The organism is Desulfoscipio geothermicus DSM 3669, from assembly GCF_900115975.1.
Lineage (GTDB): Bacteria > Bacillota > Desulfotomaculia > Desulfotomaculales > Desulfallaceae > Desulfoscipio > Desulfoscipio geothermicus.
The window spans coordinates 1-43,814 of sequence record NZ_FOYM01000032.1 but is presented as its reverse complement, the minus strand read 5'-3'; the positions used below and the strand labels follow the sequence as shown (position 1 = coordinate 43,814).

The window sequence follows — 43,814 nt, the reverse complement described above, 5'->3', positions numbered from 1 at the left end:
CCCAGGGTGCAGATATTTACTGTAATGACGGACATCTTTAGACTAATTAAGCTGATGATAAAACATATGCGTGCTACCGTTATTCCAAAGGAACGGGATGAGTTTTTGAATAAAATGCGAATCAATAGTTTTACACACCCGGTTGGTGTATAAAACTAAATTCATACCTGAAAAAAACATTATCCACAATCCACAGGATATCTCTGTCCAATTTTAAGCGCAATTTACGTGATAATATTGTTTAGCATAAATAGACATGATTTTTGTCAAAATAGCCATGGTATTTTTGGTAATTATTTCTTTATTTTTCATGATAGAGACGGCTTTTCGAACAGGCTCTTGAAAAGATATCTTTAGTTCGAACTCTAGACAGTTGCAAGACAGCCGCTTATGTTGTCTATACTTCCAGGAGGTTGGCAATCAACTTCATGAAACATAGAAGTGTACAAAAAAAGCATACGTATTATGGAGAAGACATGGATCTGGCGGAAAAGGTTCCCAGCCTTGAAGGCACCATAGAAGACAGGATCATCCATCAGGAAGAAATAGAAGAGATGGGGAATGCCATATTGAGGCTTTCGGAGAAGCAGAAAGATTTATTGTATTTTAAGTACATACTGGAAATGACTGATACGGAAATAGCGGAAACTTTCGGAATAGCCCCCGACAGTGTACGGCAATATTTGACAAGAGCCCGAAGAGCAGCCAAAGAACTCATGGATAAGGAGATGAATAAGCGTGCTGAATAACAGCCCGGAACAAATTCGAAAAAAGCTTTATGAGGAATATGAAGACAGTCTGTTCAAACTGATCATGCACGATGCCGCGGAAAAGGAAGGAAAGCTTTTTCTGGAAGAAAAAGAAAAGCTGAAAAATACCTCGGAGGCCCTGCCTTCCGGGGAGACATTCAAAAGGTTTAACCAACAACTGGATGCTCATTTTAAAAAGCCGAAGGCTTACGCCAGAAGGCAGCGCATGTTGAGAGCATTAAACAGAACTGCTGTCGCTTTGCTGGCCATTATTGTTATATTCTTTACCACCGTGGGGACCGTGCAGGCAGTTAGGGTCAGGGTGCTGAATTTTTTAATGAATATTCAACCAGAATATACGTCTTTTCAATTAAAGGACAGCGGTGGCGGCCCGGAGGGTGGGAATCTGGTTGTAAACTGGACAAATAGCTATGTTCCGACCTATATACCGGACGGATATAAAGTCAGCAACATTTCCAGCAGCGAATCTTATAAAAGAATCATATTTGAAAACCAGCAAGACAAATCGCATATCATTTATACGGAATTAAGCGGAGCCAACAGCCCCGGGGTGGATACGGAGGATGCTTCTGAATTTGAAACAGTCAGTATCAATGGGCATAAGGGAACGCTTATGGTGAAAAATTCTATGGTTACAATCGTATGGGAAATGGATAACCGTATTCTTATGGTTCAGACACGAACGGGTAAAGACACGGCGATGAAGGTAGCCGAAGGGGTTATCTATGTAAAGTAAAATATATTTGAATTTTATTGTTGCAGAAAACCTCCCTTAATTGTCTTTAATGGGTGAAAGATAATTAAAAGGAGGTTTTTATTTATGAAAAAATTTGTCTGCATGGGTATTCTCTTCCTTATGGTCATTTTCTCCGCTGTTCCGGTTTACGCAGATGCGGGGACAAAAAAAGAGTCCCAAAAAGCAGTAATAACCCCTCAATTTACGTACATCTCTATGTTAAATCCGGGCCTATCTATCAGCTCATCCGGAAAAGCCACCTGCGTAGGGATTGTTACCCTTTACGACGATTCACACAGTGTAGATTTGACTGTCTCATTGCAGAAATCCACCAGTAGTGGCTGGAGCACAATCAAGACACGGTAACATATTGATTTAGTTTACTATAATCATCAATTAATTAAATATCTTTGGAATTGTCAAATTCGTCTAATGGGTTAGGGTAATGTGTGTATATGACCAAACTGTACGGGGGCCTTCGTTAATTTGCAGTGCGCCATTTGGTTTCAAAAAAAATGGTAATAGTCAAAAAAAATTCAGTGGCATAGGCTATTGGGTGAAATTATATAATTCCATTGACTGTGGAACAGTTTCTGCTTCAAGTTAGCTTGAGCCAGTTCTTCATCGTTTCATAACTTACCAGCGTCTTTCCCGCTAATTCTGGCTAATATAGGACAGGCGGTGTTTGATATTGTTCTATTTTTCATCTAAAAAAGAGATACCGTTCGCTGGGGTCAGACCCCATTTAGGAGAAAAAGGAAGGGTCTTGCCCTTCCTTGACGACCGAGCATTATATTTTAACGATAACGGTTATATAACTCCATTGATAGGACACCTAAAATATAACTTATTACAGAAATTATTGTTATGGTATAAGTATCTTTAGGAGGTAATCCGATATCAATAAAGTAAGACCTTACAAATGTATCTGTAATTAATGTTACCAATAATAAAAATATTATTGGTATTAACCTTGCGTATTTTGCCATAAATCCCCCTTGTAAGCTATAATCGGGTGCACTACTGGGCCAATAGTATGTCCTCCAATAACCGGTTCCAGCTTGGGCAAGACCAAGGCGTTCTCCTGATTCAACCGTAGTATCATTGATATTCAAGTCTGTGCGTTTTGCATTAATATCTAATGAACCATCAGAATTGGTTGTAAATTGGAAATAACTGAGTATTGCAATAGTTACTATACCTCCAAGCACAACGCCAAACAGGTCCCGTAACACCCCCAGTAGCAACGAGTACGGCTGACAACGTATCCGCTATAGCTATTCCAACATCTCGAACATATGCCACATCAGTTGGTGTTAAGTGAGTATGATAATTAAGGACGCCTCCGGAATAATAGTCTTCGATATAACTGTAGTGCCAAAAGTAATCAATAGGTTCCGTTGAAACTTCCCCTGAAGTATTACTATCGGAGGTAGGTGCACTATCAGCCATTTTTTTAGCTTTCTCAAGATCATCGACAAAAGTAAAGTAAGTTCGATTACCTACTATTTTAGCTTCTTTGTCCTTGTCCGTAATCTTCTTTATTTTTTTCTTATCTGAAAGGTCATTAATTTTTATTGGATCTACAAGAACTATATAGGTAGTAGTAGAACCAGATTTTGCCTCTAAAACTTTGCTTTTACTTTTGCTTATATAAACAATTTTGATATCCTGATTTTTTAAGTCTTTTTCCATAGCAAAGGCCGCCGGTAAAAAGTTCACTAATAATAAGCAAAAATTACGGTAATTGATACTATACGCTTTTTCATAAAATTCACCTCCTAAGAATTAGATTTTTTTATAAAAATATGTTATTACCATCCTTTCCATTAAAATTTTCTAGGCTTGTTACATTTAAGTAGAAACGCTGTTTAAGTATTTTTTACCTTTAATCCATCTTCGGAGGCGATTTTTTTGTTAGGTTATTGGCGTTCTCACTATGAATATCAAGTTTGGTTGGTATCTAAGCTCAAGTCTTTAATTTTAGAACATGAATCCCAAATGAGTTTTTATGCTGACCTTATTGAAAAGGTATATGTGCTTGATTTAGACCCTCTTAAAGATGTTATTTCATCTCTTTATTCTAATTTCGGTCGACCTGCCAACAATCAGCCTGAAAGTTTGCCTCTCCCTCGATTTGATAGACACCAAGTTAAGAGTGTATAGTATTAACAGGAGGTGCTGGAAGCTGTGGGAGAGGAAAGGCGAGTATACATATAGAGTGCTCTATGAGCCGAAAAGGAAACTGTTGGGATAATGCTGTAATGGAGAGTTTTTTTCACACCCTCAAAACGGAGTTGGTTTACCATCGGCTATATAAGACTCGTGCCCAGGCACGCCGGGACTTGTTTGAATACATAGAAGTATTCTACAACCGGGTTAGGATGCATTCTTCAATAAACTACATGAGTCCGGAAAGTTATGAAAAGCTAGGACAATGCGCTTCTTGACAATATTAACTACACATGGAAATAAATCAATCACTGTCTAATTTATCGGGGGAAGACTACTTTCCTGTGCGATGGGAGTCCGGACAATGTATTGGGCCAACTTCTCGACCCCCTCCCGGTTCCATATTGGTAGGATTCTTCGTTAAAACTCTAAGATTTAAATTACGAGGTGATATTATTAAGGAATTAGGTAGTATATCTGGGAAAACTTAAATTTTCAAGTAGACCTCAATGTTGCTGCGGCGCACGCCGCTTGCTTCGGAAAACTAAAATAAAAAGTAGCACCTTTATCAATTTCGCCAATCATCCAGGCTTGACCATTATGCCTTTTGAGTATTTTCTGACATATAGCGAGTCCTACACCTGAACCTTCAAACTCATTTTGTGAATGGAGTCTTTGGAATACTCCAAAAAGTCGAGCTGAATAACGCATATCAAACCCTACACCATTATCTTTCACTGCAAAGGTGTATTCGTTTTCGCTCTCGCTAAAGCTAACCTCGATCATGGCAATTTCCCTGGTCCGCGTATACTTTAATGCATTAGAAAGTATATTTGAAACAAGCATTCTCATCATTACAGGATCGCCAGTTACATTAGGCAAAGGTTTAAGATTTAATTCGACTTGCCGTTCACCTTGTAGCTGAACAAGCTCATTATATACATCAAGAAACAAATGCTCTAACTGTATAACTTCATTTTGCATTGGCATTTCACACATCTTTGAGAACTCAAGCAAATGCTCAATGATAGCAATGACTTCCAGAGATTTTTCCTGAATAATAGTAACCAGCTCTTGGCCTTCACTATCTAGTTCATTCCTATAATCTGCAACAAGATATTCAATAAGCTTATTAATTGACAACAGCGGAGCTTTTAAATCGTGAGCTATAGTATAGCAAAAGCTGTCTAATTCGCGATTAGCTTCTTTGAGCGATTCAGTTTGCTGCTTTAGCTTGATGTGCGTTTTTACACGGGCCAGCAGTTCGGAGGTGTTGAAGGGCTTGATTACGTAATCCTGTGCTCCAAGTTCGAATCCCTTCCGGATACTATCTTCATCATCCCGGGCAGTTAAAAATATGATGGGGATACTACTATATGCACGGTTCCTTTTAATAGTTTTACACAGTTCAAAACCATCCATTTCAGGCATAAAAATATCTAATAGAATCAAATCCGGTTGATGCTGACTTAAAAGTTTTAGAGCAGTACTCCATTTGTTGGCAATTCTTATTCTAAAATTGTTTTTTTGCAGTACTGCTACAACTGCTTCAATATGTTCCGGTGTATCTTCTACCAGTAATATTTCTGGTTGATTGTTCTTTTGGATTATTTCCAAGGGTATCATCTCCGTGAATATATTCTGTGCGTCCTCTTCCAGATGATTAAATATTAAACGAAGGAACGTATGAAAACAATCCCTTTGGATTTTTATTTTTGACATTTGCAAAAGCTGTTATTATAGTTTACAATAAATTTCAAGGCAAAGAGGCTGTGGTTTGCAGAGCTTGCATACCAACTTCTTTGCCTTTATTTTATTTACCTGTTTAACGATTCCCTTGGCCAGTTAGTAATTTTTTGATGATATGTTTAATATATTAAGCAAGTTGCGGAGGTAAAGAACGTGAGCTCAAAAATGATTATAAAGCAGTCAACCATTAGTGCGCTGATTTTGGGCATATTTTTCCTCATAGCGACATTGCTGGCAGGAAGTATTTTATATATGAGTCAGAGTATTAAAGCCGAGCAAACTGCTGAAAAAAGAAGAACAGAATTCAAACAGCTTGGTATGGATCTGGCGGACGCTTCCGATTATTTGACAGCGGAAGCAAGAAAATATGCTGTAACTAAAGATATCACCCATTTATATAAATATTGGGAAGAAATTAATATAACAAAAACGAGGGATTATGTTATATCTCGACTTGGTGAACTTGATTCACCACCTGCTGAGAAGGCGCTGTTGGCAGAGGCGAAAAAACATTCCGATGACCTTGTGGAAACTGAGAGACATTCCATGCGGTTGGTTTTAGAAGGTCTGGGAGAAAAAGAAGCTAACATGGTTCCTGAAGTCGCCAGTTATCGTTTAAGTGAAGAAGAACAGCAGCTAAGCAAAGAGGAAAAATTTGCTAAAGCACGTGCTATTATGTTTGATGCTCAGTATGACGCGGATAAGAAAAGTATCATGAGCCCCATTGAGAAATTCCAACAAGTTATGAATGCACGTTTGGAAGCTGAATTGGAAGTGGCTCGTGAAGGTACCAGAAGAGCGGCAATTTTACAAACCATACTTGCCGGTATTATTATTGGTGCAGTTGCGGTGTTGATTAGAATTCTTTTTACACAAATTAACTATCCAATTAAGAATTATACCGAGTTATTGAAAGATATCTCTTTTAGTAATGAAAGTTTCAGGCTTATCCCCGAAGGCTCGCATGAACTCAGACTGCTTGCTATGACGTTCAATGATTTATATGGCTCATTTCAAGATGAACTGGTGAAACGAAAACAGGCGGAAGAAACTATGAAAGCTGCTAAAGATGAGGCTGAGCGTGCCAACCGTGCCAAAAGTGAGTTTCTGGCAAATATGAGCCATGAAATCAGAACACCGCTAAATACAATAACAGGATACACATACTTATTGGAGAATAGCCACTTAGATCCGAAGCAAAAAGAGTATGCCGATAAGATTGATATGGCAGCCAAAAACTTGCTGGGAATTATCAATGAAATTCTCGATTTCTCAAAAATCGAAGCACGCAGGATGACACTTGAGTTGGTTGATTTCGATTTATTTAAAATTATAGATGATCTTTGCGGTATGATTGGCGTTGAAGCTCAACGCAAGGGGGTTCAACTTAATTTAAGCATCAAACCGGATGTACCACAGTATATAAAAGGGGATCCAGTGCGACTCAAACAGGTTATCTTAAACCTGCTGGCCAATAGCGTAAAGTTTACCCATGAGGGAAGCATAAATATTCTGGTGGAATTACTGGAAAAAGAGCAAAACCAGCTTAATTTACGTTTTAGCGTTGCTGATACCGGGATAGGCATTTCTGAAAAACAGAAAAAGTCGCTTTTCCAAGCTTTTACCCAGGGAGATGCGTCGACATCAAGAAAATATGGTGGTACAGGTTTAGGGTTGGCTATTTGCAAAAAAATGGTTGAACTCATGGGCGGCCATATAGAAGTGGAAAGTGAAGTAGGGAAGGGGTCGACATTCAGTTTTACAGCTAATTTTTCAATTGCAGATAAAATTCCTGTGGAACAGGAGGAAGGTGAAATTGCAAAATTAACAAGAATATTTGAAAAGAAAAAAATTCTGCTTATCGAGGATAATCCCATTAATTTGCAGATGACTAAAGAAATTCTTAACCACTTAGGTTTTGACACCGATACAGCTGAAAACGGTTTTATAGCTTTACAGAGGGTTGAAAAAAAGTTTTACGATGCTGTTTTAATGGATATTCGAATGCCAGAGATGGACGGATACGAAACAACACGCCGCATAAGGGCTTTACAGGGCACCGAGAACCTGCCCATTATCGCTTTGTCGGCGGATGCGGTGGAAGGCGTGGCTGAAAAAGCTAAAGCAGCAGGCATGAACGGGTATTTGACTAAACCATTAAATCCATTAAAACTTATTGAAGTATTGAAGAGTTATATTCAAATCGAAGCTGCTGATGAAGATTTTGCGGACATGCCTGATGAAGAAACCGGAGCGCCAAAAGATGTTCAAGCTTGTCTTGATTGGGAAAAGGGGATCAGAAGACTAGGTGGTAACAAGAGGAAATACAGAGAAATAATGAAGCAATTTATCAGCAATCATAGTGAAGATGCAAATAAACTTGAGTATCTTTTATCTATAAACGATTTGACGGAAGCGAAAATATTAGTCCATACAATCAAAGGCATTGCCAATAATATTGGAGCAATAGGTTTGAAAGATGCCAGCGTAACACTGGAACAAGTGATATTAAATAATGATCAGAATCAACTTGACCAGGCTATGCATGATTTCAAGGTAAATTTGCAGGCACTTTGTGTTTTTGCCACTACTCAGTTAGATGATGTGCTTGGTATTAAAGAAGAGGAAGAAAAAAAGGTTGATTCTGGAGATGTGCATAAAGTTCTCATGGAGTTGCTTGCTTTGTTGCAGGACGGAGATGCTGAGGCAAAAAATTTGTTTCAAACATACAAAAATAAGCTTAAGCAAAACTTAGGGGAAAAAGATTATGCTCGATTAGATAAGAATATCTCGTCCTATAATCTCTACGAAGCAGCAGCGGATTTGCAAGAGATTATTTTGAGAATTAGAGGAAAAGGTGCTCATGATGGATCAAGTAAGGAAGAAACAAAAAATGTATAAAGTGTTGATTATTGATGATGACAGATCAACAAGATATATGCTCAAGCGGTTTAAGAAGTGGGAATCTTATGGCTTTGCCATCGCAGACGAAGCTTGTGACGGCAAAGAGGCTTTGCAAAAGCTGAAATCTTGTTATTTTGACCTGATTATTACAGATATTAGAATGCCGGGTATGGATGGCATTGAGTTTCTGCAGGAGTTCAAAAGTATGAATTGGCAAGCTTGTGTTATTTTTCTTAGTACACATAGTGATTTTGAATATGCCAAACAAGGTATACGCTTGGGAGTTTTTGACTATATGACCAAACCTCTTAATGATGATTTGCTTGGCGAAGCTTTAGAAAGAGCAAAAACCTATTTAGATGAAGAATACAAAAAAAGAACGAAGATGGAAGCGGAGAAAAAGCAGCTTGCAGAAAGCCTAAAGCTTTATTATCCCAAGAAGCGTGAAAAAAAACTTGCCGCTTGCTTGCTTTCCGGCAGTTCTCTGATCACCAAAGAGATAGAAAACACCTTGCTGGAAATTACCAAAATATTTGAAAATGATCTATACAAAATGGGCATTTTACTGAATATGCTGCTTGCCAATCTAAGTGAAAAGATTTATGCTACCTTTCCCTGGTTACAAAAACTTGGAGACAAAAATTTTACCTATGATATGACGGAGGCTCAATCAATTGCTGAGATGAAGCAAAAATTCTTTATGTATATTAACAGCTGCTTAGAAATGATCAAGAAATATGAATTACATCATGCCGATAGTGTAATCAGGAGAACCTGTGCTTACGTTATAGAGCATGTTGAACAGGATATTAAACTCGAAATGATCGCCAACGAAGTGCACATGAGTAAAGATTATGTCGGTAAACTATTCAAGCAAAAGACAGGCTGTAACTTTAACGATTTTGTAACCAAAGTCAAAATGGAACATGCCAAATACCTCATTCAAACCGGTGAATTTAAAAACTATGAAGTCAGTGAGAAATTAGGCTATAGTAAGCCGGATTATTTCAGTCGCCTGTTTAAGAAATATACCGGGCACACGCCCACAGAATTTAAAAAATTATACAATAATGTTTAATTGCATTTGGAAAATGTTCTGGACAGGTTTAACTATTACAGATTTTTGGGGTGAGATTACTGTTTTTTGGTGTTAAATTTTATCAAACTTCAGTGTAAGATATTATTTAAATGATGGCTATAGGTAATGACTAAGTTAGTCATAAGAGCATAGCTGGGGCGCTATGAAAATGCATTCAATGATTGAATGTGAATTTTCATAGCGCCTTTTTGTGTTGTTGTTTTATATATAGCCATCATAACCACATTACGTTCATGGCCATGAAATGTATGTTGGTAAACTTGAATTTACATTAAAGAAAGAAGGGCGATATAGCAATGAAAATAAGATTTGCGAACAAATTTAAGGGTATCGCTGGGGTAGTTACTATTGCGCTTGTTTTGTCGCTGCTTTTGGCAGGGTGTGGCACAGAGAAAACTGGAGGGTCAAATGAGGCAAAGCCGGCTGCAACAGATGCCGGTGATACGATCAAGGTTGGTATTTTGCATTCTTTAAGCGGTACCATGGCGATCAGTGAAGTATCTGTAAAAGATGCTGAAATGATGGCTATCGAGGAAATCAATGCTTCCGGTGGTCTTCTTGGCAAAAAGATTGAACCCATCATTGAAGATGGCGCATCCGATTGGCCTAAATTTGCAGAGAAGGCCAAGAAGCTTTTGCAAAATGATCAAGTGGCAACTGTTTTTGGTTGTTGGACTTCTGCCAGCCGTAAGGCAGTACTTCCGGTATTTGAAGCGAATAATGGACTTTTGTGGTATCCGGTCCAATATGAGGGAATGGAAGCTTCGCCAAACATTTTCTACACCGGTGCTGCTCCAAATCAGCAAATAGTACCGGCTGTTGAATGGTTGCTGGAGAACAAAGGCAAAAAGTTTTTCCTCCTTGGTTCCGATTATGTCTTCCCAAGAACAGCCAATAAAATCATCAAAGCGCAGCTTAAGGCTATGGGTGGAGAACTGATTGCAGAAGAATATACACCCCTTGGACACACGGACTATAGTACTATCATTAACAAAATCAAGGCAACTAAACCCGATGTTGTCTTCAACACCTTGAACGGTGACAGCAATGTTGCCTTCTTCAAGCAGTTAAAAGATGCCGGGATAACTTCGCAAGACCTGACTACTCTCTCAGTAAGTGTTGCGGAAGAAGAGATCCGCGGCATTGGCGCTGAAAACATGAAGGGGCATCTGGTTTCCTGGAATTATTATCAGACCACAGACACCCCCGAAAACAAAGAGTTTGTTAAGAAATATAAGGAAAAATACGGTGCAGATCGAGTAACTGACGATCCCATTGAAGCAGCATACATCCAAGTTCATCTATGGGCTGAAGCAGTGAAAAAAGCAGGTTCTACTGATGTTGACAAGGTTAGAGAGGCCGCTAAAGGGCTTGAGTATAAAGCCCCTGAAGGATTGGTCAAGATTGAGGGAGAGAACCAGCACCTGTGGAAACCTGTCCGAATCGGTGAGGTGCAGGAAGATGGCTTGATCAAGGAGATTTGGAGTACCAAAGAAGCTGTAAAACCAGATCCTTATCTTAAATCCTATGCCTGGGCTAAAGATTTAAGTAACTAATTAACTAATAAAAGCAGCTTTACCTGTGCAGGATGAAACAATCATCCTGCACAGGCTAAAAAATCGGAGAGTGATTGGGTCTATGGAAACATATGTTTTGCAAATATTCAACGGGATCAGCGTCAGTTCGATTTTGATGCTTGCTGCTTTGGGCCTGGCTATTATATTTGGTTTAATGAAGATTATTAATATGGCCCATGGTGAATTGATCATGATCGGTGCTTATGTAACATTTGTAACACAAAATATCTTTATGTCATATGTAGATAAAGATTATTTTGACATCTATTTTATTTTTGCTTTACTTGCTGCCTTTGTTATTACGGCATTTGTCGGCTATTTGCTGGAAATTACCATCATCAGGCATCTTTATGGTCGACCGCTGGATAGTTTGTTGGCTACCTGGGGGGTAAGCCTCGTATTGCAGCAACTGGCCAGAAGTATTTTTGGGGCCCCTAATGTTGATGTCAAAAGTCCCACATGGCTTGATGGCGGCATCCTTATCTGGGGGGATTTACAGCTGCCGTATAAGAGACTGTTTATCATGTTGCTTGTGGCACTTTGCATATGCGGAGTTTATTATTTTCTCTACAAAACAACCACTGGACGCAGGATCCGGGCAGTTATGCAAAACCGGACCATGGCGAAAAGCCTCGGTATTAACACCCGGAAGGTTGATGCCATGACTTTTGCAATTGGCTCCGGCTTGGCTGGTATTGCAGGCTGTGCCCTTACGCTGCTTGGTTCGATAGGACCAACCCTGGGCACGAATTACATCATTGATACATTTATGGTTGTAGTTCTCGGCGGTGTGGGCACAATTATCGGCACTGTTGCAGGTGCCGGCATAATTGGTCTGGGGAATACAACTTTTGAGTTTTTAACTGATGCATCCCTTGGCAAGGTACTCGTGTTTTCAGTGGTTATCTTGTTCCTGCAATGGAAGCCACAGGGCTTCTTTACAATCAAAAGTCGCGCCCTGGATGAGTAATTGGAGGTGTACTAATTTGCTTGAGATAGTCGCAAAAATTAAAGAATACTTTCTAAAACGGAATGCGGTCATCTCCATAATATTTGTTTTATTATGTCTGGCGCCGTTATTTTTATCAGATTTTAGAATCAATTTGCTTGGTAAATTTGTGGCCTTTGCCATACTTGCTCTGGGTATAGATCTTATTTGGGGTTATACGGGGATTCTGAGCCTTGGACATGGGGTGTTTTTTGGCCTGGGCGCCTACTGTATGGCGATGTACCTCAAGCTGGAATCAAGTGCGGGTAAGGTGCCGGACTTCATGTCCTGGAGCGGACTGGAAGTAATGCCATGGTTTTGGAAGCCGTTCGCTTCCGCCCCATTTGCGTTAACAATGGCCATTCTTATTCCTGTGTTATTAGCCATGATTATTGGCTACTTAACCTTTAAGAATCGCATCCGCGGCGTATATTTCACCATCTTAACCCAAGCTCTATCGATTATCTTTGTCGTTCTATTTATTGGTCAGCAAGCTTACACAGGCGGCACAAACGGGATAACCAACTTTAAAACTATTTTGGGTTTCTCTCTTTCCGACCCAGCAACCAAACTCAGCCTTTATTATATTGCTGTTTTGTTGTTACTGGCAGCATATGTGTTTTGCAAACTTATCATCGACAGACGTATTGGTCGAGTATTGGTGGCTATTCGAGACGGTGAAAACAGGATCCGTTTTTCAGGATACAACCCAACCGTTTATAAAGTGTTTGTTTACGCCATTTCTGCCGGCCTGGCCGGTTTGGCAGGTGCTGTCTATGTGCCCCAGGTTGGGATAATATCGCCTGCGGAAATGGGCATTATACCTTCCATTGAAATGGTTAGTTGGGTTGCCATAGGGGGACGTGGCACGTTAACAGGCGCCATTATCGGAGCTGTGCTGGTTAATTCATTAAAAAGTGTAGTTAGCGAAAGTTTTCCTGATATATGGTCATATTTTATCGGCATTACCTTCATAGTAATTGTTATTTTCATGCCTTCGGGGCTGGTTGGAATCTATCAGCAAATAAAAAAAGTCTGGCGCAATTCTTTGCTGTTAAAGAGAAAGGAAGCAGCTATGAAGCATTGATCACCGTCGCTGGAGCTGTAACTGAAAAGGATTAGCTGTTATTTAAAATCATCTTAAAGGTGTGATTTTGATGGATACAGTTTTGGAGATTAAGGATTTGACAGTGAGTTTTGATGGTTTTAAAGCAGTCAATGATGTAAGTACTGCTGTAAAAAAAGGGGATATCCATTTTTTTATCGGACCGAATGGTGCCGGTAAGACTACTTTACTTGATGCCATCTGCGGACGCGTTAAGCCTGCTGCCGGTTCGATATTTTTCAAAGACTGTGGTGACGTGACTAAGTTGGCTGAACATGAAATTGTTGAACGTGGTATCGGTAGGAAATTTCAGGTTCCGTCCGTATTTAATAGCATTACAGTTTTTGAGAATATGGAACTGGCTGCTGAAAAGAAAAGAACCATTTTTTCTACCCTTTTTTCGAAACTCAGTCAGGAACAAATGGAAAGAATTGAATATGTGCTCAATATAATTGGTTTATATGAAAAGAGATTCGAGAAGCCGGCAGCTTTGTCGCATGGTGAAAAACAATGGTTGGAAATAGGTATGCTTTTCGTCCAGCAGCCGGAAATTATGCTTTTAGATGAACCCGTAGCCGGCATGGGCAGGAAGGAAACGGACAAGACCGGCGAGTTGCTTAAAGAAATCGCCAAAGACTGTTCCGTGGTGGTTGTTGAACATGATATGGACTTTGTAAGAGATTTTGCCAGTACCGTTACTGTTCTGCATGAAGGAACACTTTTGGTTGAAGGCGATATGGAGGAAGTGCAGAAAGACCCGCGGGTAATTGAAGTTTATCTAGGCCGGGGCGGTGAGTGAAGGTGCTGGATGTAAGTGGTTTAGATGCCTATTATGGCGACAGTATTATCCTGAAAAATATCAGCTTGCGAATTAAACAAGGACAAGTTGTCTGCCTGCTGGGAAGAAATGGTGTTGGAAAAACAACATTTCTGAAAAGCATTATGGGTCTTGTAAAAACGCCTAACGGCAGCATTATGCTTGATGGCACGGAAATAATCAAAATGCCTTCGTATAACAGGGCATTGCAAGGAATCGGCTATGTCCCCCAAGGAAGGGATATTTTCCCTAATTTAAGTGTTTATGAAAACTTGCTGTTGGGGCTGGAAAGAAATAAAAATAACAGTACTTTAGACGAAAGCATTTACGAACTCTTTCCTGTTTTAAAAACGATGCTGAAAAGAAAAGGCGGCGATTTAAGCGGTGGACAGCAGCAGCAATTGGCAATTGCCCGGGCCCTGGTGTCAATCCCTAAACTGCTTTTACTTGATGAACCAACAGAAGGTATTCAGCCATCGATCATACAAGAAATTGCCAAAGTCATCAAGAAGCTAAAAAGCAAGGGCAATATCACGATGTTAATCGTGGAGCAATATCTTGAGTTTGTTTTAGAAGTTGCTGATTATTTTTATGTGATGGATAAAGGTTGCATTGTTATGGAAGGCAATACAAAATATGTTGAGCCTCGACAAATTCAGGCGAAAATAGCTATTTGAGAGGTGATTGTTTATGCATTTAACACCAATCGAAACAGAAAAATTAATGCTGCATTTAGCAGGGGAGCTGGCTAAAAAAAGAAAAGCAAGGGGACTTAAACTAAACCACCCCGAGGCGGTTGCCTTGATTAGTGCGGAGTTGCTCGAAGCTGCCAGGGACGGTAAAACTGTTACTGAATTGATGCGGTTTGGTGCCGCAATCCTAACGAAGGATGATGTCATGGAAGGAGTAGACGCCATGATCCATGAAATTCAAATTGAAGCAACCTTCCCCGATGGTACGAAACTGGTTACCGTGCATAACCCAATCCGTTGATGTAAGGGGTGAAGATTAATGATACCCGGGGAATATTTTATTAATAATGAATACATTACTTTGAATCGCGATAGAAAGAAAATTACAATCAAAGTTGCAAATACCGGCGATAGACCTGTTCAAGCGGGCTCGCATTTTCACTTTTTTGAAGTCAATAAATGTTTGGCTTTTCCAAGGGGTCAAGCCTTTGGCATGAGGTTGAACATTCCATCCGGAACGGCAGTGAGATTTGAACCCGGCGAAGAGAAAGAAGTGGAGTTGGTTGCTATGGGCGGCAATGCCGTCATCCATGGCTTGAACGACCTGACCGGCGGCAGCGTTAAGGATGCGGATGTTTTGCAGAATGCTCTGTTAAAAGCAAAAAATCTAGACTTTAAAGGAGTTGAAGATTAAGTGAGCTATAAAATACCGGGCCGGGATTATGCAGGCATGTACGGTCCAACAAAGGGCGACCGAATAAGACTTGCTGATACGGATTTGATCATAGAGATTGAAGATGATTTTACATTTTACGGAGATGAATGTAAATTTGGGGGTGGTAAATCAATCCGGGACGGCATGGGTCAATCGCCGTCAGCGGCAAGGCAAGATGGTGTTTTGGATTTGGTTATCACCAATGCCATAGTAGTTGATTCCTGGGGGATTGTGAAAGGTGATATCGGTGTCAGGGACGGTAAAATTGTCGGTATCGGCAAGGCGGGAAATCCAGATGTAATGGATGGTGTAGCGCCGGATTTAGTCATCGGCGCCGCGACAGAGGTGATTGCCGGCGAAGGGCTCATAGCTACGCCGGGCGGCATTGACGCGCATATTCATTTCATTTGTCCCCAGCAGATTGAAACGGCGTTGTACAGCGGTATTACAACAATGCTCGGCGGAGGAACGGGACCGGCGGATGGCACCAACGCCACCACTTGCACACCTGGCAGTTTTCATATCCATAGAATGCTGGAAGCTGCTGAAAGCTTTCCCATGAACCTTGGTTTTTTGGGCAAGGGTAATGCATCCTTTGCAGGTCCGCTGGTTGAGCAAGTTGAAGCGGGAGCCATCGGGCTAAAATTACATGAAGACTGGGGAACAACATCGAAAGCTATAGATACATGCTTGCAGGTAGCCGACAGGTATGATGTACAAGTTGCTATCCATACTGATACGTTAAACGAAGCGGGTTTTGTCGAAGATACCATGCGAGCTATTGATGGAAGGGTAATTCATACTTTTCATACTGAAGGAGCCGGCGGCGGCCATGCGCCTGATATCATCAAGGTTGCTGCGCTGCCGAATGTGCTGCCGTCTTCCACAAATCCGACCATGCCTTTTACGGTCAACACCATAGACGAACATTTAGATATGCTGATGGTTTGTCACCACCTGGACAGCAAGGTGCCCGAGGATGTTGCCTTTGCCGACTCAAGAATACGGCCGGAGACCATTGCTGCGGAAGATATTCTGCATGACTTGGGCGTATTCAGCATGATGGCTTCTGATTCCCAGGCCATGGGCAGAGTCGGAGAAGTTATTATCAGAACCTGGCAGACTGCTGATAAAATGAAAAAACAAAGGGGTCCGTTACCGGAAGACAGTGACCGGAATGATAATTTCCGTGTGAAGAGATATGTAGCCAAATATACGATTAATCCTGCATTAACACACGGCATGGCTAATTATGTGGGTTCTTTGGAAAAAGGTAAACTTGCTGATGTTGTTTTATGGAAACCGGCTATGTTTGGAGTCAAGCCGGAGATGATTATTAAGGGAGGATTTATTGTCGCCAGTAAAATGGGCGATGCCAACGCGTCAATACCTACACCGCAACCGGTGATTTATAGAAAAATGTTTGGCGCTTTTGGCCGGGCCAAGTACAGCACATGTCTGACTTTTGTATCCAAGGCGGCACTGGAATCGGGAGCTCTTGAGAAATTAAACCTTCAGAAACAAGTTGTACCGGTTGTCGGCTGCAGAAATGTATCGAAGAAAGACATGGTTTTAAATAACGCCACGCCTAATATTGATGTGGATCCTGAAACATACCAAGTGAGAGTTGATGGGGAACATTTAACCTGTGAACCTTCGCAAACACTTTCTTTGGCCCAGAGGTACTTTTTATTTTAATAATTCCACGAAGAGGTGAGCCTGTGCTGATCGAAAATATTGTTCATGATCTTAATGAACAGGACCTTGGTGACCTGGAGCGTGATTATATAGCCATCGAATGGTATGAAGTTGAAAAGAAAGTGCTGCATAAAGTAAGTCGCAATGGCTTGGGTATAGGGATTCGTAATCATGAAGGGCGCCCTTTACGTGACGGTGCTATTTTATGGCATGACGCCCACAGGGCTTTGATTGTAGAAATCTTGCCTTGTGATTGTATAGCACTTAAACCGAACACCATGAGCGAAATGGCAAAAGCCTGTTATGAGATTGGCAACAGGCATGCTCCCTTATTTATGGAAGACGGAGAATTGCTCACGCCCTTTGACGCACCACTTTTTAATGTGCTTGAGAAATATGGTTTTGCGGTATATAGGAAAACTGCTAAATTAAAAACACCTTTAGGTGGTTATAAACATGAGCACTCACATGGACACTTACATGGGCACTCCTAAAGCCGCAGAAGTTAAGACCTATCCTCTTTTTTGCTTGCTCCAAATAAGTGACCCTTTGTTACCCATCGGCGGGTTTACCCAGTCATTTGGTTTAGAGACTTATGTTCAAAAAGGCATTGTCCATGATGCTGGTTCAGCCAAGAAGTATCTGGAGAGTTATCTCCTGAACAATTTTCTCTATAATGATTTACTGGCGGTTAAACTTGCCTGGGAATATACCGGTGACGCCAATTTGGATGGGATAGGGAATTTGGAAGATATTATTAGTGCGGCCAAAGCCCCGAGGGAACTTAGAACGGCCAGTATGAAATTAGGAACGCGGTTTTCGATCATTGTAGAATCAGTGTTAAAGGATCATTCTTTTTTTATTTCATATCTACAAAGGGTAAAAAGTGGTCAAGGTGCCGGGCATTACAGCGTAATCTACGGCTTGGCTACCAAACTGTTAAATATAGATAAAACCCTTGCTTTATCGGCAGTGACCTATAGCGCAGCTTCTCAAATTGTTAATAACTGTGCCAAGCTGGTACCAATAAGTCAAAAAGACGGGCAGAAGATCTTGTTTGGTGCCCAGGCAATATTTCAACAGATAATCGATAAAGTGGAGACGCTAAACGAGAGCAACCTGGGGATTTGCTTTGTTGGCTTTGATTTGAGGTCCATGCAGCATGAAAGATTGTATACAAGATTGTATATATCGTAATATTTTGGAGGTAATTTATATGGCATTTGTCAAGATCGGTATCGGTGGACCGGTTGGTTCCGGCAAAACTGCGTTAATTGAGCGCTTGACAAGGTTGTTAGCACCTAACTACAGTATAGGCGTGATTACAAATGATATCTACACCAAGGAAGATGCCGAATTTTTAGTGCAAAACAGCGTGCTTCCACCGGAGAGAATCATCGGCGTTGAAACCGGTGGTTGTCCACATACGGCGATTCGTGAAGACGCTTCCATGAATCTGGAAGCGGTTGATGAGTTAATTAATAGTTTTCCGGATATACAAATCCTATTTATCGAAAGTGGCGGCGACAACTTGTCGGCCACATTCAGCCCTGATCTGGCTGATGCAGCAATTTATGTCATTGATGTTGCCGAAGGGGATAAAATACCACGCAAAGGTGGACCGGGAATTACCCGATCCGATTTGCTGGTTATTAATAAAATAGATTTAGCCCCTTATGTTGGAGCAAGTCTTGAAGTTATGGAAAGGGATGCGAAAAAGATGCGAGGTGAAAAACCTTTCATTTTCACCAACCTTAATACTAATGAAGGTCTTGATGATGTGATCAAATGGATCAAACAAAGCGTACTTTTGGAAGGCCTATGATTATGATTAATAAATTTGGACAAGACAGTGAATTGTACATTAAAGCTAAAAATATAAATGGCAGGACTTGTTTAGAGGATTATTATTTTACTGCTCCATACAAAATAGCGAAACCTTTTTGGGATGAAAAAAAAGGTTTAATGAATATTATCATTATGAGTGCTTCTGCCGGCATTATGGAAGGAGATTATTATCGAACAAGGCTTGAGTTAGGTGCTGGTGCGAGGGTTGCTCTGCATGGCCAGACTTATACCAAGATCCATCGTATGCAAGAAGGTCAGGCAAGTCAGTTCAATCAGTTTTTTATAGCAAAGGGCGCCTTTTTGGACTATGCACCAAAACCCACCATTCCTTATGCCGGTTCAAGTTTTCAATCTGTTTCGGAATGTTTTTTGCAAAGTGGTTCAGCATTTCTGTATTCAGATGTCTTCGCTTGCGGGAGGGTAAAGAGAGGAGAACGCTTTGCATTTAGAGAGTACAAAAACTGTAACAAGGTTTATTATCAAGGCGATTTGATTTTTCTTGATCATCAAGTACTTATGCCCAGTTGTCAGAATCTTGAAGGAATCGGTTGTTTTGAGGGTTATACACATCAAGCAACATTAGCATTTTTTTATGATAATTTTGATGAGCAATTGCTTGAACGGTTATATGATATTTTAAAAAAGACTTGTGATATTGAGTTTGGTTTGACCGAAACAAAAAGGTTTGGATTAATTGTTCGAATTTTGGGAAGCAGCGCTGACTATCTTTTTAAAGTTCTTTTTGACCTTAAGCAAGAGATTTATGAATGTGTTTAACCTAGTTTATAACTCAGGTAAATAAAAAGTCTCTCGCTTTTTCGAGAGACTGTAACTGTTTTTTATTGTTTAGGAAAGAATATCAAAAAAGGGACTGGCTCCGATTCGTTTTGTGAATCGGTGCCAGTCCCCCTTTTTGCTTTTTTATAAAAGGTTGACGGCGTTACCGTACTTGTTATGGAAACGCATGCTTTCAAAAATGGCGATGTCATTTTGGGTGACGTTTTTTCCGAAACGGGCCAGCAGCACATTGGCCGGGTGTTCAATAATATCAGGGTCGTCTGTGGGCACACGCTGCAATCCCACGGTGCCGAAAAGGTTTGTCAAAACTCGCTGGTAAGCCCAGATGTCCAGTTTGGTGTTGCGGGTGTCCCAGTGCCAGCACATTTCCATGGTAATAACTATATAGTTATCCATTACCGGGTTGGTGAAACTTACTTTTAAAATGTTTTCGGCAATTCCGCAGCGCCGCCAATCGGCGCTTATTTCAATGCCGCCCAATTCCAGCACCCGGGGATGTTTAATCCAGCGTGAACTTTCATCCGGCAGGTGGAATGTAACGTAACCGACGATTTCCTTTTCGTGTCTGGCTATATAGATCATGCCATGAGGCATGTTGGTGATCATCATCAGCGCGCCTTTTTGCTTTTCCGGCGGTCTGAAGTTGGTTAATTTTTCGTTCATGGTCAATTCCGCCAGGTGTGCATCGGAACAGGGACCTTCTATATATACTGTGCCTTTGGGAGTTTCATGGACCATCCGGTTTATCATGCCATCACCTCAATATATAACCGTTCGGTCTTGTTTATCGACTGTTTAAGCTATTATAACTGCAGTTCAGAGCGGTTTTCAATAGATGGAAATTAAGTGTTTATATTAAAAATTTTCAGTTATGTTTTGCATTATAGGCTGGTCCTAAACCCAGTATTCATAAAACCGCAGTTTCAATTCTTTCAAACTTATCCGGCGGGTGGAAATTTCGTTTAATATTATGGCGGCGGTGTCCAGGGCATAAATACTTAACCCGATGCTGCGGGGGTCCACTTCATTTAAATCCAGTTCATGACCGCCCCGGCCGGCTGAGCGGATTCTGCCCCACAGGCTGGGCAGTATGACCCCTATATACGGCCTGTCCACCGGGACAATGATGACTTCGTAAACCTTTTTGCGTATCCCCTCAAATTCAAACTCCTTTTTCATCACCGGGTCTACCTTTGACTCGTAGTTTTCCCAGTCGATAATATCATCATAAATTAACAGGCCGATACCGAAATGTCTGGTCATGCCAATCATAGTAAATCCCCTTTTCATCTTTGATTTTTTGTATTTTAGCATGCAATTGCCGTGGTTGCCAGTTAAAAAAAACTAAATTTTGTCCGCCGGGCGACAATCTATTGTCAGGTGCAGGACATGCTGCAGCGGTAATTAATGTTAACATGTACTTAACATAAAGGTAATACATTAAAATGGGAGTTGATGGGCCATATTATGGGGAAGAGTATCCGGTTTAAAATAATTACTGCCGTATTTATTATTGTGTCCGCCAGTTTGTTGTTAATAATATACCAGGGCTATAAAAACATGGTGGAACTGGTGCTGGAGCAGGAGGAGGAAAAATATGATTTAATTGCCCGGCGGGTCAACAGCGACCTGGAGGGTATATTCGCCCGCACTGCGCTGGGCCTGGTCGGGGTGGCGCAAAACCCGGCCATACAGGAGGCTTTTGCCCGGCGGGACCGGGAGCAGCTTATTGTCTTAACAGAGCCCATATTCAAGGAAGTTCATCAAAAAGGTATAGAGCAATTCCAATTTCACCTGGCCCCGGCGACTTCTTTTTTACGCCTGCACAAGCCGGACAAATATGGTGATGATTTGTCTTCGTTTCGCAACACAGTGCTGCAATGCAACAGCAGCCTTAAAACAGTGCAGGGTCTGGAGGAAGGTCGGGGCGGATTCGGTTTTCGGGTAGTAATGCCGGTGTTCTACCAGGACAGTCACGTGGGCAGTGTGGAGTACGGCATGGGCTTTAATGCCTCCCTGTTGAAAAAATGGCAGAGCCAGACCGGGGGGGATTATTACATATATTGCAAAGGCAACGCCGGGGTTTCCTGGGAAAAGAGCCAGGATGGTTTGCTGGCCGCTACGAATTCTAAAGATTCTTATAAGTTAAAGCCCGCAGTGATTGACGATATATTAAGTTCCGGGAAGGCCCAAACGGCATATCTTAACGGAAATAAAACGGCCGCCATAATTATTCCCTTGCATGACTACAGCGGCAAGGTTATCGGTTACCTTAAGGTGTTGCGTGACCGGGCGGAAGTGCTGGGCAGAATTAACGGCATCATGCAAAGAGCGGCGATAACCGCCATACTGGTTCTTATCGTTATCAGCGGGTTATTATACATAGTAATTAATATACTATTCCGACCTTTTAATACTTTTAGCCTGGCCATTCAAAGGATGGGACAGGGCGAACTGGGGGTTTGTTTTAACGAAGACAGCGGAGATGAGTTTGCCAAGCTGGGCCGGTACTTGAACCGTGCCACTGAAAATTTGCGGGATATTTTTCAAACCGTTACATATAAAATGAAAACGTTGGCAGAATCAGGGCAGCAGCTTAATAAAATTACTGAAGACAGCAGCGCGGGATTGCAGGAATCCGCTGCCGCGGCGACTGACCTGGCAGGTTCTTCGGTTGGCCTGGAAGAAAGCGCTCGAAAGATGCTTGACCGGGCGGACGAAACCATGGAGGCGGCCCGGTCGGGTTCGAGCGTCGTGGAACAGGCGGTGGGGCAAATTACGGCTGTTGAAGATCATATGCTGGTATTGGGAAAGGTGGTCAAAGAACTGGCCGACCGCTCAAGAAACATTTCCAATATCACCGGTTTAATAGATAGTTTGGCGGAACAAACCAATTTATTGGCCCTTAATGCAGCCATTGAGGCGGCCCGGGCGGGAGAAAAAGGCCACGGGTTTGCCGTGGTGGCCGGTGAAGTTAGAAAACTGGCGGGACAGTCTGCATCGGCAGCCCGGCAGATCGCCGGAGAGCTTGAGGAGATGCAGCAACAGGTTGTTCAAGTGGTGCGGGGGATGGAGCAAAGTGTGCATGATGTTAAATCGGGTGCTCATTTAGTTGTACAGAGCAATGAAGCTTTTAATGAGATAATGGAGGCCGTTAAGGCCATCAACCAAGAGATCGACCTGGTGGTGCGGCAAATTGAACGGATTGGAGCGACCAGCCAGCAAGTGTCGGCACTGGTAGAGGAACAAACCGCAATTTCAGAAGAGGTGCATGGGATGGCGGAAACGCTGTCAGGCATAGCTGATGAGATAAATGTAAAGCTGCAGAATTTCAAATACGACAGGAACGATTGTGCGACATGATGGGCAAGGACAGGGCGGAAGTGACAATCTTACCAAAAAGCCCGTAAAGCCCCGGCTTTTAAGCCTGGGGATATAGGGCGCACCGGGCGTAGCCCGGTTTTTCTTTAGTTCGCCCGGCATTATCCTGGAAAAAGCAGGTAAACTTAAACAAGTGGGAACACAAGGGCGAGCCTATGTGGTGCCAGGTGGCAGATGAGCCCGTAGTGTGTGCGTGACAGCGTGGCTGTCAGGTGGGTTCAAGTTACACTGAGTCACGGACTAGGGGACTTATATCCAAACCTGGGGGTAAATGCCTCAGGAGCCGGGTATCAACCCGGAGGGTAGGGCGCTCACCGCGAGGTGAGGTCTGAAGGGCTTGCGGAAAAGTACCAGGCTGTCAGATGTTGCACTGGCAAGAGAGATGCTTTTCGGTTATTGGAAAAGGAAACAAGGAAAGAGTGATATTCATCGGTGCCCGGGCAGCCCGCGCGCTTAAAAAATACCTTGACAGTCGTAAAGATACTGAAAAGGCTCTTTTTGTGACGGAGAGGAGTAAACCCAGGCGATTATCACAACGATCAATACATTTGATATTTAAAAAAATCAGCATTTTATTAACTAGCTACCATGGCTAGTGTTTTTTGTTTAGGGGTTGTTTTAACGAAGTCAAGATAAGAGGAATAAGGCCGGAAGTTGCAGTCTACGGAGATAAAACGCAGGATTGAAAAATATCAATCCTGCGCAGCCTGTCTATTATGTGTAGCATCTTAAACTATCGGGCAGTAAAATGTGGAGTACTCCAACATTTAAAGTTGTCTGAGATAATTAAAAGTTGATATACTTTCTAATAAATATATAATAATTAATTTTTGAGTAAGGTTAGGTGATAAAATGAACATTTTAAAACGCATTACCATTGACCCGGAAGTCTGTCATGGTAAAGCTTGCATTGCCGGAACCAGAATACCCGTTTCTGTTATCCTTGATAATCTGGCTGATGGGCTAAATCGAGAAGAGATTTTGAAGAGCTACCCCTCTTTAACCCCGGCCGACATTGATGCCGCGCTAGCTTATGCTGCGTTAATAGCCAAAGAACGCCATATAGTAATTTAGGTGAAATCCTTATGAGAATAAAAATTGATGAAAATATGCCTGTAGATGTGATTGATGTTTTTGAAAATACGGGTCATGAAGCACATTCTGTTTATTCTGAAGGTATTGAAGGGTGCTCGGACAGGCAATTAATTGCAATATGCAAAAAGGAACAACGGGTTTTAATTACGCTGGATAATGATTTTTCAAATATTTTTGCCTATCCACCCGAAAAATTTAAGGGCATAATTGTTTTAAGGGTTGAAAATCAAAGTAAAAGAGCTGTTATAACTTTAGTTAATAAATTATTACCCGTTCTTGCCTCCAGTGAAGAAAAGATTTGTGGTAACTTATGGATCGTGGAAGAAAACAGGATTAGAATTAGGGGAATAGGTTCTTAAGATTTGCTGATAGACGATCATAGGGCATTTAGGTATGATAAGTATTTTGATCACGACGTGCTTTCCTTCTAAAACTAACGGGTGAGCGATAGTTCTATAGCAATTTTCAATCCACACCATCCCTGTACGGAGAGCGGCCCTGGTTGCTTACCCAACTAACGGGAGTATAGGGTGGTTATACCAAACAGGGAAAGAGGAATTGAGGAGATCCTTTTTGTGTTTTTTTTTTGCCATACAGGGCATAGCGTTTGGCAGGAAATGAGCGGTGATTTAAGTAAGAGGGATTAATTTCTTCGTTTCACAGGAATTATTTTATGTCTTTTACAAGACAGGACAGAAGAGGGGTAGGGGATAGTTCGGTGGATAGGGAGTAATGTTTTTTTTGTAAAAAGCCGCTTTTTAGCATCTGCAATACGGTAGCATTAGAATTATATGCGCGGTTTTTTTTAAACAGCTTGTTTTTTCTTTGGATTACCCCCCAAATCTAACCCTGTGACTAAGATGGTTATTTTGGCCAGATTATAGCAGGATATAGTAGACGGATGACAAAATATTACTATATAATGATGTAAGGGGGCATGACATGATACCGTCTTATTCTGCGCCGGATCTGCAATCATTCCCTTTAACCATGATAGTAGGCCACATTTTAGACCCGGACGGCAAGGACCTGCTAAAAAAAATATCCGGCGAGATATTACACCGGATTACCCAGCCTATTATTGTGGTGGACCAGCAAGGCCAGGTGGTGACAACCAATAAGGCTTTTGATGAACTGTGCTGCGCTGGCGCTGTACCAACAAAAAACAACGTTTGTTTTAATGAAATGGATTTTAAAGATGAGGAAGTTACTAAAATTCTAGATTTTGGCATCCCCATCATGAATTGCCGGGACAACATGCTCATTGACGAACATACCAACATACCCGTTAACGTACATATTTATCCCATTTTTAGCGGCAATAAGGTACGGTCGGGGGCTGTTTGTCTGGTCCACGATATTACCCGTGAGGTTAGCTATAACAAACTGCTAAAACAATCGGAGATCATCTTAAATACTATCAACACCGGCGTCATTGCAGTGGACAATAGCTTGAAGATTACTATGTTCAACAAATATGCCGAAAAAAGTTTCAGTTTCAGTCAGCGACAGGTGATTGGTCAGCCCTTTGGTGATTTCATCGGGCAATTTATCGAGGACAAAGAGCAAGTATTGAACGCTTTAACCAAGCAAAAGGAAATCCGGGACCGTGAGCTGGTATTTTACATAAACAATAATAAGCATCATTATATTTGCGACACCTACCTGCTAAAAAATGATGTGGATGAATCGGACGGAACGATTATTTTTCTTAAAAATATCACCAAGATTAAAGAAATTGAATTACAGCTGGCCAGAAGTGAAAAGCTTTCCATAATTGGTGAGCTAGCGGCCGGCACGGCCCACGAAATCAGGAACCCCCTAACCACCGTGCGAGGATTTGTGCAGGTGATTCATCAAAAACTTCGGCAAATGGGGATTAACGAGTTTGACGACCAAGTGAACCTAATGTTGGCGGAAATCGATCGGGTTAATCAAATCATTACCGATTTCTTAAACCTGGCTAAACCCAAGCAAACACAAATCCAGCTACTAGATATCAACAGCCTGTTAAACGAAGTGATGTTTCTAATGGAAAACGAGGCTCTGCGCCAAAACATCAAAATTAACAAAGTACTGGCCCCCTCCCTGCCGTCCGTTGTCGGGGACAAGGACCAGCTGAGCCAGGTGTTTTTAAACATCATCAGCAACGCTTTTCAGGCAATGGGTGAAAAAGGTGTTCTAACCATCAAATCGACGGCGTCGGATGATCAATCCATGGTAATCATTGATTTAATTGATAACGGCGTGGGTATTCCGAAGGGCCTGCTGGATAAAGTATTTGACCCTTTTGTCAGCACCAAAGAAGATGGTACGGGCCTGGGATTGGCTATTTCCAACCGTATTATCGCTGATCACCGGGGAGAGATTAAAGTGACCAGCCTACCCGGGGCAGGGACCACATTTTCGGTAATTTTGCCAGCAGGCGAAATTTAACTGCGGTATTGCTTTCGGGTTAAGTTAATGCATAGTACAAAGAAATGTACAACAAAAATGCCCGTTCCCTTTGGGGCTATGATTAACGGGCTTAGTTTTGATCTTTTCTGCATTTTTTTATGTATATGGTAATACTTGTTGGCGGTATAATTTGGAAAAAAAACTGGATTTTGGACCTTCGCAAATGAAATTATGCCTGATCATGTACATCTGCTGGTAACAATATATTGGGCTTCCATAAAGAAAACCGTACTAAAACATCTGCAAAAGAAAGGGGTGAACAGCCTGGTTTCCTGGCACGTTTAACCGGAAAAAACTGTTAGGTATAGGGTAATCCTATTCTCATAAGTTTGCGGTATGGCAGCAGTACCGCTGTGAAAGGCTGCTGTCATAAGTTGGCTACCGAGGCAAGGGTAACACCCTTTCCGGGCAGAACGGTTGCCGCAAAGCTACCGGCGGTGATCCAAAAAGGTGAACCACCCGGAACATAGGCGAGAGTCTATGGCCTGGCAGTTGAATCCTGTGACACTGCCGCCCATTTGTCGAAAGGGTGAAAAACATGCGCTATATTTTAAGTAAGTATGCGTAAGTTTTAGAAATCAGGAAAAACAATGGCCCCGCTGTTAATTTGCGACAACCGGGCGGAAGTAGAGAGGGAACGATTTGTGCCGGGGACGCCGGAATTCCGGCGCGCTTCCCTGGCGCTGTTTATCGCTTCTTTTTTGACTTTCGCCAATATTTACATAACTCAGCCTTTATTGCCTTTATTAGTTGATGAATTTGACATTACCCCGGCCGTATCCAGCTTGACGGTATCGCTGACCATCTTTGCCCTGGGCTTTGCCCTGCTCATTTTCGGACCGGTATCTGATGCCGTGGGCCGTCGCCCGGTAATGTTTTGGACCATGGCCCTGGCTGTCCTGCCGGCGCTGCTGGCGCCGCTGGTTAGTTCCATAAACCAATTGCTGCTAATACGCATTGCTCAGGGCCTACTCCTGGCCGGGCTGCCATCTGTGGCCATGGCTTACCTGGGGGAGGAGTTTTCCCCCCGGGCGCTGGGGTTGGCGGTGGGGTTATACATAAGCGGTAACTCCATCGGCGGCATGAGCGGGCGAGTGATCAGCGGCATGGTGGCCGAGGCCTACTCCTGGCGGGCCTCTTTTCTGGTAATGGGTATAATCGGATTGGTGGGGGTAATTTTATTCTACCTTTTGCTGCCTCCGTCCGCTCACTTTAAGCCCGCTCCGGCGGGATTGCGCAAAGGGTTGCAGGATATCGGGGAGCACTTGCGTAACGGGTCCCTGCTCAAAGCTTACAGTATAGCGTTTGTTATCATGTTTTCTTTTGTGGGGATTTTTAATTATATTACATTTCGCCTTAGCGGGCCCCCTTACAACCTGTCGCCGGCGGCGGTGGGCTGGCTTTTTCTTACATACTCGGCCGGTACGATCAGCTCCACCGTATCGGGGCGGTTTATTGACTTGGCCGGCAACCGGGTTGCCGTGATACTTGGCGTGCTGATCGCCCTGGGCGGTGTACTGATTACGCTGTTGCCGGCTTTGTGGGCAATAGTTCTGGGACTGCTGTTTTTTTGTTTCGGTTTTTTTGCCGTCCATGCCGCGGCCAGCGCCTGGGCGAATCGTCAGGCCCGGCGGGCCAGGGCCAGCGCTATGGGCCTGTACCTGCTGTTTTATTATGTGGGTGGAAGTTTCGGCAGCACCGGGCTGGGTTTTTTATGGCACGCCCGGGGGTGGCCGGGAGTGACGGCAGGGATCATATTCATGCTGGCGCTGGGGCTGCTGCTTGGTTTGACCCTGCGCGACAAAGATTAGCCAAAATGCTCCGGGTCTAACCGGCGGCGGTTATGGTACAATAGATTTTATGCGGGACCGGTGCTCCGATACTTCACTTGCGAGGAATAACCGACCCCGTTAGAACGCGATTTTCGGGGGTGAACCAAATAACCAACCGACGACTGACCATCGACGACCGGCGACCAATACAAGGCCGGCATACCGAGTTTACTGGGGAGCAGAAGTTCAGGTTTTTATGCCACGAAAAACTGGCTTGTTTTAACCGGTGCTGCCGGGATATCAATATTTTTCTTTCCCCCTATGATGTGCTGCGCATGAGCAGGAAACTGGGACTACAAACCGGCGACTTCTTGGACCGGTATACCACCAGGCTGTTGCCGGGGGGGGCAGGCTTCCCCGTGGTGCTTATTAAAATGCGGGAGGATGCCGACCTGGGGTGCCCCTTTGTTACCGAGGGGGGCTGTTCAATATACGATGAGCGGCCCTGGTCCTGCCGGATGGCTCCTGTTGAAATCAGGGGCGAGAATAAATACGGCTTTGCCTTTGACAGCAACCACTGCCGCGGCTTGCTGGAAGACAGGGAATGGACCGTGGCTGAGTGGATGAAAAACCAGGGCATTGAGGGGTATGCCAAACTGGAGAAGGGATTTGCCCCAATTCAAACGCGGCTCAGGTTTACCGGGTTGTCCAGCTTGGATGAGCATATCCGGGAGATGTTTTTCATGGTGTGTTACGATCTGGACAGGTTTCGCCGTTATGTTTTTGAAAGCAGTTTTTTGCGGACATTCGCAGTGTCCGACGAAACCGCCGGGAGCATCAAGCATGATGACTTGGCCCTCTTGCAGTATGGTTTTAAATGGCTGGCCGGCGATTTTGACCTGCGCAAGTCCATGACTGTTAGGGATGAGGTGTTTAACAAATAAAAAAGGTTTTTCGTTCGGCGTGTCCGCAGGATTGTTATGCTTCCTGCGGCCTGCTTATTTACACGGAAAACGGCCGGGTCACGGACATCAAGGACGATCCCGGGCACCCGCTTACCCGGGGCAAGGTATGCGGCAAGGCCCGCAAGCACCTGGAGCGGATGTACAGTTCCCGGCGTATCTTGCACCCGCTGTTGCGTGAGGGCAGTGGGTGGCGACGTATCGGCTGGGAAGAAGCGCTGGATCATTGGGCCACTAAGCTGACGGAAATTAAAGAGCACTATGGCACCACCGCCGTGTTGCACCACGATGCCAGCGGCTCCAACGGGCTTTTGCGGGGGCTGGGCAGCCGTTTTTTCAATGTGTACGGCGGTGTTACCGTGCCCGGGGGCAGCCTGTGCCGGGGCAGCGGCCTGGCGGCCCAAGAACTGGATTTCGGCGGGCATCAGGCCCATGAGTGGGACGACCTGGCCAATTCCCGCACCGTGCTGCTCTGGGGCGCGACCCGGCCCGCACCAACCCGCATCTGCTGGAGTACTTGCGCAAGGCCGCGGCAAACGGGGCGGAGGTGATTTCCATCAACCCCGTGCGGGTGCAAACCGGGGTGCCCGAAACGCGGCACTTCCGCCCGCTGCCGGGTTTACCGATAGGATTTATTATGAATTTAAAGATATGATTATTTTGCGGTTGTCAGTAGTCAAATTTGATATGGAAAGCATGGGAAAGTTTTTTGTAATGTCCCAGGCCAACGGGTGCTGGTATGAAATGTAGTCCAGCACTTGTTGGTCCAAGGTGTTCTGACCTACGGTTATGCTGGTCGGTTGGAAAATAATATTTTTACCGCCTGGTGCCACCCGGAAGTTACCGGATACAGTGAATTGCATTCCCCGGGGTGCAGTAACGCCGTGGAGGGTGATTTCGCCGGGCATAACATGTTGTTCACTCCAGTGCGGTGTTTTCTTGATGCAAGTATTCTTTATTACCCGCGGTTATCCTTTTTATAAGCCTGGCCGCGGGGGCTACGGGGCACCCAAAAACACCTGTTGGCTGAAGGTGTTTTTAGGGTGGGCGCCCAATAGTGGAACAAATTTTTTTACTGACGTTTTTTACTTTAACTTATGTTACAATTGTTTTAAAATAATTGTTTTATGTATTCTTTTATTAAAGGGGTGGTTCTTTTGACCGGAAAGACAGGAGCAGTTGAAGTAAGGGGATTTTCCTTTATTAAGGAAATATTTGACAGCCGGGGTTGGCCTTTTCCCATGTCGGTGCCCCTGGAAAGGGAATGCACCGCGGAAGAACTGGCGCGGCAGCTGGAACTGCCTCTGGAAAAATTAGAGGCGGTTTTTATCAACGGTGTAGCCGGCCCGCTAAAAAACCGTTCTATACGCCCCGGTGACCGGGTAGCCTTTGTGCCCCCTGGAACCCCCGGACCATACCGGGTTATTCTTGGTTTGGTTAATCCGCACAAGGAAAACGAGACCAAATAATAAAGGCATACATGTCAACTAATTGTTCAAGCTCACTGACCTTTTCATCTAGAGAGGATATCAGATTATGTCCGTATTGGAGTTTTGCCGGGGCATGGTTTTCCGGGCGACCGGACGTATTTATGTACCGCCCGAAATAAAGCGGGCACCGGAAAAGAAAATATTGCATATCAGCGATACGCCCACCGAATTTTACCCGGCAGTTAAAGACTTGATTACGGAACTAAAGCCGCAGGTTTTGATTCATACCGGTGACCTGGCTGATGATATTAAACTGGAACTGGATCCTGGTAAATCAACGGTCTACCGGCGGGCTGCGGCGTCGCTGATCGCATTGCTTGAAGAATCGTGCGCCGGTAAAATATATATAACGCCCGGCAACCATGATATGGCTTCTGTAATTGATGAATACAGCAGGCACGCCCGGTTGGTGGGCGAAGGAGAAATCATTTCCGTTGGTGATATGTCTTTGGGACTGGCCCACCGGGTAAAAAAATTGCCGGTGGGCACTGACTTTAACTTGTATGGGCATAATTTCCACCCCGGCCCGCGGGATGACAGGTATCGTTACCTGAACGGTCTTAATGAAGTAAACATTATTTTTTATCCCTCGCGCCGGGTTTACAAGTTGCCGTACCCCTGGTCAATTAACGCACACCGGAAGATGGATGCTTATTATGGTTTGCCCGGATCCATTTAACTTACTAAAAAGGGGAGTTGTTTGCCAATGATTTTTGTGCGTACCGGCCCGCGATTTCTCTTTTTACGAACAAACCGGGATGAAGAACTGCGTAATGGGCTGATAACGGCATTGGGTGGAAAGGAAATTGATTTTACCGGGGCTCTGGAAATTTCCGGTGAGTCGGATACCATCATCTTTATCATGTCCTCAGAGGAGGAAAACGTGGTTCACAGCCGGGCCCGGGTGGTGTTTCTGCGCCTGGGTTCTTCGGTAGCCCTGACGGAAATCATCAACCACGGTCTGGTGTCGCTGGTATCCCGGGCCGCGCTGGGGCCGGGACTATTGGTGCAGCGTTTGCCGGACGGCGGGTCCGGTATCATTGATATCATCAGGCAGGATTACCGTGCGCAGCCCCTGGAATTTACCGAAGCTGTAAGCCAAGGGGGGCCGGGCGATACGGTAATTATTTTTACCCGGCGTCCTCTAAGAAGATCGGTGCGGGTGGCCGACCTAATGGAACCGGCCTTACTGGTAAACAAATCAGTCCCCAGTGTTTACCGGGAATTGCGGCGGGAAGCGGTGCGTTATTTCACCGAGGCCATGGAAAACAGCCGGTGGTATGACGTGCGCATCAATATCTATGATGCCGATGAGCATTATAAAACTCACTCCCAGCGGCTGGCGCTGGTTCTGGGGGACCTGGAGGCCGGTTTTATCCTGGGCGAAGCCTGGACCAGGGACCATGCCCTGGCATTGCTTTCGGTAGCCGCTTACCAGGTACGGTTGTTTACCATGATGGAACCCCTGGAAATAAAAAAAATACTGGTTAGTCTGGAATATAACGCTGCGGGTAAAAGGTTCGTGGATATGGACTTGTATCACCGGCGGCAAAAAATAAGCTGGTCGGATGTGGCCAGGAGACTGGGGCCGGAAAAAAAATCCGGGCGGTTTTACCGCGAGGAACTGTACGCCAGGCTCAGTCCGGATACGTTGGAAAGGCTGCTGGAACTGGAACGGTCCATAGAATGCGCGGATTGATTGTAGTCGGAAAGGACAGGAGTTCCTTTCTTTTTTTATGTCTGAATCTTTACTCGCATGTTGCATCATATGCCAAAACAGGTTATCTTTTAGTATAGCAATATGTATTTTCAAACAGAACGCCCGGGCAAATGACCGGAGTTATATTTAGCGGTATGATTGTTTATTTTGCCATGCCAAGGAAAAAATTAAGAGGGAGATGTTAAACAATGAGTAAAAGCATGGAAGAAATCAAGGCTGCGGTACAAAACGCCGCCACCGGCGGAAAGCTGAGCTGTACCCGCGCCAGACAACTGGCTGAGGAACTGGGAGTGCCGCCCCGGGAGATCGGCCGGGCGGCGGACGAGTTGAAGATAAAAATATTTGCCTGCGAACTGGGCTGTTTTTAGGGGGTAAAAAAATGGCCGAACTATTTCAGGCCCGAACTGTCAGGGAGGCCCGGGAACTGCTGGGCGTGCATATCAAAACAGGCCGCCGGGCGGAAAGGGTGCCGCTTCTGGAGGCGCTGGGCCGGCGACTGGCGGAGGACGTTGCGGCCGTGGACGACGTGCCCGGGTTTGACCGTTCCACCATGGACGGGTTTGCGGTGCGGGCCAGGGATACCTTCGGGGCCTCGGAAAGCCTGCCTGCTTACCTTGACATAACCGGAGAGGTGCTTATGGGCTGTGAGGCCGCCGGCGACCTGGAGGTGGGGCAGGCCTGGCGCATTCCCACCGGGGGCATGCTACCCCCCGGAGCTGATGCGGTGGTGATGATTGAATATACGGAAGAACTGGACGACCGGACCATCGGGGTGACCAAACCGGTGGCGCCGGGCGACCATGTGGTGCGCGCCGGGGAGGATATAGCCGCGGGCAGTAAGGTACTGCCTGCGGGGCATGTACTGCGTCCCCAGGACCTGGGGGTGCTTTCGGCGGTGGGATTATCCGAAGTATCGGTGGCCCGCCCGCTGCGGGTGGGCATAATTTCCACCGGGGACGAAGTGGTTGAACCCCATGAGCGACCCGGGCCGGGGCAGGTACGGGACATCAATTCTTATGCCCTGTACGGCCAGGCGGTCCGCGCCGGGGCGCAGGCCCGGATATGCGGTATTGTGCGGGACAATTTTGACCTGTTGCTGGAAAGGCTGCAGCAGGCGGTGGCGGAGTGCGACCTGGTACTGTTGTCGGGCGGCAGTTCAGTGGGAACACGGGACGTGGCCGCCAAGGTGCTGGATACCCTGGGATCGCCGGGCGTATTGTTTCACGGCATCTCCATCAAGCCCGGCAAGCCAACTGTGGGGGCGGTGGTGGACGGCAAGCCGGTATTCGGGTTACCGGGCCATCCCGTATCGGCCATGGTGGTCTTTAATCTGCTGGTGACTCCGCTGTTAAAGTACGGCGCTTACGTGGACGACCCCCTGGAATTTCCCGTGCGGGCCCGCTTGAAGCGTAATATGCGCTCGGCTGCCGGGCGGGAAGATTATATTCGGGTTAGGCTGAACCGCGAGGGCGGTGAAATTACAGCCGATCCCGTGCTGGGCAAATCGGGTTTGATCAGCACCATGGTACAGGCCGGCGGGCTGGCCCGCATACCGGCGGACAAGGAGGGCGTTGAGGCGGGGGAGTATGTTGAGGTAAAGTTGTTCTGAGGTTTGGGAAATCGGTTTATACAAAAATATGCAATTACCCTAAATTCTGACTTCTGTATTCTGACTCCTGAATTCTATAAAAAAACGGAGTGAAATTTATGAAACGTGATGTTTACCTGGAAGATAAGCCCTTGGAGGAAGCCCTGGCGGAATATATGAGCCACCTGGACCAAGTGGGGGCGCTGCAGCCGGGGGAGAGTGAAGTAATACCGGTGGAGGATGCGGCGGGCCGGGTTACGGCGGCGCCGGTTTATGCCCGGTCATCTTCGCCCCACTACCATGCCGCGGCGATGGACGGGGTGGCGGTGCGGGCTGCGGATACGTTCGGCGCCTCGGATGCCACCCCCAAAAGACTCGCTGTGGGCGAACGCGCCGTTGTGGTGGATACCGGGGACCCGTTGCCACCGGAATGTGACGCCGTTATCATGATTGAGGATGTGCACTTTTTAGATGATATAACATTTGAAATAACCGCCGGTGCCGTGCCCTGGCAGCATATGCGGGTCATCGGGGAAGATGTGGTGGCTACGGAAATGATCGTTCCCGCCAACCACCTCCTGCGCCCCGTGGACCTGGGGGGTATACTGGCCGGCGGCGTGACCGAAATCGCCGTGCACCCCAGGCCGCGGGTGGCGCTGTTGCCCACCGGAACCGAGCTGGTGCAACCCGGTGCTGAACTGAAACCGGGGGACATTATTGAATATAATACTCGGGTGTTGGGCGCCATGGTGAGCCAGTGGGGCGGTTCACCCCGGCGACGGGAAATCACGGCCGATGATTACGGTGCTCTGAAGGCGCGGCTGCAGGAGGCCGTGTCCGAAAGTGACGTGGTGTTGATCAACGCCGGTTCTTCGGCGGGACGGGAGGACTTTACCGCGTCCCTGATCGGCGAACTGGGCCGGGTACTCACTCACGGCGTGGCCATCAAGCCCGGCAAGCCCGTGGTGCTGGGGGAAGTGGCGGGCAAACCGGTGGTGGGAGTGCCCGGTTATCCCGTTTCCGCAGTGCTGGCCGCCGAGTTGTTTGTCAAACCCATTATTTACAGGAAGTTGGGCACGGTGCCGCCGGTGCCGGAAAAGGCCGAGGTTATAGTGTCCCGCAAAATTGTATCGCCCATGGGCACGGAAGAATTTGTACGGGTCAAGCTGGGACAAGTGGGTGACAAAATCATAGCCACTCCCATATCCCGGGGCGCCGGGGTGATTATGTCCATGGTGCGGGCCGACGGCATACTGCGGGTGCCCAGGCTTTCCGAGGGTTATAACGCGGGGCAGACTGTGCCGGTGGAGTTGATGCGCTCGCTGGAAGAAGTGCGGGAAACCACGGTGATTATCGGTAGTCATGACATTACCCTGGATGTGCTGGCCAATCACCTGCGCAAAAAACATCCTTACGCCACCCTTTCCTCGGCCCACGTCGGCAGTCTGGGGGGGTTGAGCGCCCTGAAAAGGGGAGAAGCTCACTGCGCCGGTACGCACCTTTTGGACGAGGAAACCGGAGATTATAACGTGTCTTACATTAAAAGGCTGCTGGCCGACCGGCCGGTGGTTGTGGTTAACCTGGTTTACCGGGAGCAGGGGCTGATCGTGGCGCCGGGTAATCCCCACGGCATTCGCGGGGTGGAAGACCTGGCGACGCCAGGACTGGGCTACATCAACCGGCAGCGGGGCGCCGGCACGCGTATTTTGTTTGACTTTAAGTTGAAGCAGCAGGGGATCAGTCCCGATGACATTCGGGGTTACGAACGGGAGGAATACACCCATATGGCGGTGGCGGCGGCGGTGGCCTCGGGTTCCGCGGACGCCGGGATGGGCATCCGGGCCGCGGCCTTGGCCCTGGGCCTGGATTTTGTGCCCGTGGTGGAGGAACGTTACGACCTTTGCATCCCGGTGGAATATTACGATACGCCGTATATCCAACGGCTGCTGGAGGTCATGGCCGAACCAGCCTTTCGGGAGGAAGTGCGGGCTCTGGGCGGTTATGACCTGCGGGACTGCGGCAAAATAATGTACGACAGCCGGGGATAACAAGCGAATCGCAACATTTCAACACTCGGCACCATCGGTGCTACCGGTGATGCGCTCACCCCGGGTATAGATGTTCATGCGGTCGCCCCTGGCAAACCCCACCACGGTGATATTCAACTGGTCGGCGAGTTCCAGGGCCAAATCGGTGGGGGCGGAGCGGGAAATGACCACCGAAATACCCAGGCGGGCCGTTTTAAGCAGTATTTCCGAGGATACCCGCCCGGAAAAAAGGAGCACTTTGTTCCGGGCGGGCATTTTTTGCAGCAAACACCACCCGCTGATTTTATCCAATGTATTATGGCGGCCGACATCTTCAAAAAAACAAAGAATGTTTTCACCGTCGCTGAGGGCCGCGCCGTGTGCACCGCCGGTGGTTGTAAACAGTGCGGCCCGGCGTTCCACGTCGCTGCGCAGGGCGACAATGGCGGCGGTGGAAATGGTTAAACCGCCTGACACCGGTTCGATGTCGGCGTCATTGACGAAATAAAAGGATGCCCGGCCCCGACCGCAGCAGGACGCCACGTGTCTTTTTAAAAAGTTATGCTCAGCTTGTACCGGGCGGCGGGTTTCCACCCAGGCCAGCCCGTCTTTCTCGTTGATGAAAAATTCGGTTACGTCGCTTGCGGCGGTGATAATGCCTTCCGCATACAGGAAGCCGTAACAAAGTTCTTGCAGGTGGGTGGGTGAGCAAACCAGGGTGACCAGTTCAGTGTTGTTGAGATGGATGGTGACGGCCGTTTCCCGAACCACCAAGTCTTTCTTTCGGGTACGGGTGGAACCGGTTATTTTTTCTATGTATATTTCTTTTCTGTCGGTCATTTGAATCCTCCGGTTTTTTCTAAACGATACTGGTTTTTTTAAAGATATTGTACCGGAGTTTGGAAGCATGGCGCAAGGGATGTTGAAATAATGGGAGGCGATATAACATTGTTTAAGGTAGCAGTTGTAACCATGAGCGACAAAGGGGCCCGGGGGGAGCGAGAGGACCGCAGCGCGGGTGTGATTAAAGAAATGGTGGCAAAACTGAATTGGGCGGTGGTGGATTACCGGGTTATCCCCGATGATTACGACCTGATCAAGGAAACGTTGATCGATCTGGTTGATCATGGTAAAAATGATCTCATTCTGACCACCGGAGGTACGGGCCTCGGTCCGCGGGACAATACCCCCGAGGCCACGCTGGCGGTGATTCAGCGGGAAGTGCCGGGTCTGGCCGAGGCCATGCGCATAGAAAGCTTGAAAAAAACTAACCGGGCCATGCTTTCCCGGGCGGTGGCGGGGGTTAGAAACAGGTCCCTGATTGTCAATCTGCCCGGCAGTCCCAAGGGGGTGCGCGAGTGCCTGGATGTGATTTTGCCGGCGCTGCCCCATGGGCTGGAAATACTTACGGGCCGGGCCGGGGAGTGCGGCGCGGAATAGAATTTTTTTTGGAAATGACTGTATAAAGAGGATAACACTGTGGCAAAATATTCTATGAAAAAAAATAACGGCGGTATTGTGACCCAATAAGAAAAATATAGAAGGAGAAATCAAAAGCAATTTTAAACAAGTTCACTTTAATTAAGAGAAATTTAGTTAATTTCTCCTGAAAAAATGCTTGCTTTTGGTTTGCTTGTTCTATATTATATTACCTGTGGGTATTAGCACTCAATCTAAATGAGTGCTAACAAATAAAACCGCTCAACATTTTACCAAATATCAAAGGAGGGGTTTTTGTGATTAGACCTTTAAGCGATCGGGTAGTTGTTAAGCCTCTGCCCAGCGAAGAAGTAACTAAAAGCGGTATCGTTCTGCCGGATACGGCCAAGGAAAAGCCGCAGCAAGGCGAAGTTGTGGCGGTAGGGTCGGGCAAACTGCTGGAAAACGGTCAGCGGGTGCCCATCGACCTGAAAGCGGGAGATAAAGTGCTATTTTCCAAGTATGCCGGCAATGAAGTGAAAATTGACGATGTAGAATACCTGATTCTGCGTGAAATGGATATTCTCGGCGTGATTGAGTAATTTCAGGATAATTATCTGAAATCAATCATATCTAAATAAAGGGAGGTAAGTTATAAGTGGCAGGTAAAGACATTATTTTCCGTGAAGATGCCCGCAAGAAGCTGGAAAAGGGTGTAAACGCCCTGGCTGAAGCGGTTAAGGTTACTCTGGGCCCCAAGGGCCGTAACGTGGTACTGGAGAAAAAGTTCGGTTCCCCGATGATTACCAACGACGGCGTAACCATCGCCCGGGAAATCGAGTTGGAAGACCCGTTTGAAAACATGGGCGCCCAACTGGTCAAAGAAGTGGCCACCAAAACCAACGACGTGGCCGGTGACGGCACCACCACCGCCACCGTACTGGCTCAGGCCATGGTACGGGAAGGTCTGAAAAACGTGGCGGCCGGCGCCAACCCCATGATCTTGAAGCGCGGCATCGAAAGGGCCGTGGAGAAAGCTGTCGATGCCATCAAAGGCAGCGCCAAAACGGTGGAAAGCAAGGACGCCATTGCCCAGGTTGCATCCATCTCGGCCAATGACAGTTCCATCGGCAGCCTGATTGCCGACGCCATGGAGAAAGTCGGTAAAGACGGGGTTATCACCGTTGAGGAATCCAAGGGTATCGGCACCACTTTGGAAGTGGTGGAAGGGATGAACTTTGACCGGGGTTACATATCTCCGTACATGATCACTGATAGTGATAAAATGGAAGCCAACCTGGACGAGCCTTATATTTTGATCACTGACCGTAAGGTTTCCGCTGTGGCGGACATTTTGCCGGTGCTGGAAAATGTGGTCCAGTCCGGTAAAGCGTTGTTGCTCATTGCCGAGGATGTGGAGGGCGAAGCCCTGGCCACCCTGGTGCTGAACAAACTGCGCGGCACATTTACCTGCGTGGCCGTGAAGGCGCCCGGCTTCGGCGACCGCCGCAAGGCTATGCTGCAGGACATCGCCATCCTCACCGGCGGCACCGTGATTTCCGAGGAAGTGGGCCTGAAGCTCGACAAGGTTGACATGTCCATGCTGGGCCGGGCTTCCAAGGTGCGGGTCAAGAAAGAAGAAACCATTATCGTGGGCGGCGCCGGCAGCACCGACGACATCACCGCCCGGGTGCAGCAAATCAAGAAACAAATCGAAGAAACCACTTCCGACTTTGACCGTGAGAAGCTGCAGGAGCGTTTGGCCAAGCTGGCCGGCGGCGTGGCGGTGATCCAGGTTGGCGCGGCCACTGAAACTGAAATGAAGGAGAAGAAGCTGCGCATTGAGGACGCCCTGAACGCCACCCGCGCGGCGGTGGAAGAAGGCATCGTTTCCGGCGGCGGCGTGGCCTATGTGCAGGCCATCGGTGCTTTGAACGACCTCACTCCCGAAAATATGGATGAAAAAGTAGGCGTGGACATTGTCCGCCGGGCCCTGGAAGAACCCTTGCGGCAGATTGCCGGCAACGCCGGAGTGGAAGGTTCCGTGGTGGTGGAGAAGGTCAAGACCGTGGATCCGGGCGTCGGCTTCAACGCCCTGACCGGCGAATATGTGAACATGATTGAATCCGGTATCGTGGACCCGGCCAAGGTAACCCGCTCCGCGCTGCAGAACGCGGCCAGCATTTCGGCCATGATTCTCACCACCGAAACTCTGGTGGCTGACAAGCCGGAAGAAGACAAAGGAGGCGGCGGCATGCCGGGCGGCATGGGCGGCGGAATGCCTCCGATGATGTAAATAAAATAAACGATTATTGCCAAGATCCCGCCAATTGTGCGGGGTCTTGTTTTTTAAGAAGGAATGTTAGTTCACGGTGTTAAAATACCATTGAAAGGTGACAATATTTATAGAAACTTAAATTTATTGTATGGAAGTGATCAGATGCCTGTTTATGATGATTTAAAACAATTGATCGGCAATACGCCATTGTACGAACTTAAAAAATTCGGCACGGGTTTGCCGGGCCGTATACTGGCCAAGCTGGAATTTTTCAACCCCGGCGGCAGCATCAAGGACCGTATCGCCCTGGCCATGCTTGAAGCAGCCGAACAAAACGGTGTGCTGCGCCCGGGGAGCGTGGTCATCGAACCCACCAGCGGCAATACCGGTATTGGGCTGGCCATGGTTTGCGCTTCCCGGGGATACCGGTGTATTTTAACCATGCCCGAAACCATGAGCGTGGAAAGGCGAAACCTGCTCCGGGTCCTGGGGGCTGAAGTGGTCCTTACCCCCGGCGGCGAGGGGATGCCCGGCGCCATTCGCCGGGCGGAAGAACTGGCACTGGAAATACCGGGGGCCGTCATTCCCGCCCAGTTTGCCAATCCGGCCAACCCCGCCGCGCACCGGGCCGCCACGGCGGAGGAAATTTGGCGGGATACCGCCGGGCAGGTAGATATCCTGGTGGCCGGGGTGGGCACCGGGGGCACTGTCACCGGCATTGGTGAAGTATTCAAGGAAAGAAAGCCCGGCCTGCGGGTGGTGGCGGTGGAACCCGCCGAATCGCCCGTTTTATCGGGAGGTAAACCCGGGCCGCATAAAATCCAGGGCATTGGTGCCGGTTTCGTACCCGAAGTGTTAAACACAAATGTATTGGATGAAATAATGCGGGTCACCGGCGTTCAGGCCATGACTGCCGCCAGGCGGCTGGCGCGGGAAGAGGGTCTGCTGGTGGGCATTTCCTCGGGGGCGGCGGCTCACGCGGCTCTGGAACTTGCCGGGCGGGAGGAAAATCGCGGCCGTACGGTGGTGGCCATATTCCCGGATACAGGGGAACGCTACCTGTCCACGGAACTGTTCCAGTTTAAAACGCCGGAAGAATAGCTTACTGTAGAGGATGAAAACAACCGGCTGTGCGAAAAATTATGCAGGTATAATAACAGCCTGTAGCGAATTAATTGCATAACAAGGAAGTGAAATGAAGATGCCACAGCCGGTTATCAACCCGTATCTGGCGGTAATACTGGGTGTATTTGCCGCAGCCTTTTCGTCCATATTTACCAAGGCGGCCGAGGCGCCGCCGTTAATTATTGCCCTGTACAGGCTGGGATTTACCGTGTTGCTGCTGGCTCCGGTGACACTGGCCACCGGCTGGCGTGAACTGCGCGCCATGGGGTGGCGGGATGTGGTTCTGGCCTGCGGGGCGGTTAAAAAACAAGCTCATGTGGGGGAAATATAATGCGGGTCTGGACAATGCGCACGCCTGCCGGGTGGGTGGGTGCCGCCCGTACCGGAAACGGCCTGGCGGCGCTTACTTTACCGGTGCCGAGCGCGGAAGAAAGTATAAAGCATCTTTCCGGGCTGGGGGTGGCGGGTGGTTATGTAATGGCGCCGCCCGGGGCGGGGGATGAACTCGCCGGGCTGGAAGAGGCATTGAACAGGTATTATAACGGGGAACGCACCGAGTTTGAATTCCCCGTGGACTGGTCTGTTTATTCATCTTTTCAGCAAAAAGTGCTGCGGGTGGTGCATGGCATAGGGTATGGCTCGCTTTTGTCCTACGGGCAGGTGGCCGCCCTGGCCGGTTATCCCCGGGCGGCCAGGGCGGTGGGTGGGGCGCTGGGGTCCAACCGCATGCTGCTGGTTATACCCTGCCACCGGGTAATTCGCGGCGACGGCAGCCTGGGCGGGTTCGGCGGGCGCCCCGAGTGGAAGCGCCGCCTGCTGGCCACCGAAGGGCTGGTACCGGGGCCGGATGGCCGGTATCCTTTGTGTGAAATATAAATTTGGTAATAAATGGATAATATGTTCATTAGATACTACGCAAGAGGTATGAATATCTTATGTCCAAAAGCCCGTTCAATAAACAGACGGTACTCCAGGGTGCCATTACCCTGACTATTGCCTGGTTGTTTATAAGGATTCTGGGGGCTGTTTACAGGATACCCCTGGGCCGTATGCTGGGTGACGAGGGATTGGGTATTTATGCCGTGCCCAACCAGTTTTACCTGCTTTTTTTTACCCTTACGTCGGCGGGGATACCGGTGGCCGTGGCCAGCATAATATCGGAAAAAATGGCCGTTGGGCATTACCGGGATGCCCTGCGCACCTTTCGGGTGGCCCGGGGCGTCATGTTCCTGGTGGGGCTGGCGTTTTCCATACTGCTGTTTGCCGGCGCCGGGTGGTTGATTGAAAGCGGACTGGTGCCCAGCCCCGACGCATACCTGGGCATGCGGGCCATCGCCCCGGTGATTTTTTTCGCCGCAGTCACCGCCGCTTACCGGGGGCTTTTTCAGGGCATGCAAAATATGCGGGTAGTGGCCTATTCACAGGTAGCCGACCAGGTAATGCTGGTAACCGCCACCCTGCTGTTCAGTTACCTGCTCTTGCCGCACGGTCCGGCCATTGCCGCCGCCGGGGCGAATTTGGGCGCCGTGCCCGGCGCGGTGGGGGCCACGCTGATGCTGGTTTACCTTTATCGCAGGCAGCGGCGGGATATAGTGGCCATGGCCAGGGAGGATACGTCCGGGATCAGGGAGGGTACGTTTTCTCTGCTAAAGCGAATTTTCAGCACGGCGCTGCCGGTATCCTTCGCCGGCGTGGCCATGTCCATTACCGGTATTATTGACCACAAGCTCATTGTTGACCGCTTGCAGTTGGTGGGTTACAGCCATCAGCAGGCCATTGCCCAGTTCGGGCAATTCAACCAGATGGCCATGTCTTTCATCAATATATCCACAGCCCTGGCCGTGTCCTTGGGGGCCAGTCTGGTGCCCGCGGTGGCGGAATCGTTTGCTTTGAAAAACCTGGACCGCATCAGATATCAATTGCTGCAGGCCCTGCGGCTGGTTATCATTTTTTCCCTGCCCGCTGCGGCGGGACTGTACATACTGGCCCCTCAATTAACTTTGCTGCTTTTTGCCGAGGAATCCGCCGGGGTGCCCCTGGCTGCTTTATCCGCCGTAGCGGTTTTCTGGTCCGTCCACCTGGTTACTTCCGGTGCGCTTCAGGGTATGGGCCGGGCCGTCGTGCCGGTGCGCAACCTGGTAATCGGCATTTTGGTCAAGCTGCTTATTACCTATTACCTTACACCCACACCCCTGGGTATCCGGGCCGCGGCAATGGGTACCGTTATAATTTTTGCATTGTCTTCGTCCCTTAACCTGGTTTCCATAGCACGTCTGGTGGATTTTAAATTCAATATACAGGAAATGTTTTGGCGGCCGGGTCTGGCCACGCTGGTTATGTCCGCCGGTGTGCTGTTGGTTTACCGGGCGGCGGCGGGGCAAATCGGGGGCAATAACTGGCCCACTCTGATCGCCGTGGTGTCCGGTGCACTTGTTTATCCCCTGGTGCTGGTTGTACTGGGCGGCTTAAAGGCTGAGGATATGCGGCGTTTGCCCGGTATAGGCGCGCGGCTGGCCGCGTTACTGGATAAGATAGGCTCGAGATAAATTATACAATTTTTACATTAACAATAATCATCGTTTCGGTAAACCATTCCATAAATAATTGACGAAATACCGGTCATAATATAATTACGGGTCGCAATGGTCGAGCGGATTGTTGCGGGCCCATGACATAAAGGGGCCTCTTTCCGTAAGGGAAGGGGCTTCTTTGCTGCGCTGGCAGTGCTTTCATCTTGACAATTAAGCATAACAAGAGTAATATTAAGATTGTATGTGAATATTATGCCGGCGTAGCTCAGTGGTAGAGCAGCGCACTCGTAATGCGCAGGCC

At 46.8% G+C, this 43,814-nt stretch carries 45 protein-coding genes and 2 pseudogenes; 41 read left to right on the top strand and 6 right to left on the bottom strand.

The features are described from left to right. Window positions 1–347 precede the first annotated feature (347 nt). From BM299_RS15915 to BM299_RS15905, 3 genes are all read left to right on the top strand, one after another. Window positions 348–749, top strand: coding sequence for an RNA polymerase sigma factor (locus BM299_RS15915; protein ID WP_092486650.1), 402 nt, complete (start codon window positions 348–350; stop codon window positions 747–749). Further along, the gene (locus BM299_RS15910) at window positions 739–1,506 is read left to right on the top strand and encodes a DUF4367 domain-containing protein (protein WP_092486647.1); all 768 of its coding nucleotides are present in this window, start codon (window positions 739–741) and stop codon (window positions 1,504–1,506) included. The genes BM299_RS15915 and BM299_RS15910 overlap by 11 nt, the downstream gene beginning before the upstream one ends. Before the next feature lie 84 nt (window positions 1,507–1,590). Beyond that, complete coding sequence (locus BM299_RS15905) at window positions 1,591–1,872, top strand: hypothetical protein (protein ID WP_092486644.1); 282 nt, start codon at window positions 1,591–1,593, stop codon at window positions 1,870–1,872. A 783-nt stretch (window positions 1,873–2,655) separates the two neighbouring features. On the opposite strand, the gene BM299_RS15900 is transcribed toward BM299_RS15905, so the two are convergent. Next, on the bottom strand, window positions 2,656–3,201 hold the full coding sequence (locus BM299_RS15900) for a hypothetical protein (protein ID WP_092486641.1): 546 nt from the start codon (window positions 3,199–3,201) through the stop codon (window positions 2,656–2,658). Between the two features lie 219 nt (window positions 3,202–3,420). Between BM299_RS15900 and BM299_RS19110 the strand changes: the two genes are divergently transcribed. Continuing rightward, on the top strand, window positions 3,421–3,672 hold the full coding sequence (locus BM299_RS19110; RefSeq protein WP_131820664.1) for a hypothetical protein: 252 nt from the start codon (window positions 3,421–3,423) through the stop codon (window positions 3,670–3,672). Between the two features lie 59 nt (window positions 3,673–3,731). Then, window positions 3,732–3,956: pseudogene (locus BM299_RS15895) on the top strand (IS3 family transposase); the annotation flags it as partial. Window positions 3,957–4,173: 217 nt separating this feature from the next. Here BM299_RS15895 and BM299_RS15890 read toward each other — a convergent pair. Next, complete coding sequence (locus tag BM299_RS15890; protein WP_092486662.1) at window positions 4,174–5,304, bottom strand: response regulator; 1,131 nt, start codon at window positions 5,302–5,304, stop codon at window positions 4,174–4,176. Window positions 5,305–5,580: 276 nt separating this feature from the next. Here BM299_RS15890 and BM299_RS15885 point away from each other — a divergent pair, with 276 nt between their 5' ends. The 14 genes from BM299_RS15885 to BM299_RS15825 all read left to right on the top strand — a co-directional run bounded on the left by BM299_RS15885 (window position 5,581) and on the right by BM299_RS15825 (window position 19,647). Next, window positions 5,581–8,328: a hybrid sensor histidine kinase/response regulator gene (locus BM299_RS15885; RefSeq protein ID WP_245779827.1), complete on the top strand. Its 2,748-nt coding sequence runs from the start codon at window positions 5,581–5,583 to the stop codon at window positions 8,326–8,328. Then, window positions 8,321–9,409 carry a response regulator transcription factor gene (locus tag BM299_RS15880; RefSeq protein ID WP_092486638.1) on the top strand — a complete coding sequence of 363 codons (1,089 nt, stop codon included), beginning with the start codon at window positions 8,321–8,323 and terminating at the stop codon, window positions 9,407–9,409. The genes BM299_RS15885 and BM299_RS15880 overlap by 8 nt, the downstream gene beginning before the upstream one ends. A 317-nt stretch (window positions 9,410–9,726) precedes the next feature. After that, window positions 9,727–10,986: an urea ABC transporter substrate-binding protein gene (urtA, locus tag BM299_RS15875; protein ID WP_092486636.1), complete on the top strand. Its 1,260-nt coding sequence runs from the start codon at window positions 9,727–9,729 to the stop codon at window positions 10,984–10,986. Between the two features lie 82 nt (window positions 10,987–11,068). Next, window positions 11,069–11,977 carry an urea ABC transporter permease subunit UrtB gene (gene urtB / locus BM299_RS15870; protein WP_092486633.1) on the top strand — a complete coding sequence of 303 codons (909 nt, stop codon included), beginning with the start codon at window positions 11,069–11,071 and terminating at the stop codon, window positions 11,975–11,977. A 16-nt stretch (window positions 11,978–11,993) separates the two neighbouring features. Continuing rightward, the gene (gene urtC, locus BM299_RS15865; RefSeq protein ID WP_245779826.1) at window positions 11,994–13,082 is read left to right on the top strand and encodes an urea ABC transporter permease subunit UrtC; all 1,089 of its coding nucleotides are present in this window, start codon (window positions 11,994–11,996) and stop codon (window positions 13,080–13,082) included. A 70-nt stretch (window positions 13,083–13,152) separates the two neighbouring features. Next, window positions 13,153–13,899, top strand: a complete 747-nt coding sequence (gene urtD / locus BM299_RS15860) for an urea ABC transporter ATP-binding protein UrtD (RefSeq protein WP_207545213.1) — start codon at window positions 13,153–13,155, stop codon at window positions 13,897–13,899. Then, on the top strand, window positions 13,896–14,594 hold the full coding sequence (gene urtE, locus BM299_RS15855; protein WP_483863698.1) for an urea ABC transporter ATP-binding subunit UrtE: 699 nt from the start codon (window positions 13,896–13,898) through the stop codon (window positions 14,592–14,594). Before urtD ends, urtE begins: the two co-directional genes overlap by 4 nt. Before the next feature lie 13 nt (window positions 14,595–14,607). Beyond that, the gene (gene ureA / locus BM299_RS20075; RefSeq protein WP_092486621.1) at window positions 14,608–14,910 is read left to right on the top strand and encodes an urease subunit gamma; all 303 of its coding nucleotides are present in this window, start codon (window positions 14,608–14,610) and stop codon (window positions 14,908–14,910) included. Window positions 14,911–14,928: 18 nt separating this feature from the next. Further along, window positions 14,929–15,303, top strand: a complete 375-nt coding sequence (gene ureB / locus BM299_RS20070; RefSeq protein ID WP_245779825.1) for an urease subunit beta — start codon at window positions 14,929–14,931, stop codon at window positions 15,301–15,303. After that, window positions 15,304–17,022 (top strand): urease subunit alpha, encoded by a 1,719-nt coding sequence (gene ureC, locus BM299_RS15845; protein ID WP_207545212.1) that lies wholly within the window; start codon window positions 15,304–15,306, stop codon window positions 17,020–17,022. It begins immediately after the preceding gene. 23 nt (window positions 17,023–17,045) lie between these two features. Continuing rightward, complete coding sequence (locus BM299_RS15840) at window positions 17,046–17,516, top strand: urease accessory protein UreE (RefSeq protein WP_092486619.1); 471 nt, start codon at window positions 17,046–17,048, stop codon at window positions 17,514–17,516. Then, entirely contained in the window at window positions 17,479–18,219 is a 741-nt protein-coding gene (locus tag BM299_RS15835) for an urease accessory protein UreF (protein ID WP_245779824.1), read from the top strand. Before BM299_RS15840 ends, BM299_RS15835 begins: the two co-directional genes overlap by 38 nt. Window positions 18,220–18,238: 19 nt before the next feature. Further along, the gene (ureG, locus tag BM299_RS15830; RefSeq protein WP_092486617.1) at window positions 18,239–18,847 is read left to right on the top strand and encodes an urease accessory protein UreG; all 609 of its coding nucleotides are present in this window, start codon (window positions 18,239–18,241) and stop codon (window positions 18,845–18,847) included. Between the two features lie 2 nt (window positions 18,848–18,849). After that, complete coding sequence (locus BM299_RS15825) at window positions 18,850–19,647, top strand: urease accessory protein UreD (RefSeq protein ID WP_092486614.1); 798 nt, start codon at window positions 18,850–18,852, stop codon at window positions 19,645–19,647. Window positions 19,648–19,791: 144 nt separating this feature from the next. Here the strand turns inward: BM299_RS15825 and BM299_RS15820 are convergent, their stop codons facing one another. Together BM299_RS15820 and BM299_RS15815 are read right to left on the bottom strand one after the other, a co-directional pair. Then, window positions 19,792–20,418, bottom strand: coding sequence for a GNAT family N-acetyltransferase (locus tag BM299_RS15820; protein ID WP_092486611.1), 627 nt, complete (start codon window positions 20,416–20,418; stop codon window positions 19,792–19,794). Between the two features lie 144 nt (window positions 20,419–20,562). Beyond that, the gene (locus BM299_RS15815) at window positions 20,563–20,940 is read right to left on the bottom strand and encodes a hypothetical protein (protein WP_092486608.1); all 378 of its coding nucleotides are present in this window, start codon (window positions 20,938–20,940) and stop codon (window positions 20,563–20,565) included. A 195-nt stretch (window positions 20,941–21,135) separates the two neighbouring features. Here BM299_RS15815 and BM299_RS15810 point away from each other — a divergent pair, with 195 nt between their 5' ends. The 9 genes and pseudogenes from BM299_RS15810 to BM299_RS15775 all read left to right on the top strand — a co-directional run bounded on the left by BM299_RS15810 (window position 21,136) and on the right by BM299_RS15775 (window position 29,886). Next, window positions 21,136–23,031, top strand: a complete 1,896-nt coding sequence (locus BM299_RS15810) for a methyl-accepting chemotaxis protein (RefSeq protein ID WP_165608378.1) — start codon at window positions 21,136–21,138, stop codon at window positions 23,029–23,031. Between the two features lie 380 nt (window positions 23,032–23,411). Continuing rightward, the gene (locus tag BM299_RS20335; RefSeq protein WP_092486602.1) at window positions 23,412–23,645 is read left to right on the top strand and encodes a tyrosine-type recombinase/integrase; all 234 of its coding nucleotides are present in this window, start codon (window positions 23,412–23,414) and stop codon (window positions 23,643–23,645) included. Between the two features lie 256 nt (window positions 23,646–23,901). Next, a complete protein-coding gene (locus BM299_RS15800) occupies window positions 23,902–24,123 on the top strand; it encodes a DUF433 domain-containing protein (protein ID WP_092486599.1) in 222 nt (73 codons plus the stop codon). Between the two features lie 11 nt (window positions 24,124–24,134). Further along, the gene (locus BM299_RS15795; RefSeq protein ID WP_092486596.1) at window positions 24,135–24,503 is read left to right on the top strand and encodes a DUF5615 family PIN-like protein; all 369 of its coding nucleotides are present in this window, start codon (window positions 24,135–24,137) and stop codon (window positions 24,501–24,503) included. Window positions 24,504–25,086: 583 nt separating this feature from the next. Then, window positions 25,087–26,580: an ATP-binding protein gene (locus tag BM299_RS15790; protein WP_092486593.1), complete on the top strand. Its 1,494-nt coding sequence runs from the start codon at window positions 25,087–25,089 to the stop codon at window positions 26,578–26,580. A 611-nt stretch (window positions 26,581–27,191) separates the two neighbouring features. Beyond that, window positions 27,192–28,412, top strand: coding sequence for an MFS transporter (locus BM299_RS15785; RefSeq protein WP_092486590.1), 1,221 nt, complete (start codon window positions 27,192–27,194; stop codon window positions 28,410–28,412). A 119-nt stretch (window positions 28,413–28,531) separates the two neighbouring features. Further along, window positions 28,532–29,317, top strand: coding sequence for a YkgJ family cysteine cluster protein (locus BM299_RS15780; RefSeq protein ID WP_245779823.1), 786 nt, complete (start codon window positions 28,532–28,534; stop codon window positions 29,315–29,317). Further along, window positions 29,314–29,472: pseudogene (locus tag BM299_RS20495) on the top strand (hypothetical protein); the annotation flags it as partial. The gene BM299_RS15780 and the pseudogene BM299_RS20495, both read left to right, overlap by 4 nt. 3 nt (window positions 29,473–29,475) lie before the next feature. Next, on the top strand, window positions 29,476–29,886 hold the full coding sequence (locus BM299_RS15775; RefSeq protein ID WP_114340141.1) for a molybdopterin-dependent oxidoreductase: 411 nt from the start codon (window positions 29,476–29,478) through the stop codon (window positions 29,884–29,886). Between the two features lie 84 nt (window positions 29,887–29,970). On the opposite strand, the gene BM299_RS15770 is transcribed toward BM299_RS15775, so the two are convergent. Continuing rightward, window positions 29,971–30,243: a hypothetical protein gene (locus tag BM299_RS15770; protein WP_092486584.1), complete on the bottom strand. Its 273-nt coding sequence runs from the start codon at window positions 30,241–30,243 to the stop codon at window positions 29,971–29,973. Window positions 30,244–30,492: 249 nt separating this feature from the next. Between BM299_RS15770 and BM299_RS15765 the strand changes: the two genes are divergently transcribed. The 6 genes from BM299_RS15765 to BM299_RS15740 all read left to right on the top strand — a co-directional run bounded on the left by BM299_RS15765 (window position 30,493) and on the right by BM299_RS15740 (window position 36,181). Beyond that, window positions 30,493–30,804: a MoaD/ThiS family protein gene (locus tag BM299_RS15765; protein WP_245779822.1), complete on the top strand. Its 312-nt coding sequence runs from the start codon at window positions 30,493–30,495 to the stop codon at window positions 30,802–30,804. Window positions 30,805–30,871: 67 nt separating this feature from the next. Beyond that, window positions 30,872–31,504 carry a metallophosphoesterase family protein gene (locus tag BM299_RS15760; protein WP_092486578.1) on the top strand — a complete coding sequence of 211 codons (633 nt, stop codon included), beginning with the start codon at window positions 30,872–30,874 and terminating at the stop codon, window positions 31,502–31,504. A 27-nt stretch (window positions 31,505–31,531) separates the two neighbouring features. Further along, window positions 31,532–32,524: a hypothetical protein gene (locus BM299_RS15755; protein WP_092486575.1), complete on the top strand. Its 993-nt coding sequence runs from the start codon at window positions 31,532–31,534 to the stop codon at window positions 32,522–32,524. Between the two features lie 209 nt (window positions 32,525–32,733). Next, on the top strand, window positions 32,734–32,913 hold the full coding sequence (locus BM299_RS15750; RefSeq protein ID WP_092486572.1) for a hypothetical protein: 180 nt from the start codon (window positions 32,734–32,736) through the stop codon (window positions 32,911–32,913). 11 nt (window positions 32,914–32,924) lie between these two features. Further along, window positions 32,925–34,154 carry a molybdopterin molybdotransferase MoeA gene (locus BM299_RS15745; protein ID WP_092486570.1) on the top strand — a complete coding sequence of 410 codons (1,230 nt, stop codon included), beginning with the start codon at window positions 32,925–32,927 and terminating at the stop codon, window positions 34,152–34,154. Between the two features lie 98 nt (window positions 34,155–34,252). Continuing rightward, window positions 34,253–36,181, top strand: coding sequence for a molybdopterin biosynthesis protein (locus BM299_RS15740; protein WP_092486567.1), 1,929 nt, complete (start codon window positions 34,253–34,255; stop codon window positions 36,179–36,181). An 18-nt stretch (window positions 36,182–36,199) separates the two neighbouring features. Here BM299_RS15740 and fdhD read toward each other — a convergent pair whose 3' ends face one another. Next, entirely contained in the window at window positions 36,200–37,000 is an 801-nt protein-coding gene (gene fdhD, locus BM299_RS15735) for a formate dehydrogenase accessory sulfurtransferase FdhD (protein WP_092486565.1), read from the bottom strand. 108 nt (window positions 37,001–37,108) lie between these two features. Between fdhD and BM299_RS15730 the strand changes: the two genes are divergently transcribed. From BM299_RS15730 to BM299_RS15700, 7 genes are all read left to right on the top strand, one after another. Further along, window positions 37,109–37,600, top strand: coding sequence for a MogA/MoaB family molybdenum cofactor biosynthesis protein (locus BM299_RS15730; RefSeq protein ID WP_092486561.1), 492 nt, complete (start codon window positions 37,109–37,111; stop codon window positions 37,598–37,600). A gap of 296 nt (window positions 37,601–37,896) precedes the next feature. Further along, on the top strand, window positions 37,897–38,181 hold the full coding sequence (gene groES, locus BM299_RS15725; protein ID WP_092486558.1) for a co-chaperone GroES: 285 nt from the start codon (window positions 37,897–37,899) through the stop codon (window positions 38,179–38,181). A gap of 56 nt (window positions 38,182–38,237) precedes the next feature. Continuing rightward, a complete protein-coding gene (gene groL / locus BM299_RS15720) occupies window positions 38,238–39,875 on the top strand; it encodes a chaperonin GroEL (RefSeq protein WP_092486555.1) in 1,638 nt (545 codons plus the stop codon). A 144-nt stretch (window positions 39,876–40,019) separates the two neighbouring features. Then, a complete protein-coding gene (gene cysK, locus BM299_RS15715) occupies window positions 40,020–40,958 on the top strand; it encodes a cysteine synthase A (RefSeq protein WP_092486552.1) in 939 nt (312 codons plus the stop codon). Between the two features lie 94 nt (window positions 40,959–41,052). Next, a complete protein-coding gene (locus BM299_RS15710; protein WP_245779821.1) occupies window positions 41,053–41,313 on the top strand; it encodes a hypothetical protein in 261 nt (86 codons plus the stop codon). Next, the gene (locus BM299_RS15705) at window positions 41,313–41,858 is read left to right on the top strand and encodes a methylated-DNA--[protein]-cysteine S-methyltransferase (RefSeq protein WP_092486549.1); all 546 of its coding nucleotides are present in this window, start codon (window positions 41,313–41,315) and stop codon (window positions 41,856–41,858) included. The genes BM299_RS15710 and BM299_RS15705 overlap by 1 nt, the downstream gene beginning before the upstream one ends. A 59-nt stretch (window positions 41,859–41,917) precedes the next feature. After that, window positions 41,918–43,528 (top strand): putative polysaccharide biosynthesis protein, encoded by a 1,611-nt coding sequence (locus BM299_RS15700; protein ID WP_092486546.1) that lies wholly within the window; start codon window positions 41,918–41,920, stop codon window positions 43,526–43,528. Window positions 43,529–43,814: the final 286 nt, after the last annotated feature.

Bases quoted from the DNA above. Each gene is read 5' to 3' on its own strand.
- BM299_RS15905 (WP_092486644.1), top strand. From the start codon at position 1,591: ATGAAAAAATTTGTCTGCATGGGTATTCTCTTCCTTATGGTCATTTTC.
- BM299_RS15900 (WP_092486641.1), bottom strand. From the start codon at position 3,201: ATGGAAAAAGACTTAAAAAATCAGGATATCAAAATTGTTTATATAAGC.
- BM299_RS15890 (WP_092486662.1), bottom strand. From the start codon at position 5,304: ATGATACCCTTGGAAATAATCCAAAAGAACAATCAACCAGAAATATTA.
- BM299_RS15880 (WP_092486638.1), top strand. From the start codon at position 8,321: ATGTATAAAGTGTTGATTATTGATGATGACAGATCAACAAGATATATG.
- urtA (WP_092486636.1), top strand. From the start codon at position 9,727: ATGAAAATAAGATTTGCGAACAAATTTAAGGGTATCGCTGGGGTAGTT.
- urtB (WP_092486633.1), top strand. From the start codon at position 11,069: ATGGAAACATATGTTTTGCAAATATTCAACGGGATCAGCGTCAGTTCG.
- urtD (WP_207545213.1), top strand. From the start codon at position 13,153: ATGGATACAGTTTTGGAGATTAAGGATTTGACAGTGAGTTTTGATGGT.
- ureA (WP_092486621.1), top strand. From the start codon at position 14,608: ATGCATTTAACACCAATCGAAACAGAAAAATTAATGCTGCATTTAGCA.
- ureB (WP_245779825.1), top strand. From the start codon at position 14,929: ATGATACCCGGGGAATATTTTATTAATAATGAATACATTACTTTGAAT.
- BM299_RS15835 (WP_245779824.1), top strand. From the start codon at position 17,479: ATGAGCACTCACATGGACACTTACATGGGCACTCCTAAAGCCGCAGAA.
- ureG (WP_092486617.1), top strand. From the start codon at position 18,239: ATGGCATTTGTCAAGATCGGTATCGGTGGACCGGTTGGTTCCGGCAAA.
- BM299_RS15825 (WP_092486614.1), top strand. From the start codon at position 18,850: ATGATTAATAAATTTGGACAAGACAGTGAATTGTACATTAAAGCTAAA.
- BM299_RS15820 (WP_092486611.1), bottom strand. From the start codon at position 20,418: ATGATAAACCGGATGGTCCATGAAACTCCCAAAGGCACAGTATATATA.
- BM299_RS15815 (WP_092486608.1), bottom strand. From the start codon at position 20,940: ATGATTGGCATGACCAGACATTTCGGTATCGGCCTGTTAATTTATGAT.
- BM299_RS15810 (WP_165608378.1), top strand. From the start codon at position 21,136: ATGGGGAAGAGTATCCGGTTTAAAATAATTACTGCCGTATTTATTATT.
- BM299_RS20335 (WP_092486602.1), top strand. From the start codon at position 23,412: ATGTTGCACTGGCAAGAGAGATGCTTTTCGGTTATTGGAAAAGGAAAC.
- BM299_RS15800 (WP_092486599.1), top strand. From the start codon at position 23,902: ATGAACATTTTAAAACGCATTACCATTGACCCGGAAGTCTGTCATGGT.
- BM299_RS15795 (WP_092486596.1), top strand. From the start codon at position 24,135: ATGAGAATAAAAATTGATGAAAATATGCCTGTAGATGTGATTGATGTT.
- BM299_RS15790 (WP_092486593.1), top strand. From the start codon at position 25,087: ATGATACCGTCTTATTCTGCGCCGGATCTGCAATCATTCCCTTTAACC.
- BM299_RS15785 (WP_092486590.1), top strand. From the start codon at position 27,192: ATGGCCCCGCTGTTAATTTGCGACAACCGGGCGGAAGTAGAGAGGGAA.
- BM299_RS15775 (WP_114340141.1), top strand. From the start codon at position 29,476: ATGTACAGTTCCCGGCGTATCTTGCACCCGCTGTTGCGTGAGGGCAGT.
- BM299_RS15770 (WP_092486584.1), bottom strand. From the start codon at position 30,243: ATGCCCGGCGAAATCACCCTCCACGGCGTTACTGCACCCCGGGGAATG.
- BM299_RS15760 (WP_092486578.1), top strand. From the start codon at position 30,872: ATGTCCGTATTGGAGTTTTGCCGGGGCATGGTTTTCCGGGCGACCGGA.
- BM299_RS15755 (WP_092486575.1), top strand. From the start codon at position 31,532: ATGATTTTTGTGCGTACCGGCCCGCGATTTCTCTTTTTACGAACAAAC.
- BM299_RS15750 (WP_092486572.1), top strand. From the start codon at position 32,734: ATGAGTAAAAGCATGGAAGAAATCAAGGCTGCGGTACAAAACGCCGCC.
- BM299_RS15745 (WP_092486570.1), top strand. From the start codon at position 32,925: ATGGCCGAACTATTTCAGGCCCGAACTGTCAGGGAGGCCCGGGAACTG.
- BM299_RS15740 (WP_092486567.1), top strand. From the start codon at position 34,253: ATGAAACGTGATGTTTACCTGGAAGATAAGCCCTTGGAGGAAGCCCTG.
- fdhD (WP_092486565.1), bottom strand. From the start codon at position 37,000: ATGACCGACAGAAAAGAAATATACATAGAAAAAATAACCGGTTCCACC.
- cysK (WP_092486552.1), top strand. From the start codon at position 40,020: ATGCCTGTTTATGATGATTTAAAACAATTGATCGGCAATACGCCATTG.
- BM299_RS15710 (WP_245779821.1), top strand. From the start codon at position 41,053: ATGAAGATGCCACAGCCGGTTATCAACCCGTATCTGGCGGTAATACTG.
- BM299_RS15705 (WP_092486549.1), top strand. From the start codon at position 41,313: ATGCGGGTCTGGACAATGCGCACGCCTGCCGGGTGGGTGGGTGCCGCC.
- BM299_RS15700 (WP_092486546.1), top strand. From the start codon at position 41,918: ATGTCCAAAAGCCCGTTCAATAAACAGACGGTACTCCAGGGTGCCATT.